The following is a 56413-nucleotide window of genomic DNA, read 5'->3' on the forward strand; positions in this document are numbered from 1 at the left end:
GCTCTGCTTCGTGAGCGGGGCGCCGGTCTTGAGGTCGATGATGCGCACGCCCCCGTCTGCGTCGACTTCGAGGCGGTCGACGACACCGCTGACGCGCGCCCGATCGACCGTCACCTCGAATCGCTGCTCGGCGGCGACGAGCCCGCGCGCTTCGGCTTCGGCATCGCGCAAGTAGCCGGCGACCCCGAGCGCGTAGCGCCGCGCGAGGCGGCGCTGCTGCTCGGCAAGCCAGGGAGACTCGAAGACGAGCTCGTTCCAGCGGCTCTCGATGGCCGCCCAGACGGCGTCGACCTCGGGCTCGACCGCGGTCTCCATCGCCCAGTGCACGATCGTGCCGATGCCCATCGCCGGGCTCGACTCACCGGGTGCGATGCGGTCGAGAAACCAGTCGAGCGGTGAGGCCTCGATCGCGTCGAGCTTCGACGGAGACAACGACACCAGCTCGTCACCCTCGAACAGCGCCTCACCGGTCGACGGCGGCAGCATGCCCCACCACGAGTCGGGGGTGGCCCCCGGCACCCGCTCGGCGGCGAGCCGCGCGAGTGCGAGCGCCGCCTCGGCCCGGTCTCGATCGCGAGCAACCCGGTCGTCGTCGACGAGTTCGCGTCGCAGGCGCCCGACGAGTCTGCGCAGCGAACGAGCGCGCACCGGTCGTGCGCCCGAGGCGGCGATGGCGGTGTCGAGGGCGACGACGGCCTCGGGGCTCGACTCGGTGGCGTCGAGGCCGAGGCTCTCGGCGCGCTCACGCCGAGCGTGCTCGCGCACGAGCGCGAAGAGCGCGCTCGGCTGATCGTCGTCGCCGGCTGTCGCGGTGACGACGAGCTGCCGACGCGCGCGGCTCGCGGCGAGCGCGAACATGCGCAGCTCGTCGTCGAGCACGATGCGCCGCTCGTCGATGTCGTCGACGGGCAGCCCCCGTGCGAGGCGACTGATGAGCGGGGCGCCGAGCAGCGTGCCGCGCACGCGGGTGTTGGGCCACACGCCTTCGGTGAGCCCGGCGATGACGACGACGTCGGCCTCGAGGCCCGTCACGGCCGAGGGCGTCGCGACGAGCACGGCATCGTCTGAGCGCAGTGGTGCGAGCAGGTCGTCGCCGACATCGCTGTCGAGCACGCGGGCGAGAAACGATTCGACCGTGGCGTCGGGCACGGTGTCGACGATCGTCGCCGCGGCGGTGAACAGGGCGACGACGGCGTCGAGCGCTCGGTTGGCCTCGGCCGCGGCAACACCGAAGCCCGACGCCTCGCGCTGCCAGGTCTCGGCGACGTGCGCGTCGCTCCACGCGAGCCAGAGCAGCTCGTCGACCGTCGCCGAGTCGGCATGCCGCTCGCCGATCGCGGCGAGCGTGCGGGCCAGCCGCGCAGCGCTGCGAGCGATGCGGTGGTCGAGGGTGGCGAGGCGGTCGGGCGCGCTGAGAGCATCCACGAGCAGTTCATCGGCGGTGCGATCGCCGCCGCCGCCCAGTTCTTCGGCGCGCAGGGCGCGACGCAGTCTGCGCAAGCCCACCCGATCGAGCCCGCCGAGCGGGCCGAGCAGCAGTTCGCTCGCGGCCTCGGCATCGAGCGGGGCGCGGCCCACCCCGATCTCGACGTGGCGAATGAGGGCACGGGCTGCCGGATGCTCGCGCAGCGGTCGCCCGGCAGCCGTGCTCTGCACGGGCACCTCAGCCTGGCCGAGCGCCCGCACGAGCGCGGGAACCATCGCCCCGCTGCGCACGATCACGGCCATGCGGCCGTATGGCACGCCGTCGAGCAGGTGCCGCTCGCGCAGCAGGTCGGCGACGAGGGCGCGCTCGCGCGTGGGGTTCGACGCTTCGAGGGCGACGAGCGGGCCGCCCCACTCGGCGGCGATCGACCGCGCATCGTCGTCGCCCTCGAGTCGGGCCGTGGCGCGGCGCTGCGTGCCCGCCGCGGCCGTGCCGATGCGCGCGGTCACGTCGGCGACGAGCCCGCGCACGGCCGCACCGTGGCGATGCACGCTCGGCAGCACGATGGGCGTCGAGTCGCGCCACCCGAGCGCAGCAGGCAGGTGCGCGAGCGCATCGGGCTCGGCCCCGCGAAAGGTGTTCGCGGCGAGGTCGGGGTCACCGAGGGCGATGACGGTCGCACCGCGCTCGGCGAGTGCCGCGAGCAGGTCGAATCCGCTCGGCGTCGCGTCGTGGGCGTCGTCGAGCACGACCAGCCGCGGGGTCGGGGGCATGCCGGGCACGGGGTCGCGCACGAGCCCCACTGCGGCCCGCACGAGCTCGGCCGGGTCGAGCTGCCCGGGCCTCGACGCGCCCAGAATGTCGCGGTATTCGTCGACGAAGTCGGCGATCGCGAGCCACTCGGGTGTCGAGCGCTCGCGGGCAGCCGAGCGCAGCCGATCGGTGCTCCAGTCGTGCTCGCTCAGCCGCGCGATGGCGTCGCGCAGCTCGGTGCGAAACGCGGCGAGCCGCCGCACCTCCGGCCCGAGATGCTCAGGCCAGGCCGGACCGCTCGCGGCGGCAGAGCCCAGCACCGTCTCGAGCACGTCGCGGTCGAGCAGCTCGGCGAGGTCGGCGTCGTGGTCGGCACCGCTCAAGAGTCTCGGCTCGGCGAGACCGCCCAGCCGGTGCGCGGCGGTCACCACCGAGAAGGCGTATGCGGCGACCGATCGCGCGAGCGGCCCCGGCAGTGCCCCGAGCGTCGGTGAGTCGACGGCGAGGCGCACCGCCAACCGGTCGCGCACGAGCGTTGCGGTGCGGCGCGACGGAGTCAGCACGAGCACGCTCGCCGGGTCGAGGCCGTCATCGAGCACGGCGGCCGCGACGAGCTCGACCACCGCCGACGACTTGCCCGACCCTGGTGCACCGAGCACGATCGCGCCGCGCGTGAGGCGAGCATCCACCACCCGCTGCTGACCCTCATCGAGCGTCACGGGCGCCACCTCGACACGCGTCGATGCGGCGGCGAAGGTGGTCACGGTGCCACGCTACCGGCGAGCGCCGACGCGGCGCCCGCGCGTCGACCATGCACCGGTCTGGCAACCGTGCTCAGACCGGTGCGCCCTCAGTGAACAGGGCCGACGCCCGCCCGCGTGCCGGGTACGCTGGCGACCGTGGACATTCGCATAGGAATCGTGAACAGCCCCCGAGAACTCGCCTTCGAGTCGTCAGAGTCGGCCTCGGAGATCGCCGCAGCGATCACCGCCGCCATCGAGAAGGGCGCGCCCCTCGTGAGCCTGACCGACAGCAAGGGCAAGCAATACCTGGTTCCGACAGCGGTCATCGGCTACGTCGAGATCGGCAGCGACTCGGCCCGCCGCGTCGGCTTCGTCGGCTAGTAGTCTCGCTGGCATGGAACTGCTCTTCGTCAGCGTCATCGGCTCGGCCTTCGCGCTCGGCGTGCGCTACCTGGTGCCCGGCCGCCAGACGCACGGGCTGCTCGTCGTGCCGCTCGTCGGGGCGGCCGCGACGGCAGCCGTCTGGGCGATCTGCGTGTGGCTCGGCCTCACGTTCGACGGAGGGTGGATCTGGGTGATCTCGCTCGTGCTCGGCCCCCTCGTGGCGCTCGCCTTCGCGCTCGTGCTGCCGAAGCGCCGAGACGCGGCAGACGCCGAGCTGCTCGAGCGCCTCATGAAGCCGAGCACCGCTGCGAAGGCGCCCGCGAAGGCGTGACCTAGGCCGTCAGGCCCAGGCGATCCATGCGCCGAGTGTGCTCGGCGATGAGCTCGGTGAACACCGGCTCGATCTGCGCTTCGTCGCGCGAGCTGTCGGCGTGCAGGGTGAGCGCCGAGCGAGCCTGCAGCATGGTGTCGCCGACGAGCCGCCTGCTCCAGAGGGCAAGTCGAGACGACAGGCGCGGGTTCGCCGCGATCGCGCGCTCGAGAATGCGGTGCAGCGGCGACTGCACGTCGCCCTCGGCGAGCGCCTCGGCGACGCGCTGACCGAGCTCGCCCGGCACACCGCCAGACAGCCGAATCCAGAAGTCGGTGAGAAAACCGATCGTGACGTGAGCACTCGCCACCTGCTCATACCACTCGCCGCCCTCGGTGCGCCGCTTGAACTCTTCGACCCCGGCCATGTGGGGCTGCATGACATCGGTCTTGTCGAGGTGCAGTCGCTCGAGCTCGACCGCGAGCACGCGATAGCGATCGAGCACGGTGCCGACGGCGCGCGCCAGAGCATCTTTGTCGGCCACGCGCGTCGCGTTCGCCATCGCCGCCGTCAACTGCTCGATGAACGTCAAATGCAGTGCGGCGCAGTGGCCCAGAAACACGTCGGGGGCTGGCGCGAGCTCGCCCAGGTCGACGCGAAGTGCCGCCGCAGCCGTGTCGCGCGGCGTGAGAGTGGGAGCCTCGGCACGAGGGCGAGACCGCCGAAACCACGAAGCCACGCGCTCAGCCTAGGCGATCAGCCGGTCTGACCGCGCGCGACGGCTAAACTGACTGCTTACCGACCTAACGACAGGCGACACACCACAGTGACTTTCACCGATCTGGGCATCGAGCCCGACATTGTCGACGCGCTCGCGTCGAAGGGCATTCTCTCGCCCTTCCCCATTCAAGAGCAGACCATTCCTCTGGCACTCAGCGGCCAAGACATCATCGGCCAGGCGAAGACCGGCACCGGCAAGACCTTCGGTTTCGGCCTGCCGCTCATTCAGCACCTGGGCCTGCACCCCGAGCCGGGGGTCAAGGCGCTCGTCGTCGTGCCCACGCGCGAACTCTGCGTGCAGGTGACGCAAGACCTCGAAATCGCCTCGGCGAACCGCGACGTCAAGATCGTCTCCATCTACGGCGGCAAGGCATACGAGGGCCAGATCGAGCAGCTCAAGGCGGGTGCGCAGATCGTCATCGGCACGCCCGGCCGCCTGCTCGACCTCGCCAGCCAGCGCCTGCTGAGCCTCGCCAACGTCGAGGTGATGGTGCTCGACGAGGCCGACAAGATGCTCGACCTCGGCTTCTTGAGCGACATCGAGAAGCTCTTCGCCCAGACCAAGCCGACGCGCCACACCATGCTGTTCTCGGCGACCATGCCGGGCCCGATCGTGGCCCTGGCCCGCCGCTTCATGACTCGGCCCATCCACATTCGCGCCACCGACCCCGACGAGGGGCTCACGCAGGCGAACATCAAGCACGTCGTCTACCGGGCGCACGCGCTCGACAAAGACGAGGTCGTCGGCCGCATTCTGCAGGCCGAGGGCCGAGGCAAGACCATCATCTTCACCCGCACCAAGCGCGCCGCGGCGAAGCTCGTCGAAGAGCTCAACGATCGCGGATACAACGCCGCAGCCGTGCACGGCGACCTCAACCAAGAGCAGCGCGAGCGCGCGATGGCCGCCTTCAAGGCGGGCAAGAAAGACATCTTGATCGCCACCGATGTCGCCGCTCGAGGCATCGACGTCAACGACGTCACGCACGTCATCAATCACACGGTTCCGGATGACCACGACACGTATCTGCACCGCGCAGGCCGCACCGGCCGCGCCGGCAAGACCGGCATCGCCGTCACCTTCGTCGACTGGGCAGACATGCACAAGTGGGCGCTCATCAACCGCGCGCTCGAGATGGGGCAGCCCGAACCGGTCGAGACCTACAGCTCGTCGCCGCACCTCTACACCGACCTCGACATTCCCGAGGGCTCGAAGGGCCGGCTGAAGGCCACGCCCATTCCCCGCGTCGAGAAAGAGGCCTCGCGGCCCCCGCGCTCGCGCGGCGGGTCGGGCGGCGGCCAGCGCAGCTCCGACCGGCCGGCGGCGGCAGCGCAGTCGTCGGGCGACGGCTCGGCTCGCGCCGAAGGCTCTGGCACGCCTCGACGTCGGCGCCGGCGTCGCACAGGAGGCGGAGCATCCACCGCAGACGGGTCGGCGGCAGCGAACTGACCGCTCGCGCGATTCTCGCTGTTCGGGAATCTCGGTGGTATCCGGTAGGTTCACTCCGTTATGCCTGCACCCTCTGCCAGCACCGATGAGTCGCTGAACCCCTCCACCATTCCTGCGTCGACGAAGCTCGTCATCGGGCTGCTGCTCGGCTCGACGTTCGTCGTCATCCTGAACGAGACGCTCATGGGCGTCGCGATTCCGACCCTCATCGACTCGCTCGGCATCACGGCCTCGCTCGCGCAGTGGCTGACGACGGCGTTCATGCTGACCCTCGCGGTCGTGATTCCGATCACGGGCTACCTGCTGCAGCGCTTTCAGACCCGGCCCATGTTTTTGCTCGCGATGAGCCTGTTCACGCTCGGCACGGTCATCGGCGCGATCGCCCCCGGATTCGAGGTGCTGCTGCTCGCGCGCGTCGTGCAGGCCGCCGGCACCGGCATCATCTTTCCGCTGCTGTTCACGACCGTCTTCGGCCTCGTGCCCGCCGATCGCCGAGGCCGCGTGGTGGGGCTCATCTCGACCGTCATCGCCGTCGCGCCCGCACTCGGACCGAGCGTGTCTGGCCTCATTCTGAGTTTCGCCGACTGGCGCTGGCTGTTCATCACCATGATTCCGCTCTCGGTCGCCTCGCTCGTCATCGGGGCGATTCGCGTCGTCAACGTGGGCGAGCCTCGCCCCGGCCGACTGGATGTTCTCTCTGTGCTGCTCTCCATCCCCGGTTTCGGCGGCCTCGTGTTCGGGCTCGCGCAACTCGGCGAGGCGGGCCGCGAAGCTGAAGGCGATGTGGCGGAGGCGACCACGGCGGCCCTCACCGCGCTCGCCATCGGGCTCGTGGCGCTCGGGCTCTTCGTCTGGCGTCAGCTCGTGCTGCAGCGCACCGACGCAGCCCTGCTCGACCTGCGCACCTTCGCCCAGCGGCAGTTCGCCATGTCGATCGCCATCGTCATGGTCGCGGCCATGGCGCTGTTCGGCGCCATCATTCTCATTCCGCTGTTCGTGCAAGACGTCATGGGTGCCACGGCGCTCATCTCGGGGCTCATCATCTTGCCCGGCGCGCTGCTGCAGGGGCTGCTCGCCCCGTGGATCGGCCGTCGCTACGACGCCGTCGGCCCGCGCTCGCTCGTGCTGCCCGGCGCGGTGCTGCTCACCGTGTCGATGTGGGGCATGGCGATGCTGACCGCCACGACCCCGCTGTGGCTCATCGCCGCCGCCAACATCGGGCTGAGCCTGGGCCTCGCGCTGCTCTTCACCCCGCTGCTCACGAACGGGCTCTCGGCGCTGCCCCCGCAGCTCAACTCGCACGGCAGCGCCATCGTCGGCACCGTGCAGCAGGTGGCCGGTGCTGCGGGCATCGCCCTCTTCATCTCGGTCGCCGCGGCGTTCGGCGGCGCCGACCCCACCGAGGCCTCCGTCACCGAAGAGGGGGTGCGCGCCGCCTTCACCGTCGGCGCCATCATCGCCACCTTCACGATTCCGGCCGTGCTGTTCGTGCGTCGCACGCCGACGACGACCCCCGAGCCGCACGGGGACGACTCACCCGCGGCGGCGGCGCACTAGTCGCGATCAGAGTCGAGCAGCGCGGCGACGATCTGGGGAAACTGCACAGCGATGGCCTGCCAGAGAATCTCTTCGTCAGTGCCGTCGTAGTCATGGGCGATGAAGTTGCGCACGGCGCGAATGCCCTGCCAGTCAATCTCGGGGTGCGCATCACGAAACGTCTCTGGCAGGCGGTCAGCAGCAGACGACAGGTCGATGACGAGTGACCGAGCGATGCGGCGCTGGTCATCATCGTCAGGGTCGGTGAAGCGCTCATGGCCCCGAGCGACGACACGGCGAGCCGTCACCGCGAAACGAGCGATGTCAGCGAGAACTGCGGCGATGCGGTCGTTCGAGTTCACAGCGCGACTGCCTCGGCACGGATGCGCTGCATGGCGGGGCCTGTTCCGCGGTCTGAGACCACGTCGACCGTGACTCCCAACAGGTCTTCGACCTCGGCCATGAATCCGGCGAGATCGAAGAGCGACGCGTCGGCAGCGGGGTGAACCAGCAGATCGACGTCAGAGCCCACCTCAGCATCGCCGCGCGCCACCGAACCGAACACGCGAACATCGCTCAAGCGCCGTCGTTCGGCAGCACGCAGTATGTCGTCGCGTGCAGAGCGAAGCCGAGCAAGATCGGGAACCATCAGAGCTGCCAGCAGCCGCGCAGACGTCTCGGGCGCCGGCCGTCGGCGGCCGCTCTCGTAGGCGGCGATGTTCGGTTGCGGCACTCCCGACCGAACGGCCAGCGCACGCTGCGACATTCCCGCGTCTCGTCGAAGCTCTCGCAGCGTCTCGCCCACCACCACGACACTCATAGGCTCATGATAGCGAGTCGATATCGCGGTGTCACTGGGGCGCGGAGGGATCTGTGTCGCCGTTGACGACGATGACTGCGCAGAGCAATCCGCCCTGGTCTGAGGCCGAGCGCAACCTGGAGCCACTGTGACGTTGTGATTGACTCTGCATCCGTGGTCCACGGCGTCGCCCAGACCGTGCCCACCCGGTCTATCGCGTCGATGACGACGTACTTCTTTCGGGTTTCGGCGGCGGCGAGAAACGTCACTGTCGGGGCCTTGCTGTGCAGCGAACTCAGAGACGGAGTCTTCGCCCGGAACACCGTGTCACGCTCTCACGGCACTGGAGCGGCAGTCGCTCGGCCGAGCTTAGGGTCGGTCAGCGAGACACGGTGTCCAGTCATCTCGCTCACCGAAGCCAGGATCACCGCAGACGAGCTCGAGATCGATGTCGAAGATGTCGTCGCACCCGTAGATCTTGGGAGCGGTCCAGTTCTGACGAAGAGTTGAGATGCGTGCAGTCGAACTCAAGACAACGAGTTCGACTCCACCGCCGATGGCCGACGACCACGAAGCGGGCCCCGTATAAGTCGAGGTGTAGCGCGGGTCGACACAATTGCCGATCCATGCCGACAAAGGGCCTTCTGACATCGGAGCGATCGGGAATCGCTCCACCCACGCCGAACCGTCCAGCTCGAGTCGAACGAGAACCGGGGTTTGCTCCCATCGCCACTCTTCGCTGTGAGCGGTCGCGCGCCATTCAATCGGCGCGGAGAACACGGGCTCCTCATTGGCCCACGTCGCGACGAAGGCGCCGAGTGCCAATAGTCCAGCAAGGAGGACACCGATTGCTGCGAAGAAAAGCCAGAGAACCCCGGCCACGACTCCAATGCCCACTTCATTGGCCATGCTCGGGCTACGGCGCGTCGTAGAGTGCTCGCTCACCATCTCCTCCTCGACGCTACGACCTCACCGGCTCGACCCCGCTCGTCGCGGCGATGATGCGATCGAGAGCTTCGGGCGTCGTCGTGTTCTCGGCCAGGCGGTTGGGCTTGCCCTCGCCGTGATAGTCGCTCGACCCGGTCGTGACCAGGTCGAACTCGGCGGCGAGTTCGAGCAACCGCTCACGCCCCTCAGGTGTGTTCTCGCGGTGGCCGACCTCGAGGCCGACGAGTCCGGCCTCGACCAGGCGGGCGAGCGACCGCTCATCGACGACGGCCTCGCGGCCGCGGGTGGCGGGATGAGCGAGTACGGCGGCGCCGCCTGCTGCGGTGATCATCCGCACACCGTCAAGAACGGTGGGGGCCTCGTGAGGCAAGTAGTAGCCGCCACTGAAGTGCAGAATCGATTCGAAAGCCGCACTGCGATTGGCGACCACGCCGCGCGCGACGAGGGCGTCGGCGATGTGGGGGCGGCCGATCGTGACTCCCCCGCTCTGGGCGAGCACGTCATCCCAGGTGATGTCGAAGTCTTCAGCCAGTCGCGCCACCATGCGCTCGGCGCGACCCAGACGGTCGTCTCGAGTGCGACCCGTCTCGGCGACGAGCTCGGCGTCGTTCGGGTCGAAGAGGTAGCCCAGCAGGTGCACGCTGCGCCACTCGTGGCGCGTGCTCAACTCGATGCCGCGGATCACCTGCAGACCCGTGCCCTCGGCGGCCGTGATCGCTTCGTTCCACCCCGCAGTCGAATCGTGGTCGGTGATCGCGACGGTGTCGAGCCCCGCGGCGAGCGCCGCCCTGATCAACTGGGTGGGGGTCTCGGTGCCGTCGCTGACACTGCTGTGGGTGTGCAGGTCGATCGGGCCACGGGGCATGCTCCCATGCTAGGCCGCTCGCGGTGCGGTGCTGGCCGGTAGGCTCGGCGCATCATGATCCGCCGCTTTCTCGCCGCCGTGATCGTCGTCGGCGTCGCAGCGGCGCTGCTCGTCATCGCGTGGCCCAACCTGTTCGGAGTCTCGAGCGCGCCCATCGTCGCGCAGCTCGTCTCGGTGCGTGCGCTCAGCGCCGTGCTCGCGCTCATCGGCGCCTTCACGCTCGCCCTCATCGCCATGCTGTGGCCGGCCGCGCGGCGCTTTCTGGCCGCGCTCGCACTCGTCTCGGTCATCTTCGCGGGCATCAACGTCGCCGTGCTGTCGGTGCGGGGCTTCGGCGACGAATCGTTTCCGACCCGAGCGCCCGCCGAGCTCGCCGTGCTGTCGTGGAACACCCTTGGTGATGCCCCCGGCGCAGAGCGCATCGCCGAACTGATCATCGCCGAAGAGGCCGACATCGTCGTGCTGCCCGAGACCAGTCGAGACGCCGCCGTGGCGATCGCCGAGCTCACGCGGCGCGAGGGCCGCGCCATGTGGGTCTACTCGATCGCGTTCGATGATGTATCGAAGGCGCGGTCGACGAGCGTGCTCGTCTCGGCGGCCCTCGGGCAGCATCAGATCGACCACGAGGGCGGCAACACCTCGGTGCTGCCGAGCGTCGTGCTGCGGCCGCTCGACCCGTCGGGCATCACGATCGTCGGAGTGCATCCCGTCGCCCCCCTGCCCCACCAGCTCGAGAATTGGCGGGCCGATCTTCGCTGGCTCGACAGCATCTGCCGGGGCGAGCGCGTGATCATGGCGGGCGACTTCAACGCGACACCCGACCACTTTCGCCCCGTCGACCCCGCGGCGGGCACTGCTGGCCTCGGCTTCGGTGAGTGCCTGAGCGCCGGCCTGCTCACCGGCAACGGCGCCGTCGGCACCTGGCCCACCCGGTTGCCGCCCCTGCTCGGCGCGCCCATCGACCACATCATGGTGACGCCCGACATCGCGGTGACCGGCATGCGCGTCATCACGACGCACGACGGCGACGGCAGCGACCACCGGCCGATCGTCGCGCGCGTCATTCTGAACTGACGTCGCTCGTCGGGCGCGCGCCCTTCGCGCCGACTGTGCCCGTTGCGCGCACGTGTGCACGTTGCGGGCGGGCACCGTCGCGCGCAACAGGCACACTCGGTCAGGGTTGGCGAGGCCTGCGGTGCCAGAATGGGCGCATGGCTGACCGCACTGCGACTACACCTGCTGCATCGACGGATGCTCCGCGCGCGACCGAGAACCGTTCGACGACTCCGGCGAGCGACACGTTCAAGACCTACATCTCGGGCCAGTGGGCCGAGCGCCCCGATGCGGGGGTGTCAGAACGGCCTGCGGCGCGATTCGCTGCGGCGCGGCGGTCGCGACTGTCGCAGCTGTACCCGGGAGTGCGACTCATCCTGCCCGCGGGGCCGGCGAAGCAGCGCTCGAACGACACCGACTACGCCTACCGCGCGCACTCGGCGTTCGCGCATCTCACGGGCTGGGGTTCGCACGCCGTCGCCGGCAGTGTGCTCGTGCTCGAACCGGTCGGCGACACGCATGAGGCGACACTGTACTTTCGCGAAGCTGCGGGCCGCGACGCGGACGAGTTCTACGCCAACCCTGAGATCGGCGAGTTCTGGACGGGTCGGCGACCCTCGCTCGGCAACGTCGCCATCGACCTCGGCGTGGCGACGGCGGGCCTCGACGAGCTCGACTCGCTGCTGAGCCGCCTCGACTCTGGGCTGCCGGGCGAGACCCTCATCGTGCGCGAAGCAGACCGCGCGCTCACCGACCGTCTCGACGCGGCGCGACTGCTGACGGATGCTCTCGACGATGTCGACACCGCGCGCGACACCGAACTGGCTCGAGACCTCAGCGAGCTGCGGCTCGTGAAAGACGAGCACGAGATCGCCGAACTGCGTCAGGCCGTCGACGCGACGCGGCTCGGGTTCGACGACATCATCGCCGACCTGCCCGCCATCACCGCGCACCCCCGTGGCGAGCGTCTCGTCGAAGGAACCTTCAACCGGCGCGCGCGAGCAGAGGGCAACACGGTCGGCTACGACACGATCGCCGCGAGCGGCCCCCACGCGTGCATCCTGCACTGGACCCGCAACGACGGCCCGGTCGTGCCCGGCGACCTCATTCTCATCGACGCGGGCGTCGAGCTCGACAGCTACTACACGGCCGACATCACCCGCACCCTGCCCGTCTCGGGTCGGTTCAGCGAGGTGCAGCGGCAGGTGTACGAGGCCGTGCGCGAGGCGGCAGACGCGGCGTTCGCGGTGGTTCGGCCGGGCATCCGGTTCAGAGAGATTCACGCGGCGGCGATGCAGGTGATCGCGCACAAGACGGCCGAATGGGGCTTCTTGCCGGTCACGGCGGCCGAGAGCCTCGCGCCAGACGCGGGCTATCACCGCCGCTACATGGTGCACGGAACCTCGCACCACCTCGGCCTCGACGTGCACGACTGCGGGCAGGCGCGACGCGAGTTCTACATGGACGGCATCGTCGAAGCCGGCATGGTGTTCACGATCGAGCCCGGGCTCTATTTTCAGCCAGACGACCTCACCGTGCCGGCCGAGTTCCGGGGCATCGGCGTGCGCATCGAAGACAACATTCTGGTCACCGAGTCGGGGGCCGAGAACCTGTCGGCCGGCATTCCGCGCACGGCTGACGAGGTAGAGGGGTGGATGCTCGCGCGCGGTTGAGCGTGAGCCGAGGCGGGGCGGCGCTCGCAGCGCGGCCCCTCCTCCACAAGACCGATCTCCAACCACTTATCCCAAGATTTTCTCATGAATCTTGATCGAACATACGTTCGATGACACCATCGAGTCATGCCCTCACCCAGCCCCCTCGAGCACCTCGCCGCAGTCGTGGCCGAGCTCGAACGCGCGCCGCTCGATGGCGCCGCGCTGCGGGCGTTGGGTGATGGCGATCTGCTGGCCCTGACTGATCTCGGCGCCGCCGCCCGTCGGCTGCTCGACGCGCGCACCTCCCTCGTTGCTGGCGAGTTGGCGCGCCGTTCACGACCAGAACTCGCGCACGACGGGCTGGCGCAGCGACTCGGGCATCGCACGGTCGAAGAGCTCGTGCGCGTGACCACAGGTGAGTCGCGGCGCGATGTCGCGACGGCTGTCAACGCGGGTCGCCTGTTGCTCAGCGGTGAGGCCTCTGCTGATTCGACAGGCGATGATGTCGCTGGCTCGCGACTCGACGCTCCCTCCTTTCTGGCGCCCGCGATCGCCGCCGTGCGCACGGGCGACGTGAGTGTCGCCGCACTCGAGGCGATGCGTTCCGGGCTCGGTGAGCCAAACGAGCGAGTGCCGGCAACCGCGCTGACGGCAGCCTGCGAGCAACTGGTCGAGGTGGCGCAGCAGCTCGACGTCGATCGGCTGCACCGTTTCGCGCGCAGCCTGCGCGAGTCGCTTGACGCTGAAGCGATCGCCGATCGCGAGCGTGCCCAGCGCGAAGCGCGATCGTTCCGCCTCACCACGCTGCCCGACGGCATGACCAGGGCGAGCTGGTTGCTCGACCCCGAGTCAGCGGCGCATGTGCGTGACCTCGTCGACCGCGCCACCTCGCCCAAGCGGCGAGCCGTCGAGTTTTCTGACCCCTCCGAGGCCGACAAGGCCGCACGTATCGCCGACGATGAGCGCACCCCCGAGCAGTACGCCTCTGACGCCCTCCTGCACCTGCTCATCGCCGGAGCCGACGCCGACTCGAGCATGATGCTCGGCACCGGTGCGCCGAGTGTTCGAGTGCTCGTGACGGCGCGCGATCTGCTCACGGGCGAAGGCTCTGGCTCGTTCGAAGCCGCGGTCGGAGCGCCCGACGGCACGGCAGTCGCTCTCCCGACCGTCCAGCGTCTGCTCTGCGGCGGCACCCAGACGCCGATACTGCTCTCGTCCACCGGCCAGCCGCTCGATGTCGGTCGGTCGCAGCGACTGTTCACCGCTCGCCAGCGAGTCGCCCTCGCCGCTCGCGACGGCGGGTGCCGTTGGCCGGGGTGCGAACGCCCACCCTCATGGTGTGAGGCACATCACATTGACGAATGGTTGCGTGACGAAGGGCGAACCGATGTCGATGTCGGAGTGCTGCTCTGTCGACATCACCACCTGCTGCTGCACGATCAAGGGTGGCGCGTCGTCAAGGCCACGCCGCAGTCAGGTGTTGTGCAGTCAGGCGTCGTGCAGCCAGGATTCGACCTCGTGCCGCCGACGATCGTCGACCCAGAACAACGACCTCGCAGCTTGCCCAGCCGAAGTCGAGAGTGGCAGCGCGCGCTCGCAAGCTAGCAGTGCTCGCGCCGAGGCGTGCCACGGTGCTCAGAGGCCGAGCACTGCTCCTGCGATGAGGAAGTAGATGACGAGCCCCGTTGCATCGACGAGCGTGGTCACGAGTGGTGCCGAGATCACCGCAGGGTCGATCTTCAGGGCTCGCGCCAGAATCGGCATCAACCCTCCGACCGTGGCAGCCCAGATGCAGACGGCGATCACCGAGAGTCCCACCGTGATCGCCACGGGGGGCCCGACGACGAGTGAGCCGACCCCGAGGGCGATGATGCCGAGGGTGATACCGAGCAGCAGACCCACCCGAGCCTCGCGCCACGCGACACGCATGAGGTCTCCGGTGCGCACCTCTCCGAGCGCGATCGCCCGCACCGCCGCCGTCGCCGCCTGGGCTCCGACGTTGCCGCCCGTGCCCACCAGCAGCGGAATGAACAGCGCGAGAGCAGTCACCTGCTCGAGCGAGCTCTCGAAGAACTGCAGCACCGACACGGTGAGCGCTGCCGCGAAGATCAGCACCAGCAGCCACACCACACGAAGTCGAGCGAGCCGCCACACGCTCGACGAGAAGTAGTGACCGCCCGAAGGCAGCACGGCGGCCTGACGAGCGATGTCTTCAGAGTCGGCCTGCTCGATCACTTCGAGTGCGTCGTCGATCGTGAGCACGCCGACGACGCGCTCTTCGCTGTCGACGACGACGAGCGCGAGCAGGTTCGTCTCCTGAATGAGTCGCGCTGCCGCCTCGGCCTCGTCAGTAACACGAATCGTCGGGTAGTCGTCACGCGCGAGAGAGACGATGGGGTCGCCCTCGGCCGCGAGAACGATGTGCTTCAGATCGACTGTTCCGCGATACTGCCGAGACCCGTCGACGAGGGCGACGATGTCGATCGTCTCAGAATCGGCCGCGCGCTCCCGGATGCGCGCCAAGGCCTGGCCCACTGTTGCGTCGACAGAAACGACCACCACTTCAGGGCTCATGTACCGCCCGACCGAGTCGGCCGGGTAGCCCAGAAGCTGCGCCGTCATGGCGCGCTCCCCCGTGCTCAAGCCGGCGAGCACCCTGCGCACAAAGCCTGCTGGCGCCTCACCGAGCAGGCGTGCGCGGTCGTCAGGGTCCATCTCTTCGAGCAGTTCGGCAAAGGCGTGGTCGCGCAAACCCTCCAGAATCGCCTGCTGCTGCGTGCTGTCGAGCTCTTCGAACACGTCGAGGGCGCGGCCCTTCGGCAGCAGCCTCCACGCGAGGGCCGCGGGCACGGGCTTGAGTCGCGTGATCTCGTCAGCGATCTCGTGAGGGGCGCGATCGGCGAGCCACTGCTCCGCGTGACGAACGTCGCTGTCAGCGAGCATGCGCGCAAGGTCCACGTGAATCGGGCCCGTCGTCGGCGACCCAGAGTCAAACGCCGTCATGATCGCCCCGAAGCGTTCTGCGCCTCACCCGCCTCGTCGCCGCGCACCGGGGTGGTGGCCGAAGACTCGTCGCCTGACGAGGAGGGGTCGTGCGAAGAGGCAACACTGTCGGAAGGCGTGGCACCGTCGGAAGGCGTGGCACCGCCGGAAGACGTGGCACCGTCGGAAGACGTGGCACCGTCGGAAGACGCGGCACCGTCGGAAGACGCGGCACCGTCGGAAGACGCGGCACTGCCGGACGGCGTCGCCGCATCTGCGTGCGGCCAGACCGCCCCACCAGCGAGCGCCTGACGCGCCTTCGCCGTCTGGCTCGGGTCGATGATGATGCGATAGCTGCCCGCGAGCACCTGATGCGTCGACGAGAAGTCACGACGACGACGGTTGATCGCATACGACGCAATGCCGAACGTCATGCCGAAACCGGCGCCGATGAGGGTCGCCGCGAGAATCAGCGAGAACTCGGGCACCGGCGAGAAGAGAAAGAGCAGCAGCCCGAAGAACAGCCCCAACCAGGCACCACTGCCCGCACCGGTGAGCGCCGCGCGCGCATAGCTGAGCCGCCCGGTCACCCGTTCGACGGTGGTCAAGTCGCTGCCGACGATCACCAGGCCCTTCACGGCGAAGTCTGCCTTCGCGAGCCGATCGACGACCTGCTGCGCCTCGGGATAGGTGGCGTATTCACCCAGCACGTCGCCGCGCGGAACCGTCAGCGGCGCGTTGCCACGCCGTGCGAAGAGACCCTGATTGCTCACCCGGCCATTCTGTCAGCCCGCAGATATGGTTGAGCCGTGACAACCCCACGAGTCTTCGTCGCGCGCCTTGCCGGGTGCGCCGTTTTCGACCCTGCGGGCGACCGCGTGGGACGAGTTCGCGACGTGCTCGTGGTGTACCGAGCCACCGAGTCGCCGCGAGTCGTCGGCCTCATCGTCGAAGTGCCGGGGCGCCGCCGCGTGTTCCTGTCGATCGGTCGAGTCACCAGTATGGCGAGCGGGCAAGTCATCACCACGGGGCTCATCAACCTGCGTCGCTTCGAGCAACGCGGCGGCGAGGTGCGAGTGCTCGCCGAACTCGTGGGGCGTCGGGTGCACTTGCGCGGAGCATCCGGAGCCCCCGCCGTCATCGAAGACGTCGCGATCACCGAATCGGGCCCCGGCGAGTGGACGGTCGATCAGCTGTTCGTGCGCAAGCCGCGCGCGGTGCCCGCCCCGTTCACGAAAGGGCAAACTGTGTTCGCGCGGTGGGCCGATGTGGTCGAAGACTCGAGCGGTTCGCAGCCGCAGAGCGCCGAGCAGCTCGTCGCCGCGTACAACGACCTGCTGCCCGCAGACCTTGCGGCCTCGCTGCTCGAGCTACCCGAAACGCGCCGCATGGAGGTGGCCGAAGAGCTGTCTGACGACAGGCTCGCCGACGCCCTCGAAGAGATGCCGGAGAGCGACCAGGTGCTGTTGCTCTCACAGCTCGACGACGAGCGGGCTGCCGACGTGCTCGACCAGATGGAGCCCGACGATGCAGCCGACCTGATCTCGCAGCTTCCGGTGAATCGCGGTGAGGCCCTGCTCGACCTCATGGAGCCCGAAGAGGCCGAAGACGTTCGTTTTCTGCTGTCGTACGACTCAGACACCGCCGGTGGTCTCATGACCACTGAACCCATCATCGTGTCGGCAGATTCGACCGTGGCCGAAGGGCTCGCCCTGATTCGGCGGCACGAGCTCGCCCCTGCCATCGGTGCCGCCATTTGCGTGACGCTGCCGCCCTACGAGTCGCCGACGGGGCGCTACTTGGGCATGGTGCACTTCCAGCGCATGCTGCGCTACCCGCCGCACGAGCGCCTCGGCACGATTCTCGACAACGCGCTCGAGCCGGTGACCCCCGAGACGTCGGCCGCCGAAGTGTCGCGTCGGCTCGCCAGCTACGACCTCGTGTCGCTGCCCGTCGTCGACGAGCTGCATCGGCTCATCGGCCTCGTCACGATCGACGATGTGCTCGACTATCTGCTGCCAGACGACTGGCGCAGTGCCGACGCCGACGCCCACGTGCTGCCCCCGCTTCGCCGCCGTGCTTCGGTCGCCGTGCAGAAGGCCGACCATGGCGTGGCGTGACGCGGCTCTGCCGGGCGTGCGTCGCGCGACCGTGCGCCTCGATTCGCCGAAGGGGCTGCGAACACCGCTCGTGCCGCGCATTCCGGGCGATCGCGACCGCATGGGGCGCTTCTCTGAGTCGTTCGCCCGCGCGATGGGAACCCCGTGGTTTCTCGTCGGCATGACGCTGTTCGTGACCATCTGGCTCACCTACAACTCGATCGCGCCGCCCGAAGCGCAGTTCGACCCGCGGGCGCTCAACTTCACGCTGCTGACGCTCATCCTGTCGCTGCAGGCGTCGTATGCCGCACCGATGATTTTGCTCGCGCAGAACCGTCAAGATGACCGCGACCGCGTGCAGATGGAGCAAGACCGGCAGCGCGCCGAACGCAACCTTGCCGATACCGAGTACCTGGCGCGAGAGATCGTCGCCCTGCGGCTCGCGATGAAAGACGTCGCCACGAAAGAGTTCTTGCGCAGCGAGTTGCGCGCGATGCTCGACGAGCTCGACCGGCGCGACGATGCGGCAGATGGCTGACGACGAGGCACTCGAAGCGGCCGTGCGCCGTGCCCTCGGCAGTGTCATCGACCCCGAGATTCGCAAGCCGATCACCGAGCTCGACATGGTTCCGGGCGTCAGCGTGCAGGGCGGCCAGGTGACGGTCGACCTGCGGCTGACGGTGGCGGGGTGCCCTGCCGCGGTCTCGATCGAGCGTGACGTGCGCACCGCGGCGTCGTCGGTCGACGGCGTCAGCGAGGTGTCGGTCTCGGTCGGGGTGATGGATGCCGCCACGCGCGACGCCCTCACGGCCCGCTTGCGGGGCGATCGCCCGTCTGGGCACCCGTTCACGGCCGACAGCCTCACGCGAGTGATCGCCGTGACGAGCGGCAAGGGCGGGGTCGGCAAGTCGACGATCACCGCCAACCTCGCCGTTGCGCTCGCGGCGCGCGGGCTGAGTGTCGGTCTCGTCGATGCTGATGTCTTCGGGTTCTCGATTCCTGGGCTGCTCGGCATCGCCGACGCGAAGCCGACCCCGGTGGGCGAACTGATCATGCCGCCCCGTGCGCACGGCGTGGCCGTGATCTCGATCGGCATGTTTGTGGATGCTCGCACTGCGGTCTCGTGGCGCGGGCCCATGCTGCACCGCACCGTGCAGCAGTTTCTCACCGACGTGCACTTCGGAGATCTCGACGTGCTGCTGCTCGACCTGCCTCCCGGCACGGGAGACGTGGCGATCTCGATCGGGCAACTTTTGCCGCACGCAGACGTGATCGTGGTGACGACTCCGCAGACGGCGGCGGCAGATGTGGCCGAACGCTCGGCGCTCGTGGCGCGGCAGACCGGTCAGAACGTGATCGGCGTCGTCGAGAACATGTCGGGGCTCGTGCAGTCAGATGGCAGCGTGCTCGAGCTGTTCGGCTCGGGTGGCGGTGCTGACACGGCCGAGCGCCTCGGAGTGCCGCTGTTGGCGAAGATTCCACTGAGTGTTGCGCTGCGTGAGGGCGGCGACGCCGGCGAGCCGATCGTGCTGCGGCCGGGCGACGCGGCCGGCGACGCGATTGCTCGGCTGGCAGACGAGCTCGCGCGGCGAGGCAGGGGCCTCGCGGGGCGCAAGCTCGGGCTCAGCCCGCGATAGGTCGGCACGGCCCGGCGCACCGCGCGGGTCGGCGCGGCGGGTCGCACGGCGCGGGTCGGCGCGGCGAGGCACACGGCACAGGTCGGCGCGGCGGGGCGCATGGCACGTGTCTGCGCCGCGTGCTCAGCGCTGGGTGGCCGGGGTGCGACGGTAGCCGTCGCGCGTGGCGACGACGATGGTCGAGACGATCGCGATGGCGGCGATGAGGGCGAGAGTGACGAGTACTACGAGCATGGGGGTCTCCTTGACTGAAACGGCTGAGTCCATTTCACCGCGCCTCACGCTGTAGCACAATCGATACTTTCTGCACCATCCTTGAAGCTGTGCTTTACAATTGAGGCATGGATGTGCGCCGCCTCGAGCTCTTGCGCGAGCTCGCCGATCGCGGCAGCATCACGGCCGTCGCGCGGGCGACGCATCGCACTCCGTCGGCGGTCTCGCAGCAGCTCAAGGTGCTCGAAGCCGAGGCGGGTGTGCCGCTCACCGAGCGCAACGGCCGGGGCCTCGTGCTCACCGGCGCCGGGCTCGCGCTGGCTGAGACCGCACGACAGATCTCGTTGGCGATCGAGTCGGCCGAAGCGCTCTGGCACGAGTTCAAGCAGAGCCCCCGCGGCTCGGTGTCGGTCAGCGCCTTTCCGACTGCAGGGCAGATGCTGCTGCCGGGCGTCATTCAGGCTCTCGACGACGAGCCGGGCCTCGAGGTCGTGCTCACCGACCACGACCTGCCGTTGCCCGACTTCGCCGAGCTCACGGCCGACTACGACGTCGTCATCGCCGACTCGCAAGGCATTCCGGCGCACTGGAACGAACGCGGACTGCGCTGCGTGCCCCTCATGACCGAGCCGTTCGACGTCGCCCTGCCGGTCGGGCACCCCCTCGTCGAGAAGACTGTCGTGCGCGGTGTCGACCTCGTCGACGAGAACTGGATCGGCGCTCCCGTCGGCTACCCGTATGACCGCGTGCTCGAACGGCTCGGCGCCGCCGTGGGCCGCGAAGCGCGCATCGTGCAGCGCATCATGGACAACCTGACGGTCGAGCGCCTCGTGGCGGCGGGCGTCGGCATCGCGATTCTGCCGCGCTTCACCACCCGCAGTCACGGCAACGGCATCGTCACCCGCCCCATCAGCGGTCTGCCCGCCGAACGCCAGATCTCTGCGCTCATGCGTGCCGACCGGGCGGTGCGCCCGAGCGTGCGAAGGGTGATCGAGTTGCTGCAGGCCGAAGCCGAGCGCGTCGTGAAGGGGTATCGCACCGTCGGCGAGCGCTGACGCGCGAGGTAGTGAGTCCGAGCGCAGACCAGCACGCGCTGAACACTCACGGCGAGCGCTGAGCCCCCCCTACGTAGCCTCGGCGTCGAACGGCGCCGGCCTGCCCTCGCGTAGCAGGCGCTGCCGCTGGGCGTACGCCGACTCGCGAGGCGGCTTGGGCTCTGCCGCGGCGGGCGGCGGCTCGTCGATGAGCGCTTCGCGAATGATGCGACGCGGGTCGTACTGGCGGGGGTCGAGCTTCTTCCAGTCGACGTCGTCGTAGTCGGGGCCCATCTCTTCGCGCATGCGCTCTTTGGCACCGTTGGCCATGTCGCGCAACGACCTGATGAGTCGACCGAATTGGGCGGCATACCCCGGCAACCGGTCGGGGCCGATGAGAATCACAGCGATCAGCCCGATGAGCAGCAGCTTCTCGAACGTCAGACCCCAGGACACCCCTTGAGAATAGCCCGGTCTGCCGGGGTGTTCGCCCTAGGCTGTCGCATGCAGTGAGGAGCACCGTGGCCAGCAAAGACCTGTCGTGGAAGTACGTCGAGCAGTCGACCCTCGAACCTGAGGTGATCGCAGCCGCGCGCACGCAGTCGCTCGAGCTCGGCATCGACCCGGTCAGCCCCGCGACGGGGGCTCAACTCGCTGTGCTCGCCGCCGCCCTCGACGCATCGACGATGATCGAGATCGGCACCGGCATCGGCGTCTCAGGGCTGTGGCTGCTGACCGGGGCGCCGGATGCTCACCTCACGTCGATCGACCTCGAGGCCGACCATCACGACGTCGCCCGGCAGTTCTTCACCGACGCCGGGCATGCGGCCGCGCGCGTGCGGCTCATCACCGGTCGTGCCGCTGATGTGCTGCCGCGCATGAACGAGGCCAGTTACGATCTCGTGCTCATCGACGCAGACGCCGATGCGGTGCTCGAGTATGTCGAGCACGCGCTGCGCCTCGTGCGTCCGGGGGGTGTCGTCGTGTTGGCGCACGCGCTGTGGCGCGACTCTGTGGCCGACCCGGCTCGTCGCGAGACGGTGACGACGCAGTTGCGCGACCTCATTGCCGAGCTGGCCTCATCGCCAGCCGTGCACGTGTCGCTGTCGCCCGTCGGCGACGGTCTGCTGCAGCTCGTGACGCGGCGCGGATAGCGCTCTAGGCGATCGCGGCAGCGAGAGCGTCGTGCAGTTCTTTGGCCTCGGCGTCATTGACTGACACGACGAGGCGTCCGCCGCCTTCGAGGGGCACGCGGACGATGATCAGGCGACCCTCCTTGACGGCCTCCATGGGTCCGTCGCCGGTCCTGGGCTTCATGGCCGCCATGTGATCTCCCCTTTCGATGAAAGCTCTCGTCCATTATCCCGCATAGAAGTCGTACAGCTAAATCGAGCGACGACTGTTCACCCACGATCACGGCGGAGTCCAGTCGTAGGCGTCGACCCACCAGGCGATGTGCACCCATCCGACCTGCCCGGCGATGCCGAGCCCGATGGCGAGCGCGGCGAGCGCGACTCGACCGAGCGGCCCTCGCCCGACGGAGACGATGCCCGCAGCGACGGCGCCGAGCACGGGAACGATCGGCACGAGCAGCCGAAACGTGCTCGACTGCGGAAAGAACACCGCCAGCAGATACAGCCCGTAGGCGATGATCCACAGCCGCAGCTCGATCGGCATGGCTCGCATCGCGGGCAACGCGAAAGCGGCGGCCACGAGCAAGAGCACGATGATCAGGATGATCGGGCCGCGCACTTCGCCGAGCCACCACTGGGCGCCCTGCCACCAGGGGGTGAACGGCACGAGGTGCACGTCGCCGATGTACGGCCTGCGCCACGCGAGCTCGGTGTCGGTGTACCCCAGCAGGTCGCCCGTGCTGAGGGCGACGATGCCGGGCCACGCGAGGCCCGCGAAGCCGGCGATGACGGTGGAGAGGCCCAGGTGCAGCCGCTCTCGAATGCTGAAGGGTTCGCGGTCTCGGCGCATCCACCGCCACAGAAAGACGAGGGCGAGCAGCAGGGCGAAGGCGAGGCCGCTCGGGCGAGAGAGCGCCATGACGGTGACGACGACCGCGAGGGTGCGCCAGTGCCGGTCGAGCACCAGGATGAGCGCGCCGAGCAGCAGCGCGAGGTGCAGCGCTTCGGCGTAGGCCACTTGCAGAATGGGCGAGAGCGGCATCGTGCAGAACAGGGTCGTGGCGAGCAGTGCAGTGCCGTGGCTCAGCCAGCGCCGCATGAGCACGAAGAACAGCAGCGCCGCGGCAGCGCTCGCGATGATCGAGATGGTCACGGCGACGAGGGCGAAGCCCTGGGCCGAGAAGTCGCCCGTCAGTGCCATGCCGATGCGCACGAGCCCCGGGTAGACGGGCATGAACGCCCACGCGTTCTCGCCCGCGCGGCCGTCGTCGTCTCGGGGAATCTCGCCCGGATACCCGACTGCGGCGATGATGTAGTACCAATGGCCGTCCCACAGACGCGAGAAGTCGAGGTAGCCGGGGCTCGCCTGCGTCCAGGCACTGGCCTGCTGCCGAGCGGCGAACGAGAGCATGATGCCCGTCGTCACCGCGCGCGACGCCGCCCAGATGCCGAGCACGGCGAGCCACCACGGGGTGCGGCGCAGCAGGTCGAGAACCTCGGCTCGCAGTCTGACCGGCGCCGGGCTCACGACCCGCTCAGCCACGCCCGCAGCCCGCGCTCACAGGCGAGAATCTGCTCGACCGGCACGCGCTCGTCATCGGTGTGGGCGAGCGAGGGGTCGCCTGGGCCGTAGTTGACGGCCGGGATGCCGAGCTCGGCGAAGCGGGCAACATCTGTCCAGCCGTACTTCGGGGCCGGGGTGGCGCCGACGGCTGCCACGAAGTGCTGCGCGAGCGCAGCATCCAGACCGGGGCGCGCCCCGCCGGAGGCGTCGGTGACCGTCACCGTCAGCTCGGGCGCGACGCCGCCGAACAGTTCGCGCAGCCGCTGCTCGGCCTCGGCGACGGTCTTGTCTGGAGCGAAGCGATAGTTGACGGTGAGCACGGCCTCGTCGGGGATGACATTGCCCGCGACTCCCCCGCGCACTCCGACGGCGTTGAGGCCCTCTCGGTAGGCGAGCCCGTCGACCTCGATCGTCGCGGGCTCGAAGCCCGCGAGCAGCTCGAGCGCGGGGGCGAGGCCGTGGATGGCGTTGACGCCCATCCAGGCGCGGGCCGAATGCGCTCGACGGCCGGCGGCGCGCAGCTCGACCCTGATCGTGCCATTGCACCCGCCCTCGATGCCCGCGTTCGACGGTTCACCCAAGATGGCGAAGTCGGCCTCAAGCAGCTCGGGGCGCGTGCGAGCGAGCCGGCCCAGGCCGTTGAGGCTCGCCTCGACCTCTTCGTGGTCGTACCAGACCCACGTGACGTCGTGCAGCGGCGCGGTGAGCTCGACGGCGAGCGCGAGCATGATCGCGCAGCCGCCCTTCATGTCGACGGTGCCGCGGCCGTGCAGGGTGCCCGTGAGCGCGTCGCCCTCGAGCCGGCTCGGCAGGTTGTCGTTGATGGGCACGGTGTCGATGTGCCCGGCGATGATGACCCGTTGGGCGCGGCCGAGATGCGTGCGGGCCACGATCGCGTCGCCGTCGCGCAGCACCTCGAGGTGCGGGGCGTGCGCCGTGAGGGTGCGCTCGATCGTGTCGGCGAGCATCCGTTCATCGCCACTGACGCTCGCGATGTCGACCATCGCTGCCGTGAGCGCCACCACACCATCGGTCAGGGGAAGGTCGGGTGCGCTCACGCCTCAAGGGTAGTGCGGCGCCGGTAGCCTAGACGCATGCCGACCCCCGACACCGACGCCGCCGCCACGCACGCCTGGGGCTACGGCCTCGTCACCGTGCGCGACTCAGACGGCGAGGTGCTCGACACCTGGTTTCCGTCGCCCGAGCTCGGCACGCTGCCGAAGGGACGCGACCCCTACATCGTTCCCGCCGAGATCGAGCACCTGCAGGGCGACGACGCGCGACGCGGCGTGCGACGCGAGGCCCGCACCGTCTCGATCGAGCTGGATGCTGCGCCGCAGTCGACCCCCGACGCCTACCTGCGCCTGCATCTGCTCTCGCACCGACTCGTGCGCCCCAACACGATCAACCTCGACGGCATCTTCGGCCACCTGCCCATCGTCACGTGGACGACGGCGGGGCCCGTGCACCCCGACGACTTCGACGCGCGCCGGCCCGCGCTGCAGCAGGCGGGCATCTCGGCGCTCGGGGTCGACAAGTTTCCGCGACTGCTCGACTACGTCACGCCGCCGCGCGTGCGCATCGCCGACGCCTCGCGGGTGCGCCTCGGCGCCTACGTCTCGCCCGGCACCACCGTCATGCACGAAGGCTTCATCAACTTCAACGCCGGAACCCTCGGCGCCTCGATGGTCGAAGGCCGCATCAGCCAGGGCGTCGTCGTCGGCGACGGCAGCGACATCGGCGGCGGAGCCTCGATCATGGGCACGCTCTCGGGCGGCGGCACGCAGCGGGTGGCGATCGGCGAGCGCGCGCTGCTCGGCGCCAACAGCGGCATCGGCATCTCGATCGGCGACGACTCTGTGGTCGAGGCGGGGCTCTACGTGACCGCCGGGCAGAAGGTCGTGCTGCGCGACGGCACCGTCGGCGCCGACGGGCAGCCGCGCATCGTCAAGGCCGTCGAGCTGTCGGGAGTGCCAGGGCTGCTGTTTCGCCGCAGCTCGCTCACGGGAGCCGTCGAGGTGCTGCCCCGCACGGGCGCGGGCGTGCAGCTCAACCAGGCGCTGCACGCGTAGGTTGCGGCGGCTCGGGATGCTCGCCACGAGCATCCCGCGATGTCTCTGTGTCGCAACCACCCGGAGAACCTGCCGACACGCCGACGAACCCGTGCGACACGCCGCTCGTCCCGGAGGTCACCGGGTTGAGCGGACAAAGTCCGAGTTAGTTCAGCGCTCAGGCCACTCGCGCGCGGGCGAGCCGGTGTAGAGCTGCTGCGGCCGACCGATCTTCGTCTGCGGATCAGTGTTCATCTCACGCCAGTGGGCGATCCAGCCGGGCAGCCGCCCGATGGCGAACAGCACGGTGAACATGCGGGTCGGAAAACCCATGGCCTTGTAGATGACGCCCGTGTAGAAGTCGACGTTCGGGTAGAGCTTGCGCTCGACGAAGTAGTCGTCGGCGAGAGCGATGGCCTCGAGCTCGCGCGCGATCTGCAGCAGCGGGTCGGTGGCTCCGAGGTCGGTGAGCACAGCATCCACGCTCTCTTTGACGAGCTTGGCACGCGGGTCGTAGCTCTTGTAGACGCGGTGACCGAATCCCATGAGCTTGATGCCGTCTTCTTTGTTCTTGACGCGCTCGACGAAGCGCTCGACGCTCTCACCCGAATCGCGAATGCGGGCGAGCATCGCCAGCACCGCCTCATTGGCTCCGCCGTGCAGGGGGCCAGACAGCGCGTTGATGCCGGCCGAGATCGAGGCGAACATGTTCGCGCCGGTCGAGCCGACGAGCCGCACCGTCGAGGTCGAGGCGTTCTGCTCGTGGTCTTCGTGCAGAATCAGCAGCCGGTCGAGCGCGCGCGTGAGCACGGGGTTGACCTCGTATGGCTCGGCCTGAATGCCGAAGTTGAGGCGCAAGAAGTTCTCGACGAAGCCGAGCGAGTTGTCTGGGTAGAGAAAGGCCTGCCCGATCGACTTCTTGTGCGCGTAGGCGGCGATGACGGGCAGCTTCGCGAGCAGTCGGATGGTCGAGATCTCGACCTGCTCGGGGTCGTGCGGGTCGAGCGAGTCGCCGTAGTAGGTCGAGAGCGCGCTGACGCCGCTCGACAGCACCGACATCGGGTGAGCCTGGTGCGAGAGCGAGTCGAAGAAGCGCTTGAGATCTTCGTGCAGCAGGGTGTGTCGGCGCACGCGCGAGTCGAAGGCTTCGAGCTCGCTCGCGCTCGGCAACTCACCGTAGATCAGCAGCCACGCCACTTCGAGAAAGGTCGAGTGCGCCGCGATCTGCTCGATCGGGTAGCCGCGGTATCGCAGCACGCCGTTGTCGCCATCGATGTAGGTGATCGCACTCTTCGTCGAGGCTGTGTTGACGTAGCCATAGTCGAGAGCCGTGAGCCCGGTCTGACGCGTGAGGCTCGAAACGTCGATGCTCGACGCGCCCTCGACGCTGTTCAGAATCGGAAACTCGGCGGTGCCGCCGGGGTAGTGCAGAGTGGCCTTGTGCTCGCCGTCGCTCACTGCGCCTCCTCGCGTGGTTGGTCGTTGTGGGGGCGGGGTTTCGAAGACAAGCCTGAGGTGGTGGCGACTCGAAAGTGTCCCAGTTACAGCCTATGCCGAAAGCGACACCAGTGCCGACGCCGCCAAGAGAACGCCTCAGTGCTTGGAGAAATGCGCTAAGCGCTGGGCGGCGGCGGCGATGCGCTCATCGGTCGCGGTGAGCGCAAAACGCACGTGGCGAGAATGCTCACCCTCGTAGAACGTGCCGGGTGCCGCGAGAATGCCGAGGTCGGCGAGGCTCGAGATCGTGTCGAGTGACGGCTCGTCTCGACTCGCCCAGAGATACAGGCCCGCCTCAGAGTGGTCGATGCGAACACCCGCCGACTCGAGCGCTGCGGCGAGCACCGTGCGACGCGCACGATAGACCTCGCGCTGCTCGGCCACGTGGCGTTCGTCGCCGAGCGCCGCGATCATGGCCGCTTGTACGGGCGCGGGCGGCATGAGGCCGGCGTGCTTGCGCACGTCGAGCACGCGACGCACGATGGCCTCGTCTCCGGCGAGAAACGCCGCCCGATAACCGGCGAGATTCGATTGCTTGCTGAGCGAGTAGACGCTGATCACGCCCGTCGCGTCGCCGCCGATGACGCGGGGGTCGAGGATGCTCGGCACGGGCTCGACGTCGTACGGAGCACGCCAGCCGAGCTCGACATAGCACTCGTCGTTGACGATGACCGCGCCGAGCTCGCGGGCTCGGGCCACCGCGGCCCTCAGCGCGTCGACGGCGAGCACCGCACCCGTCGGGTTGCCCGGGCTGTTGAGCCACACGAGGCGAGTCGAGGCTGGCCACTCGTCGGGGTGATCCGAGGCGATAGCGGTCGCCCGGGCGATCGCCGCCCCGACGGCGTAGGTCGGGTAGGCGGTGCGGGGGTGCACGACGGTGTCGCCCGGCCCGAGGCCGAGCAACAGGGGCATGAGGGCGACGAGCTCTTTTGATCCGATGGTGGGCAGCACAGCATCCGGTGACAGCCCTGTCACGCCGCGTCGCCGCGCGTACCAGTCGACGATCGCCTCGCGCAGGGCGAGGGTGCCCGACGTGGTCGGGTAGGCGTGCGCGTCGGTGGCCGCGACGAGCGCCTGCCGCACCACCTCAGGGGTCGCGTCGACGGGTGAGCCCACCGAGAGGTCAACGATGCCGTCAGCGTGCTCGCGCGCTCGCTGAGCGTGGCCCGCGAGCGAGTCCCACGGAAAGTCTGGCAATGCGAGACTCATGCCGGGCGCGATTACGGCTGAGCTTGCGGCGGTAGCGCGGCGACGACCGGGTGATCGCCGGCGATGACGCCGACCTTCGCGGCGCCGCCCGGCGACCCGATCTCGCTGAAGAATTCGACATTCGCGGTGTAGTAATCAGACCACTTCTCGGGCAGATCGTCTTCGTAGAAGATCGCCTCGACGGGGCAGACCGGCTCGCACGCACCGCAGTCGACGCACTCGTCGGGGTGAATGTAGAGCATGCGGTCGCCCTCGTAGATGCAGTCGACGGGGCATTCATCGATGCAGGCGCGATCTTTGAGGTCGACGCAGGGAAGAGCGATCACGTAGGTCACGGCAGCGGTCGATCCTTACCTTGTCAGCGTGACGTCGAATCGGCGGGCGAAGCGGCGTCGGGGGTTGACTCCATCGTATCGCCAGCGTGCTCGTGAGACCGCTGCACGTGCGGCCAGGCGAGGGCGATGAAGACAATCGCCGTGATGCCGATGAGCCACGCGTAGCCGACGGTGTTGGCCGGAATCAGCACCGACCCTCCCGTCACCGAAGCGAGAGGGCCGATGACGACGGCAGCGCCCACTGAACCCGCGGCGGCCGGCGTGCGCACGCCGCCCCACGCTCGCAGCCCGATGATGTACACGCCGACGGTCGCGAGTGCGATCGCGACCCCGACCGGGGGCAGCGACTGGTGGGCGAAGGTGCCGACGAAGGCCAGTGTCGCGCCGCCGCCGAGTGCGAGCGCCATCACGCCGAGCCGCTGCGGCGCCGACATGAGGGCGAAGTCGGGCTCGAGCACGGTGCTCAGTCGTCCAAGCGCAGCATCCAGCCGTGCGGGTCGTCGCGGCGGCCGTACTGAATATCGGTGAGCTCTTCACGCAGAGACATCGTCAGCTCGCCCGCGACGGCGTCGGCGCTGCCGATCTCGAAGTCGGCGGCTTTGAGCAGCGCGATGGGCGTGACAACCGCGGCGGTGCCGCACGCGAAAGCTTCGACGATGTCGCCCGAGGCGACGCCCTCGCGCCACTCGTCGATGCTGACGCGCCGCCGCTCGACGGTGTGACCGCGGTCTTCGGCGAGCTGCAAGATCGAGTCGCGCGTGATGCCTTCGAGAATCGAGTCGCTCTGCGGCGTGACGAGGGTGCCGTTCTTGTAGACGAGCACCACGTTCATGCCGCCGAGCTCTTCGAGGTACTTGCCTTCGACTGCATCGAGAAACAGCACCTGCTGGCAGCCGTGCTCGGCGGCCTCAGCTTGCGCGATGAGTGACGAGGCATAGTTGCCACCCGTCTTGGCCGCCCCTGTGCCGCCTTTGCCCGCGCGAGCGTAGGTGGTCGACAGCCAGATCGACACCGGGGTGACGCCGCCGTGAAAGTATGCGCCGGCGGGTGAGGCGATGAGGTAGTAGGCCACCTTGTGCGCCGGGCGAACCCCCAAGAACGCTTCTTTCGCGAACATGAACGGCCGCAGGTAGAGGCTCGTCTCGGGTGCGCTCGGCACCCAGTCGGCGTCGACGGCGATCAGTTGCCGCAACGACTCGATGAAGTATTGCTCGGGCAGTTCGGGCAGAGCGAGCCGCTTCGCCGAGCGCTGCATGCGCCGAGCGTTGGCGTCGGGCCGAAACGACCAAATCGTGCCGTCGGCGTGCCGGTAGGCCTTCAGACCTTCGAAGATCTCTTGACCGTAGTGCAGCACCGATGCTGCTGGGTCGAGCGAGATGGGGCCGTAGGGCTGCACGCGCGGCCGGTGCCACCCGCCCCGTTCGCTCCAGCAGATGTCGACCATGTGGTCGGTGAAGTGCTTGCCGAACCCGGGGTCGGCGAGAATCGCCTCGCGCTCGTCGACTGCGCGTGCGGCGTCGTTGCGGGTCACGGCCCAGTCGAGATCGCGGGTGGCCATCGGCAGCAGAGTGGTCATGGTGATTCCTCGTGTGGTCGCCGGTCGCCTGTTGGCGCCGGGGGAACGTTGCTCCAGCGTACTCCGCGTGATCGGGCGCGGCTCAGGCCAATCGGGCAAGGATGGCGTCGGCGACCTCAGAGGTGCGGCGGGGCGACGTGCCCCGCTCGGCGAGGTCGGCGAGCACCGCGGTGCGCACGCGCGCCGCGGCATCCATCAGCCCCTGCTGTTCGAGCAGAATCGCCACCGACAGAATCGCCGCCGTCGGGTCTGCTTTCTGCTGACCGGCGATGTCGGGCGCCGAACCGTGCACCGGCTCGACCATGCTCGGAAACGCTCCGTCGGGGTTCAGGTTGCCCGACGCGGCGAGCCCGATGCCGCCGCCGATCGCCGCCGCGAGGTCGGTGAGAATGTCGCCGAACAGGTTGTCGGTGACGATGACGTCGAACCGCGCGGGGTCGGTGACGAGAAAGATGGTCGCCGCGTCGACGTGCAGGTAGTCGACGGTGACGGATGCGAACTCGGGCGCGATGCGGTCGACGGTGCTCTGCCACAAGGCCCCGGCGTGCACGAGCACATTGGTCTTGTGCACGAGGGTGAGCTTCTGCCGACGCGCGGCGGCCTGCGCGAAGGCGAAGCGCACGAGTCGCTCGACGCCGTACGCGGTGTTGATCGACACCTCGGTCGCGACCTCGTGCGGTGTGCCCTGTCGAAAGCGACCACCGTTGCCCACGTATGGCCCTTCGGTGCCTTCGCGCACGACGACGAAGTCGACGGCTCCTGGGTCGCTGAGCGGCGAGGCGATGCCGGGCGCGAGCAGCGTCGGGCGCAGGTTGACGTAGTGGTCGAAGGCGAAACGCAGTCTCAGCAGCAGCCCGCGCTCGATGATGCCGCCGGCCAAGCGCGGGTCTCGCGGGTCTCCGCCGACGGCGCCGAACAGGATCGCGTCGTGCTTCGAGAGGGCTTCGAGCGTCGAGTCGTCGAGAATCTCGCCCGTCGCCAGGTAGTGCTCGGCCCCGAGGTCGTAGGCGGTCTCGCGCACCTCTGCGTCGCCGGCGACGGCCGCGTGCAGCACGCGCAGCGCTTCGACGGTCACCTCAGGGCCGATGCCGTCTCCGCCGATGACGGCCAGGTCAAGAGTGCGAGCCATGAGTCCTCCGGGTGCGATCGAGCTGAGCAGCGGGCGTTCTCCGAACAGCGGGCAGTCGGCCCGCACTCGGGTGACAGCCAGTTGATTCACAGAAACGGCGAAGAGGCCCGAGAATCCGGGCTTCCCGCCCCCTCAGAGTAGCGGGGTACGCCCTGCCCGCTTGTCAAGGGGGTGCATCGACTCAGCGCTCGCCATAGAGTCACTCAGCGAATCGAAAGGAGCTCCCACAATGAGCATTGGATTCGGAATTTTCCTTTTCGCCGTCGGCGCCATCCTCGCCTTCGCGGTGCAGGTCAGCGTCGAGTGGATCGCCCTGACGACCGTGGGGTACATCCTCATGGTGGCCGGAGCGGTCATGGTCGTCATCGGCGGCGTGCTGATGGCCCGCAAGCGCTCGTCGGTCACGACGCAGCGCACGCAGCTCGACCCCGCCAACGGCGAGCAGGTCACGCGCCGCGAGTCGATCGCGTCAGACCCGGTCGACGACCGCATCTGATCTGATCGCAGGCGACACCAGCCTCATCACAGCGACGCCCCCGCCGATCGTCCACGATCGGCGGGGGCGTCGTCGCGAGAGGGGCCCTACTGCTCGATGATCGTGATCTCGCGCAGCACACTCGCGTCGATCGCCTCGCGCAGTCGCTCGAGCAGCTCGTCGGGCACGCGCGAATCGACGGTCAGCACGCTCAGCGCCTGGCCACCGGCCGTGTGGCGGGCGATCTGCATGCCCGCGATGTTGATGTTCGCCTCGCCGAACTCTTTGCCGTAGATCGCCACGATGCCGGGGCGGTCGGTGTAGAGCATGACGATGAAGTGCTCGGCCATCGGAACCTCGACGTCATAGCCGTTGATCTCGACGATCTTCTGCACTTGCTTCGCGCCGACGAGGGTGCCGCTCACCGACAGTTGCGTGCCGTCGCTCAGCGCACCCCGAATGGTCAACAGGTTGCGATATTCGGGGCTCTCGGCATCGGTGAGCAGGCGCACGGCCACACCGCGCTGCTCGGCCAAGAGCGGAGCGTTCACGTAGCTCACCTGCTCGCTCGAGATGCGACTGAAGATTCCCTTGAGGGCCGCGAGCTTGAGCACGTTGACGTCGTGCTCGACGATCTCGCCGCGCACCTCGACATCGACGCTCGCGAACGACGCATCGGCGAGCGCCGCGAACACCTGGCCCAGCTTCTCCATGAGGGGAATACCCGGCCGCACGCTCGGGTCGATCACACCTCCCGCCACGTTGACCGCGTCGGGCACGAGCTCGCCGTCGAGCGCGAGGCGCACCGACCGCGCCACCGACACGCCAGCCTTCTCTTGCGCCTCGTCAGTCGACGCGCCCAGGTGGGGGGTGAGCTGGATGGTCGGAAGGTCGAGCAGGGGCGAACCCGTCGGCGGCTCGTTGACGAACACGTCGAGACCGGCGCCGGCGATGGTGCCGTTCGCGAGGGCGTCACGGAGGGCATCCTCATCGATGATGCCGCCGCGGCTCGCGTTGACGATGCGCAGCGTCGGCTTCGCGAGCGCGAACTGGGCCTCGCCGATGAGGTTCGTCGTCTCTGGCGTCTTCGGAATGTGGATGGTGATGAAGTCGCTGCGCCGCATGAGCTCATCGAGCGACACGAGTTCGACACCGAGCTGCTGCGCGCGGGCCGGGGGCACGTAGGGGTCGAAGGCGATGAGCTCGACACCGAACGCGGCGAGCCGCTGCGCGACGAGCACGCCGATGCGGCCCAGCCCGACGACGCCGACCGTCTTCTCGTAGAGCTCGACGCCGGTGTACTTCGAGCGCTTCCACTCCCCCGCCTTCATCGACGAGTTCGCGTCTGGAATGAATCGCGCGAGCGACAGCAGGTGCGCGATCGCCAGCTCGGCTGCGCTGATGATGTTGCTCGTCGGAGCGTTGACGACCATGACGCCCGCACTGGTCGCGGCGGGCACGTCGACGTTGTCGAGACCCACGCCCGCGCGCGCGATCACCTTGAGAGTCTTCGATGCGGCGATGGCCTCAGCATCCATCTGCGTCGCCGAACGGATCAGCACCGCGTGAGCGTCGGCGAGCGCCGCGAGCAGGGCGGGGCGATCGGTGCCGTCGACGTGCCGAATCTCGAAGTCGGGCCCGAGGGCGTCGACGGTGGCAGGAGACAGCACTTCGGCGATGAGTACAACCGGTTTGGTCACGGTGACAGGTGTCCTAACAGACGGGGAACCAGCAGGGGCGCGGTGGTAGACGGAGGCCAACGCCAGTGGGGGCGACCGGTGCTCACAGGCTATCGCAGGCGGTGCGGGCAGAATGGCCGCCATGACTCCGGATGCTGCGCTCGAGCTCGCCCGCATCATCACCGCCGCCGTCTTCATCGCCATCGGAGTCGCCCACTTCGTGCCGCCCGTCGTGCGCACGATGACCGCGATGGTGCCCCGCGTCTTTCACGGCCGACCGTTCTCGCCGCGCGCCTGGGTGTGGGTGACCGGTGTCGCTGAGATCGCCGGCGGCCTCGGCCTGCTGTGGGAGCCCACGCGCGCCGCGGCGGGCGTCGCCCTCGCGGTGTTTCTCGTGTGCGTGTTTCCGGCGAACGCCTATGCCGCGCGGCACCGCGACCGGTTCGGCGCTGTCGCCGTGCCGTTCTGGCCCAGACTCGTCATGCAGCTCGCCCTCATCGCGCTCGTGCTGTGGGTGGGGCTGTTCTGAGGGGTGACTCTCACCCGAAGATCGTGATCGTGCCGGTCGCGACGGCGATGATGCTCAGGCGCAGCGCGGCGATCGCGCCGAGCGACGCGAGCAGCACGAGGGCCGCCCGTGCGAGCGGCTGGCGGGTGGCGACGACGAGCGCCGCGGCGTAGATGACGACGGGCTGCGCGACCCCGAGCCACAGCACGACCCAGGGCACCTCGTCGGCGATGCCGAGCTGCGCATACAGCTGGGGCAGGCTCACGAGGCTGCCGACCCCGTCCCAGACGAACCAGCCGGCGACGATCGACAGCAGTGCGATGACGCCCCAGCGTTGCGCGCGAGTGCCTCGGTCGGTGTTCGTCGCGACGGGCTGCTCTAACTGCGCCGCCTCGGGCTTAGGTGCGGCGCTGCTCGCGGCGGTCATCCGATGGCTCCGAACACGAAGGGCCACGGCAGCAGCACAAGCGTGCCGAGCGCGAACCACGCGGCGCGCACACCGGGGCGACCTCGGGTCAGCGCGACCGTGGCACCGAACCACAGCGCGCTCGCGATGATCGCCAAGAACTCGGCGAACTGATACAGCACCTCGATGAGCAGCGTCGGCCCGCTGAGCGGCAGACTGCCCACTCCGATCACCCACGCGACCGAGTAGGCGGCGAACACGAGGGCGCCGAGAGCGGTGACGGCGACAGTCGCCGACTTCGCTGCGGGATGCTCACTGCGAGCCGCGCTCACACCCGAGTCGCCCTGCTCAGCACCGGCGCCGCCCTGCCGCGAGCCCTTGGGTACTCCTTCGGGGTCAACGTGCTCCAGCGCATCGTGCTCGGCGTCGGCACTGCCGAGACTGGCATCGCTCGGGTGGGCACGGCCAGGGTCGACATAGCTCGGGTCGTCGAGGTCGTCCCACCGCAGTGCGGCGTCGTCGTCTGGCTGGTCGCGGCGACGCGCAGAGTCAGGTGGGCGGGCCATGTTGCGAGCCTACCGACCGCAGCCTCGGCGTTCGCGGGACCTCGCAACCTCGCGACCTCGCGCCCTCGCAACCTCGCCGCACGCTGCCCCACCACCCCCGCGCTGGTGGCCGTTTCTGGCATGAGTCGCGAAACGTTTCAGCACTCATGCCACAAACGGGGCAACTCGCGACGTAGCGGCGCGGGCGGCGAGACCAGTCGGAGCATGCAGACAGCACGAGGCCGCGGCCCCTGGTTGCGGGGGCTGCGGCCTCGTGGGTTCCTCAGCGTGTGGCGGAGGAGGTTATGGCGTCAGCGCACAGCGCTACCGTCGGGGTGTGCACGCGCTCGCGCGTGCACACCGACAAGCACTGCGTCAGTGACTGCGGCGACGTCAGCGCGCAGCGCTGCCGTCGACGTAGTCGGCGTCTTGCTGCTTCCACGAGAAGAGTGCGCGCAGCTTGCGGCCGGTCTCTTCGATGGGGTGCTGCTCGCCCTTCGCGCGAAGCTCCTTGAACTCGGGGGCTCCGGCGTCTTGGTCGTCGATGAAGCGCTTCGCGAAGGCTCCCGACTGGATGTCGGCGAGCACGGCCTTCATGTTCTCTTTCACACTCGCGTCGAGCACGCGGGGGCCCGAGACGTAGTCGCCGTACTCGGCGGTGTCGCTGACGCTCCAGCGCTGCTTGGCGATGCCGCCCTCCCACATGAGGTCGACGATGAGCTTGAGCTCGTGCAGCACCTCGAAGTAGGCGATCTCGGGCTGGTAGCCGGCCTCGGTGAGCACCTCGAAGCCATACTGCACGAGCTGCGAGGTTCCCCCGCAGAGCACCGCCTGCTCGCCGAACAGGTCGGTCTCGGTCTCTTCGGTGAACGTGGTCTTGATGACGCCGGCGCGCGTGCCGCCGATGGCCTTGGCGTATGACAGGGCGAGATCCCATGCCGTGCCGGTGGCGTCGTTCTCGACGGCGATGATGTCGGGAATTCCGCGGCCCGCGACGAACTCGCGGCGCACCGTGTGGCCGGGAGCCTTGGGCGCGACGAGGATGACGTCGACGCCCTCGGGTGCCTCGATGTAGCCGAAGCGAATGTTGAAGCCGTGCGCGAAGGCGAGCGTCTTGCCCGCGGTGAGCTTGTCTTTGATGCTCTCGGCGAAGATCGAGCGCTGGTGCTGGTCGGGCGCGAGAATCATGATGACGTCTGCCCAGTCGGCGGCGTCGGCCACCGTCATGACGCTGAAGCCGTCGTCGCTCGCCTTCTGAATCGACTTCGAGCCGGCCTTGAGGGCGATGCTCACCTCGACGCCGCTGTCGCGCAGGTTCTGGGCGTGCGCGTGGCCCTGCGAGCCGTAGCCCACGATGGCGACCTTCTTGCTCTGGATGAGCGCCAGGTCGGCGTCGTTGTCGTAGTAGATCTCGGTCACGAGTGGTTCTCCTTGATGGGTGGGATGGATGCTGGTGGTGTCTAGTTCTTGAGCACGCGCTCGCTGATGCTCTTCGAGCCTCGACCGATGGCGAGCAGGCCAGATTGCGCGATCTCTTTGATGCCGTAGGGCTCGAGCACGCGCAGCAGCGCTTCGACCTTCGAGGTGTCGCCCGTGACCTCGATGACGAGCGAGTCGGTGGCGACGTCGACGACGCGCGCACGGAAGAGGTTGGTCGCTTCGAGAATCTGCGACCTCGTCGAGTTGTCGACGCGCACCTTGATGAGCAGGTGCTCGCGCTGCACCGACGACGAGGGGTCGAGCTCGACGATCTTGAGCACGTTGATGAGCTTGTTGAGCTGCTTGGTGATCTGCTCGAGCGGCAGGCCTTCGACCTCGACGACGACGGTGATGCGCGAGAGGCCTTCGATCTCGGTCGTGCCGACGGCCAGCGAGCGGATGTTGAATCCGCGTCGGGCGAAGAGTCCGGCCACCCGGGTCAGCAGACCCGGTTTGTCCTCAACGAGCAGTGAGAGCACGTGGTAGGTCATGACGGTTACTCTTCCTCCCACTCGGGCGCGTGGTCTCGCGCGTACTGCACCGACGAGTTGCCGACGCCCTGGGGCACCATCGGCCACACCATCGCGTCGCGGCTGACGATGAAGTCGATGACGACGGGGCGGTCGTTGGTCTCGATCGCGAGCTTGATCGCGGGCTCGATCTCTTCGGGCTGCGTCACGCGGATGCCGAGCGCACCGTAGGCCTCGGCGAGCTTGACGAAGTCGGGCACCATGCGCGTCTCGACGCCCTTGCTCGTCGACCCCGTCTCGAGGTCGGTGAACGAGTGCCGACCGTCGTAGAACAGCGTCTGCCACTGGCGCACCATGCCGAGCGACGAGTTGTTGATGATGGCGACCTTGATCGGAATGTTGTTGATCGTGCAGGTCGCGAGCTCTTGATTGGTCATCTGGAAGCAGCCGTCGCCGTCGATCGCCCAGACCAGGCGGTCGGGCTGCGACACCTTGGCACCCATCGCGGCGGGCACCGCGTAGCCCATCGTTCCGGCACCACCCGAGTTGAGCCATGCGCCGGGGCGCTCGTACTTGATGAACTGCGCGGCCCACATCTGGTGCTGGCCGACGCCCGCGGCGTAGACCGCTTCGGGGCCAGACATCTCACCGATCTTCTCGATGACCGCTTGCGGAGCGAGCAGGCCGTCGTCGGGGTCGTCGACGTAGCCGAGCGGGTACTGCGACCGCAGGGCGTCGAGGCGCTTCCACCAGTCGGCGAAGTCGGGCGCCGACGTCTTGGCGGCGGCATCGAAGGCCGGGATGAGGTCGAGCAGCACCTCTCGGGCATCCCCCACGATGGGAACATCTGCCTGCCTGATCTTGCCGATCTCGGCGGGGTCGATGTCGATGTGGATGACCTTCGCACCGGGCGCGAATTCACTCACCTTGCCCGTCACGCGGTCATCGAAGCGCGAGCCGAGGGCGATGAGCAGGTCGCTCTCTTGCAGGGCGAGCACAGCCGGAACGGTGCCGTGCATGCCGGGCATGCCGAGGTTCTGGCGGTGCGAGTCTGGAAAGGCGCCGCGCGCCATGAGCGTCGTCACGACTGGCGCGCCGGTCTTCTCGGCGAAGGTCAGCAGCTCTCGGTGGGCTCCCGAGCGCACGACTCCGCCGCCGACGTAGAGCACGGGCTTGCGCGACTCGACGAGCAGCTGCGCCGCGGCCTGGATCTGCTTGCCGTGCGCCTTCGTGACCGGGCGGTAGCCGGGCAGGTCGATCTTGGGCGGCCAGATGAACGGCGCCGACTTCTGCTGGGCGTCTTTCGTGACGTCGACGAGCACGGGGCCGGGGCGCCCGGTCGTGGCGATGTGCACGGCCGCCGCGATGACGCCCGGCACATCGGCCGGGTCGGTGACGAGAAACGAGTGCTTGGTGATGGGCATCGAGATGCCCGTGATGTCGACCTCTTGGAAGGCGTCGGTGCCCATCGAGGTCGAGAACACCTGGCCGGTGATGGCGAGCAGCGGCACCGAGTCCATGTGGGCGTCGGCGATGGCCGTGACGAGGTTGGTGGCTCCTGGGCCGGAGGTGGCGATGCACACGCCGAGTCGACCGCTCGCGGCGGCGTACCCTTCGGCGGCGTGCCCCGCCCCCTGCTCGTGGCGCACGAGAATGTGGCGAATGGTCTTCGACGCCATGAGCTCGTCGTAGAACGGCATGATGGCGCCGCCCGGCAGGCCGAACACGTCGGTGATGCCGAGTTTCTCGAGCGAGGCGAGAATGGCGCCCGACCCGGTGAGCATGGGCGGTTCGCCCTTCTTGGCCGGTGAGCTTGCGGCAGCGCTCGGCACGGCAGGTGATTCCGTCGACATCGTGTGGGCCTTCTTGAGAGTCGGTGATCGGGAGGTCAGTGCCGCGCTGCTACCCGGTGACGGCTCCTTGCGCGGCTGAGCGCACGAGCTTCGAGTATTTGGCGAGGACGCCACGGGTGTAACGCGGAGGCAGGGGCGCCCAGTCGGTGCGGCGCGCCGTGAGCTCGTCAGCGTCGACCAGTAGGTCGAGGGAGCGAGCAGCGATATCAACCCGGATCAGATCACCATCGCGCACGAAGGCGATAGGACCAGCGTCTACCGCTTCGGGAGCTATATGGCCGATGCACAGTCCGGTTGTGCCGCCTGAGAATCGACCGTCGGTCAAGAGTAGTACATCTTTGCCGAGCCCAGCCCCCTTGATGGCGGCGGTGATGGCGAGCATCTCGCGCATGCCCGGGCCGCCCTTGGGCCCCTCGTAGCGGATGACGACGACGTCGCCGGCCGAGATCTCGCCGTTGGTGAGGGCGTCCATCGCCGCGCGCTCGCGCTCGAAGACGCGCGCGGGGCCTTCGAAGACGGCGGCGTCGAAGCCGGCGGTCTTCACGACAGCGCCCTCGGGTGCGAGCGAGCCCTTGAGAATGGTGAGGCCGCCGGTGGCGTGAATGGGGTTGTCGAGGGTGCGCAAGACCTCACCGTCGAGCGGGTCGGGGTTGAGGTCGGCGAGGTTCTCGGCCATCGTCTTGCCGGTCACCGTCATGACGTCACCGTGCAGCAGCCCGGCGTCGAGCAGCGCCTTGAGCAGCACGGGCAGCCCGCCCTGACGATCGACGTCGTTCATGACGTAGTTGCCGAAGGGCTTGAGGTCGCCGATGTGCGGCACGTTCTGGCCGATGCGGTTGAAGTCGTCGAGCGTGAGCTCGACCTCGGCCTCGTGCGCGATGGCGAGCAGGTGCAGCACGACGTTCGTCGACCCGCCGAGGGCCATCGCCACCGTGATGGCGTTCTCGAAGGCCTGCTTCGTGAGAATCTGACGCGCCGTGATGCCGTGCTTGAGCAGGTTCACGACGGCTTCGCCGCTGCGGTGGGCGTACATGTCGCGACGGCGATCGTAGGATGCTGGGCTCGCCGACCCCGGAAGGCTCAGCCCGAGCGCCTCGGCCACCGACGCCATCGTGTTCGCGGTGTACATGCCGCCGCAGGCCCCCTCACCCGGAGCGAAGGCGCACTCGATGCGGTGGGCGTCTTCGGCCGACATCTTGCCTGCTTTGACCGCGCCGACCGCTTCGAAGCTGTCGATGATGGTGATGGCCTTCTCGGTGCCGTCGCTGAGCTTCACCCAGCCGGGCGCGATCGACCCTGCGTAGAGAAAGACGCTCGCGAGGTCGAGTCGCGCGGCCGCCATGAGCATGCCCGGAATCGACTTGTCGCACCCGGCGAGCAGCACCGAGCCGTCGAGGCGCTCGGCCTGCATGACGGTCTCGACAGAGTCGGCGATGACCTCGCGACTCACGAGCGAGAAGTGCATGCCCTCGTGACCCATCGAAATGCCGTCGCTCACGCTCACGGTGCCGAACTGCAGCGGGTAGCCGCCACCGGCGTGCACACCCTCTTTCGCTGATTGCGCGAGGCGCGCGAGCGAGAGGTTGCACGGGGTGATCTCGTTCCACGAGCTCGCGATGCCGATCTGCGCTTTGCTCCAGTCGTCATCGCCCATGCCGACGGCGCGCAGCATGCCGCGCGAGGTGGTGGCTTCGATTCCGTCTGTGACGACGCGGGAACGGGGCTTGTGGTCGGCCTTCGACATTCCTTGATTCTATGGCCCGGCGCGCGTGCCCTTGGCCGTGCCCGGTTCGTCGTCGAAGCTGCCGCCGGGCAGATCGATGCGCCCCGCCTCGTCGACATCGGGCTCGAGCTCGTCGGCGATGAGGGTGTCGGGGTCGAACTCACCCGTGCGGTAGCCGGCCCGACCCACCATGTGCGCGGCGATCGGTGCCGTGAGCAGTTGGAACACCACCACAGGAATCAGCAGCAGCAGCACGGCCCAGCTGCGCACACTGAGCGCGAGCGCGACGACGAGCAGAATCAGGCCGAGAATCTGCGGCTTGGTGGCGGCGTGCAACCGTGCGAGGGCATCCGGAAACCGCAAGAGGCCGACGGCCGCGGCGAACGTCAGCAAAGCTGACACGATGAGCAATACCGCGGCGACGAGATCGAGCGCCGACGAGACGGGTTCCGAATCGACGAACGAGGTCGACTGCAGAAAGAGCGTCAACATCATCGCGCACCCTGCTCTCGCACATCGGTCGCATCGGTCGCGCGCGTGACGAAACGCGCCACCGAGATGCTGCCGAAGACGCCGACGGCGGCGAGCACGACCATGAGCGGAATGGTGCGCGTATGGCCGTTCATGACCATCTCGGCGCCGACGACCACGATGAGCGTCGTGAGCAGCACGTCAGATGCGATGACTCGATCGAGCAACGAAGGGCCGACGATGACGCGGTAGAGCAGCATGAGCGCCGCGATCGCGAGCACGCTGCCGGTAATGATGTGCAGAACGACCAGCATCAGCGCACCGCCTTCCACTCGTCGGCCGAGCCCCACGCGCGCAGCAGGTCGCGCTCGAGACTCAGCACGTGCGCGCGGGCCTTGTCGATGTCGTCGTCGGTGCGCGCCCCGAGGGTGTGCACGTAGAGCCGCGCGTTGACTCGATCGATTTCGAGCACGACCGAGCCGGGCACGACCGAGACCGCGATCGTTGTTCCCGTCATGATGAAGTCTGAGCGCGTGTGCAAGTCGATGCGGATCACGGCGCTGTACGGCATGGGCTCTCGTGCGAAGGCCTGCAGGGCGACCTGGAACGATGCCACGACGATCTCGCCCAGCACGCGCATGACGAAGACGACGAACCAGAAGACGTTGAAGCGGCCCGAGAGCTCGACCGGGGGCAAGTAGAAGACGCGAGTAACGGCGAGCGCGACGACGACTCCCGTGACGATCGTGAGCGGCGTCACCGATCCCCACAGCATGATCCACAGTGCCACGAGCGCGAGCAGCAGCGGCACTTGCTCGAGCAGCGTGACGCGGCGGCGCGGCGGCGCATCGGGCGAGACGTTCGCCTCGATCATTCGGCAACCCCCTCTTCGAAGTCGGGGAACAGCAACCGGATGTACGGCTCGGGCCCGTCGAGGTTCTCAGCCGCTCGGTCGGACACGGCGTAGAGCGGCCCCGCGAAGACCGTGAGGGCGAGGCCGACCGCGACCATCCCGGCGGTGCTGATGGTCATGAGCCTCGGCGTGGTCTTGCTCACGGCGATCGTCGACGTGCTGAGCGGAGCCTCTTCGACCTCGCGCAGCAGCCGCGACTCGTCGCCCTCGACGTCGTCGGCGGGGCGCCAGAAAGCGAGGTTCCAGACGCGCACGAGCGCGTAGAGCGTGAGCAGCGAGACGAAGGCACCTGCGCCGATGAGCGTGTAGGCGAGCGCATCGCCCTGCACCGCGGTGGCCTGGAACAGCCCGAGCTTGCCGATGAAGCCCGAGAAAGGGGGGATGCCGCCGAGGTTGAGTGCGGGAATGAAGAACAGCAGCGCCACGAGCGGTGCGCTCGCGAGCAGACCGCCGATGCGCGTGATCGACGTGCTGCCCGCTTCTCGCTCGACGAGACCGGCCGCCAAGAAGAGCGTCGTCTGCACGACGATGTGGTGAACGATGTAGAAGATGGCGGCCGCGGTGCCCGCCACCGTTCCGAGGGCAACGCCGAGAATCATGAACCCGATGTGGCTCACGAGCGTGAACGACAGGATTCGCTTGATGTCGGCTTGCGCCACCGCACCCAGAGCCCCCACGACCATCGTGAGTAGCGCCAGCACCATGAGCGCGGGATTCAGCTCGGGGCTCGGAAAGATGACGGTTTCGACTCGGATGATCGCGTAGACGCCAATCTTGGTGAGCAGGCCCGCGAACGCGGCGGTGACGGGAGCCGGTGCAGACGGGTAGCTGTCTGGCAACCAGAACGAGAGCGGAAAGACGGCCGCCTTGATGCCGAAGGCGACGAGCAGCATCACGTGCAGCAGAATTTGCACATCGACGGGCAGGTCTTGCACCCGCTGGGCGACTTGCGCGAGGTTGACCGTGCCGAGCGCGCCGTACACCATGCCGATTGCCGCGAGAAAGAGCAACGACGAGAGCAGGCTCACGATGACGTAGGTGACGCCAGCGCGAATGCGCGACTCGGTGCCGCCGAGCGTGATGAGCACATAGCTCGCGACGAGCAGAATCTCGAAGCCGACGTAGAGGTTGAAGAGGTCGCCCGCGACGAACGCCACCATGACGCCCGTCGTCAGAATGAGGTAGGTCGGGTAGTAGATCGACACGGGGGTTTCGTCATCGCCATCGGCGAGACCCTGCCCGATCGAGAACACCAGCACGGCGAGCAGCACGACCGCCGAGACGACGACCATGAGCGCTGAGAGCCGGTCGGCGATGAGCACGATGCCGAACGGTGCTTGCCAATTGCCCACCTCGACGACGAGGGGTCCCGAGTCGTCGACGATGAGCAGCAGCGCGATGCCGATGCCGAGCACGGCGACGAGCGAGAGCGCCGCGACGATGCGCTGCGGGCGAGCACGACGGCCGAGCACGAGCGTGAGGGCCGCGCCGAGCATGGGCACGAGCACGACGAGCGAGACGAGGGCGTTCATCGCGGCTCCTCTCGCGAATCGTCGACTTCGAATCCGGTGAGCGCGCCTTCATCGGCGGGAAAGTCGGTGTCGCCCTCGTCGGGAGTGGTCTCTTCGAGCGGCAGCGTGATGGCGCCTTCACGCAACGCCACATCGTCGACGTCGTCAGACACGTCGTCGGCGTTCGCGAGCCGCCATGACCGGTAGATGAGCGCGAGCAAGAAGGCCGACACGGCGAAGGTGATGACGATCGCGGTGAGGATGAGCGCCTGCGGCAGAGGGTCGGTGTAGTCGTCGGCAGCGACGCCGTCGACGACGATCGGCGCGATGCCGGGGCGGCCCGTCATGATGAGAATGAGCAGGTTGACGCCGTTGCCGATGAGCAAGAAGCCGAGCACGACCCTGGTGAGGCTGCGCTCGAGCAGCAGGAAGACGCCGCACGCGACGAGCGCGGCCATGACGACGACGAGCACGAGAGAGATCGTCATCGCCCTGCCCTCCGAGGGCTGCGCGCGGCAGCCGAGAGCGCGACCGGCGCTTGCTCGTCGCCGCCCTGCCGATCGACCTCGGCACCGAGGCTGCGCAGCACGTCGAGCACGAGACCGATGACGATGAGGTACACGCCGATGTCGAAGATGGTCGACGTGACGAACTCGATCTCACCGAGCAGCCACACGTCGACCTCCCAGTAGGTCGACGTGAGCGGTGGCGCCCCGAAGAACAGCGGCACGACTGCTGCGCCCGCTGCCACGAACAACCCGGCACCCAGCACAGTGCCTGCACCCAGCGGCAGCGCAGCGCCGAGCTCGTATCGCCCGCCCGCGAGATATCGGCCGACGAGCGCGAGCCCTGCGACGAGCCCGCCCGCGAAGCCGCCGCCCGGCAGGTTGTGGCCCGCGAAGAGCAAGTACAGCGAGACGACGATGACGGCGTGGAAGGTCAAGCGCACGACGACCTCGAGCAGAATCGAGCGGTGTCGGGGGTCGAGCGTCGGTCCCGCGAGAATCCAGGCGTTGCGGCGCTCACCGAGCGCACCCTTCTCGCGCACCCGTTCGAGCCGCGATGTGATGCGGCGCTTCACAGCGGCTCGACCCATGCGGCTCGGTGCCTCGCCACGGTCTCGCAAGAACAGCAGGCTCGCGACGCCCGTCGCGGCGGCGATGACGACGGCGAGCTCGCCCATGGTGTCCCAGCCGCGCAAGTCGACGAGTGCCACGTTCACGATGTTGCGACCGTGGCCTTGGCCGAGCGCCAGTTCGGCCCAGTCGAGCGAGATCGGGTTGGCGATGCGCGAACCGGCCGCGATGAGGGCAACGAGGGCGAATACGAGCCCGACCCCGATGGCGATGACGGCTCGCAGCGGGCGATGCGTGCTGCCGTGCCGGTCGCCGAGACGCGCGGGCAGGCGGCGCAGCACGAGCACGAACGCGATGAGGGTCACGACCTCGACGAGAATCTGCGTGATCGCGAGGTCGGGTGCGCCGTGCAGGGCGAAGAGCGCCGACATGCCGAAGCCCGTGACGCCGACGACGAGCAGGGCTGCGAAGCGCTTCTGCGCCTTCGTGGCGGCGATCGCCGATCCGATCATGACGATGCCGATCGCGAGCTGCGCTGGCTGATCCCACAGTCGCAGCTCCGCCGGCCACGTGGTGCCCGACACGAGTCCAGCGGTCATGACGCTGACGAACACGACGAGGATGACGCCGAGGTAGAACGGCAGTGAACCGCGCTGGGTGAGGCTCGTTGTGCGGGCGGCCAATCGGTCGACGGCGCTGATGGTCTCCCAATAGGCGTCTGACGCACTGAGACCGGTCGCGAGCCGCTCTTGCACGCTCGTGAGCTTCTCGCGCAGTGCGAACATGACGGCGCCAAGCACGATCGTGATGAGCGAGAGGTACAGCACGGGCCCGATGCCGTGCCACAGTGCGAGTGCGTACGGCTCTGACTCGCTCGCATCGAAGAGCGCGGGGTACCCCATGAGGCCCGTGCCCGCCATGGGAGCGAGCGGCCCGAGGGCGAGGCCCGTGACGGCGAGCACGGTGGGTGCGAGCACGAATCGCTTGCTCATCGTCTCGAGCGACGTGACGTCGTCGACGTGCGTCTTTCGCGCGAACGCACCCCAGAAGAACCGGATGCTGTACGCGACGGTGATCGACGAGCCCACGACGACGCCCACGAGGGCGATCGTGCCCCACAGCTGCTGCTCGCCGCCGCCCATGGCCTCGGCGAGCAGGCCGTGCAGCACCGTCTCTTTCGCGACGAAGCCGAACAGGGGCGGCAGCCCCGCCATCGATGCGAGCGCCACGGCGGTTACGATGGCGAGCACGGGCGAACGTCGGCCGAGCCCACTGAGCCGACGAAGGTCGCGCGTGCCCGCCTTGTGGTCGATGATGCCGACGACGAGAAACAGTGATCCCTTGTAGAGCGCGTGGGCGAGCAGTAGCGCGAGCGCGGCGAGCGCCGTGTCGCGCGTGCCGAAGCCCGCGACGACGGTGAGAAACCCGAGCTGACTCACGGTGCCGTAGGCGAGCAGCAGCTTGAGGTCGGTCTGCTTGAGGGCCGCCCAGCCCCCGAGCAGCATGGTCGCGAGCCCGAGCGTCACGAGCACCTCTCGCCACCCGGGCACCTCGATGAACGCCGGTGCCATGCGGGCGAGCAGGTAGATGCCGGCCTTGACCATGGCTGCAGCGTGCAGGTATGCGCTCACGGGGGTCGGCGCGGCCATGGCTCCCGGCAACCAGAAGTGCAGCGGCACGATCGCCGACTTCGAGAGCGCACCGACGAGCACGAGATACACCGACACGGTCGTGAGCGTCGAGGCAGGTGTGCTCTCGAGGATGACGCTCAGGTTCGACGAACCGGCCTGCCCTGCGAGCAGCACGAGGCCGACGAGCATGACGAGCCCGCCGAGGGTCGTCGTGATGAGAGCCTGCAGCGCGGCTCCACGACTCGCTCTGCGGTGCATGTAGTGACCGACGAGCAAGTACGAGAAGACGCTCGTGGCCTCCCAGAACACGAACAGCAAATAGACGTCGTCGGCGACGACGAGGCCGTACATGGCGCCCGCGAAGGCGAGCAGCACGGCAGCGAATCGGCCGAGGCCCGGTTCGTCGCTGCGAAAGTAGGAGGCGCAGTAGAACATGACGAGGCTGCCGATGCCCGTGACGATGAGGGCGAGCACCCACGACAGCGTGTCCATGCGCATGTCAAGCGTGAACTGCAACTGAGCAATCCAGGTCACGCGCTCGACGGGCAAGCGCTCGATCTCACCGGCGAGCACGGCAGGCGCCTGCAGCAGGGTGTGCGCGAAGGCTCCCAGCGAGACGAGCGACGCGACCCAGAACACGCGAGAACCCATGGAGCGCGCGAGCAATGGCAGCAGCATTGCGGCAACACCGATCACCGCAAGGACAGCGATCATGCGTCCTCCCTCGGTGTCGGCAGTTCGGCAAGGGGGTAGGGCGTCACGTGCGACAGACGGTGCGTCGCCGGATGGCTCAATTCTATCTGTCTCGGCTGCGCGCCGATGACACGCCGGTCAGCGCTGCGAGCGGGCCTCGACGAGCACCGCGAGCGCGTCGGCGAGCTGCGCGGGATCCGTCACGCGAAACGGCGCGACCGAGTCGGCAGTGCCCACCTTGATGCCGACATCGCCCTCGGTGAGCACCGCGAGCGCGTCTTCATCGGTGACGTCGTCTCCAGCGAAGAGCACGGCGTCTGGCTGCAGTCGATCGCGCAGCACGCGCACGCCATCGCCCTTGGTCGCGTCGCGAACGGCGAACTCGACGACGTTCTTGCCGTCGCGCACCAAGACGTCGGCATCTGCCTCGAGCGACGCCGCGCGAACCCGACGCTGAAGCTCGGCGGCCGCACTCGATTCGACGACGCGAGTGTGCACCGCGAAGCCCGCGGGCTTGACCTCGACCCAGGCCCCCTCGACTGCGTCGACGAGCGGGTGCAGCGCCTCACGCAGCGCTTCGACCCGCGCGCGATCGCGCTCGTCGACCGGCGCGACCTCATCGCCCGGCGCGATACGCACTTCGAGCCCGTGCGAGCCGATCATGGCTGCCGTGATCTCGCGTGGCACCACGACCTCGAGGCTCGAGAGAGCGCGGCCTGAGACGAAGGCGATCGTCGTGCCGGGCATCCCCTGCAATGCGGCAAGGTGCTCGGTGGCGGCTGGAATCGCGCGCGCGGCATCGGGCACGTCGACCTCGGGGGCGAGGGTTCCGTCGAAGTCGAGCGCGATGAGCAGTCGGTCGACCGCCGCGATGCGCCGCAACGCCTCGCCGAGCGCTGTCTCGAGCTGACCCGTCATCGGGCATCGGAGTGGTGGTTGGCGTGGCGCAGCGTGTCGAGAAAGCTCTGCGACCAGCGGGCGACATCGTTCTCGCGCACCCGTCGGCGCAATGCTCGCATGCGGGTCGTGCGTTCGCGATGAGGCATGCGAACGGCGTGCAGCAGTGCCTCTTTGAGACCGTCGATGTCGTGCGGGTTGACGAGCAGCGCATTCTTGAGCTCGTCGGCGGCGCCCGCGAACTCGCTCAGCACGAGCACGCCGTCTTCATCGTGCCGGCACGCCACGTACTCTTTCGCGACGAGGTTCATGCCGTCGCGCAGCGCGGTCACGAGCATGACGTCTGCCGCGAGGTAGAGCGCCACCATCTCTTCACGCGGATACCCGTGGTGCAGGTACGACACGACGGGGTGGCTGATGGTGGCGTAGGTGCCGTTGAGCCGGCCGACCGTCAGCTCGATCTCATCGCGCAACTGCATGTAGGCCGCCACCCGCTCGCGACTCGGGCTCGCCACTTGCACGAGCACGGTCTGGCCGGCCTGCGTCTCACCGTCGCGCAGCAGCTCGCCGAAGGCCTTCAATCGGTGGCGGATGCCCTTCGTGTAGTCGAGGCGGTCGACGCCGAGCATGATCGTGGCAGGGTTGCCGAGGTCGTCGCGAATCTGCTGAGCCCGCGCCTGAATCTCGGGGCGCCGCGCGATCTCTTCGAAGCTCTCGACATCGATCGAGATCGGAAACGCCTTGGCGATGACACTGCGGTGCCCGCCCTTGTCATCGGGCACGCGAATCTCGGGAGTGCGCGTCGCATAGCCGAAGAGGCGGCGCACGGCCCGCGAGAAGTTGCCGGCATCTGCCACGCGCTGAAAGCCGATGACATCGGCCCCGAGCAGCCCTTCGACGACCTGGCGGCGCCACGGCAGCTGCGCGTAGATGCCGTATGGCGGAAACGGAATGTGGTTGAAGAAGCCGATGGTGAGGTCGGGCCGCTGCTCGCGCAGCATCTTCGGCACGAGCTGCAATTGGTAGTCCTGCACCCACACGGTCGCGCCCGGTGCCGCGATGCGCGCGCTCGCGTCGGCGAAACGCTGGTTGACCTCGACATAGGCGTCCCACCACTCTCGGTGGAAGCTCGGCGGGGCGATGACGTCGTGATAGAGCGGCCAGAGGGTGTCGTTGCTGAAGCCTTCGTAGTAGTGCTCGATCTCGAGCGGGCTCAGCGGCACCGGCACGAGATAGGTGCCGTCTTCGACGAACGGGTCGAGATCGAGGTCTGGCTTGCCCGCCCAGCCGACCCAGGCGCCGTCTGAGGCCTTCATGACGGGCTCGAGCGCCGTGACGAGACCCCCGGGCGACCGCTGCCAGCGTTCGACGCCGTCGAGGCCGACCACTCGATCGACGGGCAGACGGTTCGACACGACGATGAAGTCGTAGCTGCTTCTGCTGGTTCGCGCCGGGCTCGTCATATGGCCCAACGGTATCAAGAGAGTCTCAGAGTCTTCTCAGACGACCGATCTCGGCTTCTCGCGGTTCGACGAATCGTCACGAGGCGTTCATGCTGGGCTCCTCGAGGCGGCGTTCGGCGAGTCGTACTGTGGCACCGTGATCAGCATCGGCATGGGCACAACCAGCGTTCTCCACCGTCGCCTGGCCGACGCCTTCCACCTGGCCGCCGAGGCTGGGTTCGACGGCGTCGAGATCATGGTGACGAGCGACCCCGATACGCGCGACCCTCGCGTGATCAAGGCCCTCAGTGCGCGGTACGGGATGCCCGTGCTGAGCATCCACGCCCCTGTTCTGGTCTTGACGACCTTCGTCTACGGGCTTGACGCGCGCGTCAAGCTGCAGCGCAGCGTCGAGCTCGCCCGTCACGTCGGCGCCAGCACTGTGGTCGTGCACCCGCCGTTTCGCTGGCAGGTGATCGCCGCGCGCGGCTTCGAGTCGGCAGTGCGCGAGCTCACCGAGGCGACGGGAGTCACGATCGCCGTCGAGAACATGTTCCCGGTCACGGTACGCGGGCGCGACCGTGAGGCCTATGCCCCGAGCTGGAACCCCGGCGACCTCGCCGTCGACGCCCTCACGCTTGACTTCTCGCACGCCGCACTCGCCGGAGTGAGCTCGCTCGACCTCGCCGAGCAGTGGGGCGATCGGCTGCGCCATGTGCACTTATGCGACGGCTCGTCGGTCGAGCCCAACGACCGAGTCTTCGATGAGCACCTGCTGCCCGGCCGCGGCGCCCAGCCCGTCGCCGAGGTGCTGCAGCTGCTCGCCCGTCGCGGCTTCGACGGTGCCCTCATCGCCGAGATCAACACTCGCTCGTGCGGGTCAGACGACTCCCGACGGCTCGCCCTGCTGCGCGAGACCGTGCAGTTCGCGCGCGAGCACACCGCCACGCGATCGCGCGAGGTCGCGGCGCAGCGCCGCTCGCTCGTCTCAGATCGCTAGCCGAGAAAGGCGCGCAGCAGCGATTGCGAGCCTCGAAGGTGCTCGTCCATCGCTCTCGCCGCGCCCTCGGCATCACCCACGAGCACGGCCCAGACGATCTGGGCATGCTGCTCGTCAGAGTGCGCGATGTTGGGCGCCAGCAGCGGAATGCGGTCGAGCAGCAGGTTGACGTGCATGCGGTTCTCGGCGATGAGCGAGACCAGTCGCGAGCTGCCCGAGAGCTCGGCGATCGTCAGGTGCAGCCGTGAGTCGAGGCGTCGGTAGTCTGCCGGGTCGGCCTCGGCGAGTTCGCTGAGGCGCGAGTGCAGCGACTCGCGCTCTGCCGCTGAGAGCGCTCGTGCCGCCGCAGCGCGTGCTGCACCCACTTCGAGCACCGTGCGCAGCGTGAGAATGTCGTCGAGCTCGTCGAGCGTCACCTCGGGGGCTGGCGCGCCCTGCGCGTCGGGCAGCGGGTCGCGCACGAAGGTTCCGCCGTAGCGACCGCGCCTCGACTCGAGGTAGCCGGCATCGGCCAGCGACCGGATGGCATCGCGAACGGTGTCGCGGCTCACCTCGAACCGCGCGGCGAGCTCGCGCTCGGGCGCGAGAGCGTCACCGGGAGCCACGATGCCGAGCCTGATGAGCTGCAGCAGGCGGGCGAGGGTCTCTTCGAACGCATTGCCGGTGCGCACGGGCCGAGAGAGCGCCTCGTGCGCGAGCGACTCGCCCGAGTCGAGGGCGTCGCCGGGCTCGACGAGGTCGGCGTCTGCACGCTCGTTCTGCCCGGCCATGACCGCGACCCTACAGCGGGGTGACGTATGCGCCGCTGATGCCGCCGTCAACGAGGAACGTCGAGGCGGTGATGAACGAGGCGTCGTCGCTCGCGAGGAAGGCGACCGCGGCGGCGAGCTCTTCGGGCTCGGCGAACCGCCCCTTCGGAATGTGCACGAGTCGGCGCTGCGCTCGCTCGGGGTCGGTCGCGAAGAGCTCTTGCAGCAGCGGAGTGTTCACGGGGCCCGGGCACAGGGCGTTGACCCTGATGCCCTGCCGGGCGAACTGCACCCCGAGCTCACGCGTCATGGCGAGCACACCGCCCTTGCTCGCAGTGTACGAGATCTGGCTCGTCGCACTGCCCATGACGGCCACGAACGAGGCCGTGTTGATGATCGAGCCCGACTGCTGGGCGACCATGTGCCGAAGGGCCGCGCGCGAGCATAGGTAGACGCTCTTGAGGTTGACGTCTTGCACCTTCTCCCACGCCGGCAGCTCGGTGGTCTCGATCGAGTCGTCGTCTGGGGGCGAGATGCCCGCGTTGTTGAACGCGATGTCGAGCGAGCCGAAGGTCGACTGGGCCGTGTCGAAGAGGTGGTTGACCTCGGCCTCATCGGTCACGCCGACCTTCACGAAGAGGCCGCCGACCTCGGCCGCGGCCGCCTCGCCCGTCGCGGGGTTCATGTCGCCGATGACGACGGTGGCGCCCTCGGCGGCGAAGCGGCGCGCGGTCGCGAGACCGATGCCGCTCGCGCCGCCCGTGATGACGGCGACCTTGCCCTTCAGGCGCTGGGTGAGGTCGATGGGGGTAATGGTCATGCCGGGCTCCTTAGCTGTGCGAGAAGAAGACGTTCTTGGTCTCGGTGAAGGCGAGCGGGGCATCAGGGCCGAGCTCGCGCCCGAGCCCGCTCTGCTTGAACCCGCCGAAGGGGGTCGCGTACCGCACTGACGAGTGCGAGTTGACGCTCAGCGCGCCGCTCTCGACCCCGCGGGCGACGCGGATGCCGCGGCCGAGGTCGCGCGTGAAGATCGAGCCAGACAGCCCGAAGATTGAGTCGTTGGCCAACGCGATCGCGTCGGCCTCGTCGTCGAACGGCAGCACCGAGACGACGGGGCCGAAGATCTCATCCCGCGCCACGCGGTCTGAGCGGTTGGGCAGCAGCACGGTCGGCGGCATCCAGTAGCCGGGGCCCTCGGGCGCCGTGCCCGTGAACGCGACGGGAACGCTGCCGTCGAGAAAGGCCGCGACGTTGTCGAAGTGCCCCCTCGACACGAGCGGCCCCATCTCGGTCGCCTCGTCGTGGGGGTCGCCGACGCGAAAGCCCTGCACGGCGGGCTCGAGCAGTTCGAGAAAGCGGTCGAGCACACTGCGCTGCACGAGCAGTCGCGACCGCGCGCAGCAGTCTTGCCCGGCATTGTCGAAGACCGAGCCGGGGGCGCCGGATGCCGCTGCCTCGAGGTCGGCGTCGGCGAACACGATGTTCGCGCTCTTGCCGCCGAGCTCGAGCGTGACGGGCTTCACCTGCGCCGCGCATCCGGCCATCACCTGCTTGCCCACCTCGGTCGAGCCGGTGAAGACCACTTTGCGCACGCGCTCGTGCGTCACGAACCGGTCGCCGACGACCGAGCCGCGGCCCGGCAGCACCTGCAGCAGGTGCTCGGGCAGCCCCGATTCGAGGGCGAGCTCGCCGAGCCGGATCGCCGTGAGCGGCGTCCAGTCGGCGGGTTTCAGCAGCACGGCGTTGCCGGCTGCGAGCGCTGGCGCGAATCCCCATGCCGCGATCGGCATGGGAAAGTTCCACGGCACGATCACCCCGACGACGCCGAGCGGCTCGTGAAAGGTGACGTCGAGACCCCCGGCGACGGGAATCTGCTGGCCGATGAGCCGCTCGGGTGCTCCGCTGTAGTAGTCGAGCACGTCGCGCACGTTGCCCGCCTCCCAGCGAGCGGCGCCGATCGGGTGGCCCGAGTTGCGCACCTCGAGCTCGGCGAGCTCGTCGACGTGCGCGTCGACCGTCGCGGCGAAGCGGCGCAGCGCACGAGCCCGGTCGACGGGCGCGAGCGCTGCCCACGACCGCTGCACCACGACGGCCCGTTCGACGGCCGCATCGACCTCGTCGAGCGTCGTGTGCCGCACCGTGCCGATGATCGACTCGTCAGCGGGATTGATGAGAGTGGTCTCGCTCATGCGCGGGCCTTCCGGTTCTCTCGGTAGTGCACCGCGGCGTCGACGAGGCCCGCGAACAATCGAGCGTCGTCGGTCGCCGACTCTTCGGGGTGCCACTGCACGGCCACGCCGAACGTCATCGCGTCGACGTCGACCGCCTGCACGATGCCGTCGTCGCCTCGGGCGCTCACGGTGAGGCCGGGCGCCACCTCGTCGATCGCCTGATGGTGGTAGCTCTGCACGGTCACCCGATCGCCCAGCAGCGCTGCCGTGCGCGTGCCCGGCTCGATGATCGCGGGGTTGGGGGTGAAGACGCCGCCACCGGCGTTGTAGCGCGACGACCCGATCGCATCGGGCAGGTGCTGGATGAGGCTGCCGCCGAGCGCCGTGTTGAGCACTTGCAGCCCCCGGCAGATGCCGAGGAAGGGAATGTCGCGGGCGATGGCCCGCGTGAGCAGCACGTCTTCGAGAGCGTCGCGATCGAGGCGCGGCGCATCGTTCGCCGGGTGCGGCTGTTGACCGTATCGGCGCGCATCGACGTCTTTGCCGCCCGTCAAGATCAGGCCGTCGAGGCCGTCGAGCACGGCGTCGGCCGCCGCCTCGTCGAGTGGCTGCGGAGGCAGCAGCACCGCCGTGCCGCCCGCGCGCGTCACCGCGTCAATGTAGACGGCGGGCAAGAACGCTGCGAGAACATCCCACACGCCGCACTGCGCCTGCTCGAGGTAGGTGGTCAGACCGATCACGGGGCGTCGCCCTGTGGCGGTGGTCGGCTCACAACCGTTCGAAGCCACGGATGCGCTCCCAGTCGGTGATCGCCGCGTCGAAGGCCGACTGCTCGACCTTCGCCATGTTGAGGTAGTGCGCCATGACCTCGTCGCCGAACGCGGCGCGCGCGAGCTCGGAGCCCGCGAACAGCTCGGCCGCATCGCGCAGGGTCGACGGCACGCGCGGCACGTCGGCGTCGTAGGCGTTTCCTTCGAAGATCTCGGGCAGCGTCAGCTGGTTCCCGATGCCGTGCAGGCCCGCGGCGATGATGGCCGCGGTGGCGAGGTAGGGGTTGACGTCGCCCCCTGGCACGCGGTTCTCGACGCGCAGACTGTGGCCAGAGCCCACGACCCGCAGCGCGCATGTGCGGTTGTCGACGCCCCAGGCGATGCCCGTCGGCGCGAAGCTGCCGGGCACGTAGCGCTTGTACGAGTTGATGGTGGGGGCGAAGAACAGGCTCAGCTCGCGCATGGCGGCGAGCTGCCCGGCGAGCCAGTGTTCCATGAGGGGCGAGAAGCCGTGCGGCCCGTCGCCGGCCATGACGGCCGAGCCGTCGGTGCCGCGCACGCTGAGGTGAATGTGGCAGCTGTTGCCCTCGCGCTCGTCGTACTTGGCCATGAAGGTGAGCGCCTTGCCGTGCTGGTCGGCGATCTCTTTCGCACCGTTCTTGTAGATGACGTGGTTGTCGCACGTTGCGAGGGCGTGCGCGTAGCGGAAGGCGATCTCTTGCTGGCCGAAGTTGCACTCGCCCTTGACGCCCTCGCAGTACATGCCGGCGCCGTCCATGCCGTTGCGGATGTCGCGCAAGAGCGGCTCCATGCGCGTCGACGCGAGCAGCGCGTAGTCGATGTTGTAGTCGCTCGCGGGGGTCAGGTGGTCATAGCCCTTCGCCCACGCCTCGCGATAGCTGTCGTCGAAGACGATGAACTCGAGCTCGGTGCCGACGAAGGGCACGAGCCCGTGCTGGGCGAGTCGATCGACCTGCTGCTGCAAGATCTGCCGCGGGCTCGGGGCGACGGGGCCGCCATCCATGCGGCGCAGGTCGGCGATGACGAGCGCCGTGGCCGGCAGCCACGGAATGCGGCGCAGGGTGCCGAGGTCGGGCTGCATGACCATGTCGCCGTAGCCGGTCTGCCACGACGACATCGCGTAGCCGCCGACGGTGTTCATCTCGACGTCGACGGCGAGCAGGTAGTTGCAGCACTCGGCGCCGTGCGCGGCGACTTCTTCACGGAACAGTCGCGCCGAGACCCGCTTGCCCACCAGGCGCCCCTGCATGTCGGCGAAGGCCACGATCACGGTGTCGATCTCGCGAGCGTCGATGAGGCCTTCGAGTTCGGCGAGCGTCAGATTTCCCGACCGGACGGGCGACTGTTCTGCAGTCATGGAGCGCCTCCCTTGGCACGGCTTTCGACCATTGGTACCACAGTTTGCCGTCGACAGGGCCAGCATCGAGAGGCCCGTCGTTCATGAATGGTCGCTTCAGGCGACCATTAGAGTCATCGATGGGAGGTGAAGAGCACGCCCGACTACGCAGGCGCGAGTGCGGGCGCGAAGGCGTCGAGCGCGTCGCGCCGACGAGACCGCCCGGCCGCCAACCGCGCCACCGCGAGCGAGAGCAGCCCGAGCAGCACCATGACGGCGACCGCCGCCCAGATGCGGGCCGGGTCGCCCCCGGCGAAGAGCGCCTGCATGCCGTCGACCGCGTACGAGAGCGGCAGAATCGTGCTGAGTGCCGGGAAGGGGTCGGCGAGGGCCGCGATCGGCACGATGCCGCCCGTCGCCACGAGCTGCACGACGAGCAGCAGCAGCGAGACGACGAGCCCCGCCCGACCGAGCGTCAGGGTGAGGGCCGCGTGCACGGCCGTGAACGCGAGCGCGATGATGCTCGTGAGAGCCAGGGTCGCCGGCAGCAGCATCCAGTCGACACCGCTCACCGCGTGCACCAGCAGCGTGACGAGCGCGGCCTGCGCGAGCGCGATGATCGACGCACGGCCGATCGAGCGGCGCACTATCGTGCCACCGGCGGCCGAGGTGCCGATGACGCCGCGCGCCGCAGGGCGCAGAGCAATGAAGGTGGCGAGTGCGCCGATCCACAGGCCGACCGGCACGAGCGTCTCGGCGATGACCGAGCCGACCCCCGAAACCTCGTTCGAACGACTCGCATCGACCACCACGGGTTCGGTGGCGATCGCACTGTCACCGGCTTCGGGAATGCCCGCGGCGCCCGTCGCAAGGCCCGTGGCCAGCTCGTCGACGCCATCAGCGAGCGTTGCGGCTCCGGCAGACACCTCGTTCGTGCCCGAGGCGAGGGTCCCGAGACCGGCCGCGAGCGACGACGATCCCGCACGCAGGTCGGCGCCACCCGCCGCGAGCGCGGCGGCGCCCGCAGCGCTCTGAGCGATGCCAGACTGCAGCCCGTCGAGAGCGCCGTTCGTCTGCGGCACGACGGCCACCGCCGTGCCGGCGAGCACCTGAGCGTCGACGAGGGCTGCCTGGAACGCCGCCTTGTCGGCATCGCTGAGGTTCGACGCCGCGATCGCGGGCGCGAGAGCGGTGATGTCGGCCGCGAGTGCTCCCGACTGCGGCACCAGCCCGCCGAGGGCCTGCTGCAGCGGCTCGAGCTGGCGAGCACCAGCATCGAGCTGTGCGAGCCCCGTCGAGAGCGACGAGACGCCCGAGGTGTACTGCGCGATGCCGCTCGAGAGCTGGCGAGCGCCGCTCGCCGACGCCGAGGTTCCGGCGCTGAGCCCCGAGAGCCCGTCGCTCAGCTGCGTGGCGCCGTCACCCAGTTGCGAGGC

The 56413-nt window shown here is 68.7% G+C and carries 55 protein-coding genes (2 of these 55 only partly in view); 16 read left to right on the forward strand and 39 right to left on the reverse strand.

Features of this window, described 5'->3' with window-relative positions; all coding sequences use genetic code 11:
• On the reverse strand, positions 1-2943 hold the 5' portion of the coding sequence (locus KIT89_RS06710; RefSeq protein WP_297603847.1) for a UrvD/REP family ATP-dependent DNA helicase. 339 nt of this gene lie to the left of the window's left edge; 2943 of the gene's 3282 nt are visible here — the first part of the coding sequence; the start codon lies at positions 2941-2943; its stop codon lies beyond the left edge, outside the window.
• A gap of 135 nt (positions 2944-3078) precedes the next feature.
• On the opposite strand from KIT89_RS06710, the gene KIT89_RS06715 reads away from it, so the two are divergent.
• Both KIT89_RS06715 and KIT89_RS06720 read left to right on the forward strand, forming a co-directional pair.
• The gene (locus KIT89_RS06715; protein ID WP_297603848.1) at positions 3079-3303 is read left to right on the forward strand and encodes a DUF3107 domain-containing protein; all 225 of its coding nucleotides are present in this window, start codon (positions 3079-3081) and stop codon (positions 3301-3303) included.
• A 13-nt stretch (positions 3304-3316) separates the two neighbouring features.
• A complete protein-coding gene (locus KIT89_RS06720; RefSeq protein ID WP_297603849.1) occupies positions 3317-3637 on the forward strand; it encodes a hypothetical protein in 321 nt (106 codons plus the stop codon).
• 1 nt (position 3638) lies between these two features.
• Here KIT89_RS06720 and KIT89_RS06725 read toward each other — a convergent pair whose 3' ends face one another.
• Positions 3639-4355 (reverse strand): ferritin-like fold-containing protein, encoded by a 717-nt coding sequence (locus KIT89_RS06725; protein ID WP_297603850.1) that lies wholly within the window; start codon positions 4353-4355, stop codon positions 3639-3641.
• A gap of 87 nt (positions 4356-4442) precedes the next feature.
• On the opposite strand from KIT89_RS06725, the gene KIT89_RS06730 reads away from it, so the two are divergent.
• A complete protein-coding gene (locus tag KIT89_RS06730; protein ID WP_297603851.1) occupies positions 4443-5843 on the forward strand; it encodes a DEAD/DEAH box helicase in 1401 nt (466 codons plus the stop codon).
• 60 nt (positions 5844-5903) lie between these two features.
• Entirely contained in the window at positions 5904-7400 is a 1497-nt protein-coding gene (locus KIT89_RS06735) for a DHA2 family efflux MFS transporter permease subunit (RefSeq protein ID WP_297603852.1), read from the forward strand.
• On the opposite strand, the gene KIT89_RS06740 is transcribed toward KIT89_RS06735, so the two are convergent.
• The 4 genes from KIT89_RS06740 to KIT89_RS06755 form a co-directional block, all read right to left on the reverse strand.
• Positions 7397-7741, reverse strand: coding sequence for a HepT-like ribonuclease domain-containing protein (locus tag KIT89_RS06740; RefSeq protein WP_297603853.1), 345 nt, complete (start codon positions 7739-7741; stop codon positions 7397-7399). The two genes, KIT89_RS06735 and KIT89_RS06740, sit on opposite strands and share 4 nt — an antisense overlap.
• On the reverse strand, positions 7738-8199 hold the full coding sequence (locus KIT89_RS06745; RefSeq protein WP_297603854.1) for a helix-turn-helix domain-containing protein: 462 nt from the start codon (positions 8197-8199) through the stop codon (positions 7738-7740). The genes KIT89_RS06740 and KIT89_RS06745 overlap by 4 nt, the downstream gene beginning before the upstream one ends.
• A gap of 348 nt (positions 8200-8547) precedes the next feature.
• A complete protein-coding gene (locus tag KIT89_RS06750) occupies positions 8548-9087 on the reverse strand; it encodes a hypothetical protein (protein WP_297603855.1) in 540 nt (179 codons plus the stop codon).
• A gap of 52 nt (positions 9088-9139) precedes the next feature.
• A complete protein-coding gene (locus tag KIT89_RS06755; protein ID WP_297603856.1) occupies positions 9140-9991 on the reverse strand; it encodes a PHP domain-containing protein in 852 nt (283 codons plus the stop codon).
• Between the two features lie 54 nt (positions 9992-10045).
• On the opposite strand from KIT89_RS06755, the gene KIT89_RS06760 reads away from it, so the two are divergent.
• From KIT89_RS06760 to KIT89_RS06770, 3 genes are all read left to right on the forward strand, one after another.
• The gene (locus tag KIT89_RS06760; RefSeq protein WP_297603857.1) at positions 10046-11065 is read left to right on the forward strand and encodes an endonuclease/exonuclease/phosphatase family protein; all 1020 of its coding nucleotides are present in this window, start codon (positions 10046-10048) and stop codon (positions 11063-11065) included.
• 137 nt (positions 11066-11202) lie between these two features.
• Positions 11203-12717 (forward strand): aminopeptidase P family protein, encoded by a 1515-nt coding sequence (locus tag KIT89_RS06765; protein ID WP_297603858.1) that lies wholly within the window; start codon positions 11203-11205, stop codon positions 12715-12717.
• A 126-nt stretch (positions 12718-12843) separates the two neighbouring features.
• Positions 12844-14304 carry an HNH endonuclease signature motif containing protein gene (locus tag KIT89_RS06770; protein ID WP_297603859.1) on the forward strand — a complete coding sequence of 487 codons (1461 nt, stop codon included), beginning with the start codon at positions 12844-12846 and terminating at the stop codon, positions 14302-14304.
• Between the two features lie 30 nt (positions 14305-14334).
• On the opposite strand, the gene mgtE is transcribed toward KIT89_RS06770, so the two are convergent.
• A complete protein-coding gene (gene mgtE / locus KIT89_RS06775; RefSeq protein WP_297603860.1) occupies positions 14335-15642 on the reverse strand; it encodes a magnesium transporter in 1308 nt (435 codons plus the stop codon).
• 56 nt (positions 15643-15698) lie between these two features.
• Positions 15699-16454, reverse strand: a complete 756-nt coding sequence (locus KIT89_RS06780) for a general stress protein (protein WP_297603861.1) — start codon at positions 16452-16454, stop codon at positions 15699-15701.
• A gap of 36 nt (positions 16455-16490) precedes the next feature.
• Here KIT89_RS06780 and KIT89_RS06785 point away from each other — a divergent pair, with 36 nt between their 5' ends.
• The 4 genes from KIT89_RS06785 to KIT89_RS06800 all read left to right on the forward strand — a co-directional run bounded on the left by KIT89_RS06785 (position 16491) and on the right by KIT89_RS06800 (position 20685).
• Positions 16491-17801 (forward strand): CBS domain-containing protein, encoded by a 1311-nt coding sequence (locus tag KIT89_RS06785; protein ID WP_297599551.1) that lies wholly within the window; start codon positions 16491-16493, stop codon positions 17799-17801.
• Positions 17788-18318: a DUF1003 domain-containing protein gene (locus tag KIT89_RS06790; RefSeq protein WP_297599553.1), complete on the forward strand. Its 531-nt coding sequence runs from the start codon at positions 17788-17790 to the stop codon at positions 18316-18318. The genes KIT89_RS06785 and KIT89_RS06790 overlap by 14 nt, the downstream gene beginning before the upstream one ends.
• Complete coding sequence (locus KIT89_RS06795) at positions 18311-19417, forward strand: Mrp/NBP35 family ATP-binding protein (protein WP_297599555.1); 1107 nt, start codon at positions 18311-18313, stop codon at positions 19415-19417. Before KIT89_RS06790 ends, KIT89_RS06795 begins: the two co-directional genes overlap by 8 nt.
• A gap of 341 nt (positions 19418-19758) precedes the next feature.
• Positions 19759-20685, forward strand: a complete 927-nt coding sequence (locus KIT89_RS06800) for a LysR family transcriptional regulator (RefSeq protein ID WP_297599557.1) — start codon at positions 19759-19761, stop codon at positions 20683-20685.
• Positions 20686-20754: 69 nt separating this feature from the next.
• Here the strand turns inward: KIT89_RS06800 and KIT89_RS06805 are convergent, their stop codons facing one another.
• The gene (locus KIT89_RS06805) at positions 20755-21120 is read right to left on the reverse strand and encodes a twin-arginine translocase TatA/TatE family subunit (protein ID WP_297599559.1); all 366 of its coding nucleotides are present in this window, start codon (positions 21118-21120) and stop codon (positions 20755-20757) included.
• Positions 21121-21185: 65 nt separating this feature from the next.
• On the opposite strand from KIT89_RS06805, the gene KIT89_RS06810 reads away from it, so the two are divergent.
• On the forward strand, positions 21186-21818 hold the full coding sequence (locus KIT89_RS06810; RefSeq protein WP_297599561.1) for an O-methyltransferase: 633 nt from the start codon (positions 21186-21188) through the stop codon (positions 21816-21818).
• A gap of 4 nt (positions 21819-21822) precedes the next feature.
• Here the strand turns inward: KIT89_RS06810 and KIT89_RS06815 are convergent, their stop codons facing one another.
• The 3 genes from KIT89_RS06815 to dapE form a co-directional block, all read right to left on the reverse strand.
• A complete protein-coding gene (locus tag KIT89_RS06815; protein WP_297599563.1) occupies positions 21823-21990 on the reverse strand; it encodes a DUF3117 domain-containing protein in 168 nt (55 codons plus the stop codon).
• A gap of 87 nt (positions 21991-22077) precedes the next feature.
• Entirely contained in the window at positions 22078-23340 is a 1263-nt protein-coding gene (locus KIT89_RS06820; protein ID WP_297599565.1) for a hypothetical protein, read from the reverse strand.
• Positions 23322-24365, reverse strand: a complete 1044-nt coding sequence (gene dapE, locus KIT89_RS06825; protein WP_297603928.1) for a succinyl-diaminopimelate desuccinylase — start codon at positions 24363-24365, stop codon at positions 23322-23324. The genes KIT89_RS06820 and dapE overlap by 19 nt, the downstream gene beginning before the upstream one ends.
• Before the next feature lie 90 nt (positions 24366-24455).
• On the opposite strand from dapE, the gene dapD reads away from it, so the two are divergent.
• On the forward strand, positions 24456-25433 hold the full coding sequence (gene dapD, locus KIT89_RS06830; protein ID WP_297599567.1) for a 2,3,4,5-tetrahydropyridine-2,6-dicarboxylate N-succinyltransferase: 978 nt from the start codon (positions 24456-24458) through the stop codon (positions 25431-25433).
• 150 nt (positions 25434-25583) lie between these two features.
• Here the strand turns inward: dapD and KIT89_RS06835 are convergent, their stop codons facing one another.
• The 6 genes from KIT89_RS06835 to KIT89_RS06860 form a co-directional block, all read right to left on the reverse strand.
• Positions 25584-26870 (reverse strand): citrate synthase, encoded by a 1287-nt coding sequence (locus tag KIT89_RS06835; protein ID WP_297599568.1) that lies wholly within the window; start codon positions 26868-26870, stop codon positions 25584-25586.
• Between the two features lie 135 nt (positions 26871-27005).
• Positions 27006-28118, reverse strand: coding sequence for a succinyldiaminopimelate transaminase (dapC, locus tag KIT89_RS06840; RefSeq protein WP_297599569.1), 1113 nt, complete (start codon positions 28116-28118; stop codon positions 27006-27008).
• An 11-nt stretch (positions 28119-28129) separates the two neighbouring features.
• Positions 28130-28453 (reverse strand): ferredoxin, encoded by a 324-nt coding sequence (gene fdxA, locus KIT89_RS06845; RefSeq protein ID WP_297599570.1) that lies wholly within the window; start codon positions 28451-28453, stop codon positions 28130-28132.
• 23 nt (positions 28454-28476) lie between these two features.
• Positions 28477-28911 carry a hypothetical protein gene (locus tag KIT89_RS06850; RefSeq protein WP_297599571.1) on the reverse strand — a complete coding sequence of 145 codons (435 nt, stop codon included), beginning with the start codon at positions 28909-28911 and terminating at the stop codon, positions 28477-28479.
• A 5-nt stretch (positions 28912-28916) separates the two neighbouring features.
• Positions 28917-30029: a branched-chain amino acid aminotransferase gene (locus KIT89_RS06855; RefSeq protein ID WP_297599573.1), complete on the reverse strand. Its 1113-nt coding sequence runs from the start codon at positions 30027-30029 to the stop codon at positions 28917-28919.
• An 82-nt stretch (positions 30030-30111) separates the two neighbouring features.
• Positions 30112-31158, reverse strand: a complete 1047-nt coding sequence (locus KIT89_RS06860; RefSeq protein WP_297599575.1) for a 3-isopropylmalate dehydrogenase — start codon at positions 31156-31158, stop codon at positions 30112-30114.
• 229 nt (positions 31159-31387) lie between these two features.
• Here KIT89_RS06860 and KIT89_RS06865 point away from each other — a divergent pair, with 229 nt between their 5' ends.
• On the forward strand, positions 31388-31654 hold the full coding sequence (locus tag KIT89_RS06865; RefSeq protein ID WP_297599577.1) for a DUF6458 family protein: 267 nt from the start codon (positions 31388-31390) through the stop codon (positions 31652-31654).
• Positions 31655-31740: 86 nt separating this feature from the next.
• Here the strand turns inward: KIT89_RS06865 and serA are convergent, their stop codons facing one another.
• Positions 31741-33333: a phosphoglycerate dehydrogenase gene (gene serA, locus KIT89_RS06870; protein WP_297599579.1), complete on the reverse strand. Its 1593-nt coding sequence runs from the start codon at positions 33331-33333 to the stop codon at positions 31741-31743.
• Positions 33334-33454: 121 nt separating this feature from the next.
• Here serA and KIT89_RS06875 point away from each other — a divergent pair, with 121 nt between their 5' ends.
• Complete coding sequence (locus tag KIT89_RS06875; protein ID WP_297599581.1) at positions 33455-33841, forward strand: hypothetical protein; 387 nt, start codon at positions 33455-33457, stop codon at positions 33839-33841.
• A gap of 10 nt (positions 33842-33851) precedes the next feature.
• Here KIT89_RS06875 and KIT89_RS06880 read toward each other — a convergent pair whose 3' ends face one another.
• The 14 genes from KIT89_RS06880 to otsA all read right to left on the reverse strand — a co-directional run bounded on the left by KIT89_RS06880 (position 33852) and on the right by otsA (position 48951).
• Positions 33852-34247 (reverse strand): hypothetical protein, encoded by a 396-nt coding sequence (locus KIT89_RS06880; RefSeq protein WP_297599583.1) that lies wholly within the window; start codon positions 34245-34247, stop codon positions 33852-33854.
• On the reverse strand, positions 34244-34792 hold the full coding sequence (locus tag KIT89_RS06885) for a hypothetical protein (protein ID WP_297599585.1): 549 nt from the start codon (positions 34790-34792) through the stop codon (positions 34244-34246). Before KIT89_RS06885 ends, KIT89_RS06880 begins: the two co-directional genes overlap by 4 nt.
• 372 nt (positions 34793-35164) lie before the next feature.
• Positions 35165-36190 (reverse strand): ketol-acid reductoisomerase, encoded by a 1026-nt coding sequence (gene ilvC / locus KIT89_RS06890; protein ID WP_297599587.1) that lies wholly within the window; start codon positions 36188-36190, stop codon positions 35165-35167.
• A 41-nt stretch (positions 36191-36231) separates the two neighbouring features.
• Positions 36232-36741 (reverse strand): acetolactate synthase small subunit, encoded by a 510-nt coding sequence (ilvN, locus tag KIT89_RS06895; protein ID WP_297599589.1) that lies wholly within the window; start codon positions 36739-36741, stop codon positions 36232-36234.
• A 5-nt stretch (positions 36742-36746) separates the two neighbouring features.
• Positions 36747-38573, reverse strand: a complete 1827-nt coding sequence (locus KIT89_RS06900) for an acetolactate synthase large subunit (RefSeq protein WP_297599591.1) — start codon at positions 38571-38573, stop codon at positions 36747-36749.
• Between the two features lie 49 nt (positions 38574-38622).
• On the reverse strand, positions 38623-40317 hold the full coding sequence (ilvD, locus tag KIT89_RS06905) for a dihydroxy-acid dehydratase (RefSeq protein WP_297599593.1): 1695 nt from the start codon (positions 40315-40317) through the stop codon (positions 38623-38625).
• A gap of 9 nt (positions 40318-40326) precedes the next feature.
• Positions 40327-40791, reverse strand: coding sequence for a monovalent cation/H(+) antiporter subunit G (mnhG, locus tag KIT89_RS06910; protein WP_367275859.1), 465 nt, complete (start codon positions 40789-40791; stop codon positions 40327-40329).
• On the reverse strand, positions 40788-41081 hold the full coding sequence (locus KIT89_RS06915; protein WP_297599595.1) for a monovalent cation/H+ antiporter complex subunit F: 294 nt from the start codon (positions 41079-41081) through the stop codon (positions 40788-40790). The genes mnhG and KIT89_RS06915 overlap by 4 nt, the downstream gene beginning before the upstream one ends.
• Positions 41081-41641 carry a Na+/H+ antiporter subunit E gene (locus tag KIT89_RS06920; RefSeq protein ID WP_297599597.1) on the reverse strand — a complete coding sequence of 187 codons (561 nt, stop codon included), beginning with the start codon at positions 41639-41641 and terminating at the stop codon, positions 41081-41083. The genes KIT89_RS06915 and KIT89_RS06920 overlap by 1 nt, the downstream gene beginning before the upstream one ends.
• Positions 41638-43212 carry a Na+/H+ antiporter subunit D gene (locus KIT89_RS06925; protein ID WP_297599599.1) on the reverse strand — a complete coding sequence of 525 codons (1575 nt, stop codon included), beginning with the start codon at positions 43210-43212 and terminating at the stop codon, positions 41638-41640. The genes KIT89_RS06920 and KIT89_RS06925 overlap by 4 nt, the downstream gene beginning before the upstream one ends.
• Entirely contained in the window at positions 43209-43679 is a 471-nt protein-coding gene (locus KIT89_RS06930; RefSeq protein WP_297599601.1) for a Na(+)/H(+) antiporter subunit C, read from the reverse strand. Before KIT89_RS06930 ends, KIT89_RS06925 begins: the two co-directional genes overlap by 4 nt.
• Positions 43676-46612 carry a Na+/H+ antiporter subunit A gene (locus KIT89_RS06935; protein WP_297599602.1) on the reverse strand — a complete coding sequence of 979 codons (2937 nt, stop codon included), beginning with the start codon at positions 46610-46612 and terminating at the stop codon, positions 43676-43678. Before KIT89_RS06935 ends, KIT89_RS06930 begins: the two co-directional genes overlap by 4 nt.
• A 117-nt stretch (positions 46613-46729) precedes the next feature.
• Positions 46730-47509, reverse strand: a complete 780-nt coding sequence (gene otsB, locus KIT89_RS06940) for a trehalose-phosphatase (protein WP_297599604.1) — start codon at positions 47507-47509, stop codon at positions 46730-46732.
• A complete protein-coding gene (otsA, locus tag KIT89_RS06945) occupies positions 47506-48951 on the reverse strand; it encodes an alpha,alpha-trehalose-phosphate synthase (UDP-forming) (protein WP_297599606.1) in 1446 nt (481 codons plus the stop codon). Before otsA ends, otsB begins: the two co-directional genes overlap by 4 nt.
• Positions 48952-49087: 136 nt before the next feature.
• Between otsA and KIT89_RS06950 the strand changes: the two genes are divergently transcribed.
• Positions 49088-49930, forward strand: coding sequence for a sugar phosphate isomerase/epimerase (locus tag KIT89_RS06950; RefSeq protein WP_297599608.1), 843 nt, complete (start codon positions 49088-49090; stop codon positions 49928-49930).
• Here KIT89_RS06950 and KIT89_RS06955 read toward each other — a convergent pair.
• The 6 genes from KIT89_RS06955 to KIT89_RS06980 all read right to left on the reverse strand — a co-directional run.
• Entirely contained in the window at positions 49927-50700 is a 774-nt protein-coding gene (locus tag KIT89_RS06955; protein WP_297599610.1) for a FadR/GntR family transcriptional regulator, read from the reverse strand. The two genes, KIT89_RS06950 and KIT89_RS06955, sit on opposite strands and share 4 nt — an antisense overlap.
• 10 nt (positions 50701-50710) lie before the next feature.
• Positions 50711-51499 (reverse strand): 3-oxoacyl-ACP reductase, encoded by a 789-nt coding sequence (locus KIT89_RS06960; protein WP_297599612.1) that lies wholly within the window; start codon positions 51497-51499, stop codon positions 50711-50713.
• Positions 51500-51509: 10 nt separating this feature from the next.
• Entirely contained in the window at positions 51510-52868 is a 1359-nt protein-coding gene (locus KIT89_RS06965; protein ID WP_297599614.1) for an aldehyde dehydrogenase, read from the reverse strand.
• Positions 52865-53590 (reverse strand): gamma-glutamyl-gamma-aminobutyrate hydrolase family protein, encoded by a 726-nt coding sequence (locus KIT89_RS06970; RefSeq protein WP_297599617.1) that lies wholly within the window; start codon positions 53588-53590, stop codon positions 52865-52867. Before KIT89_RS06970 ends, KIT89_RS06965 begins: the two co-directional genes overlap by 4 nt.
• Before the next feature lie 28 nt (positions 53591-53618).
• Entirely contained in the window at positions 53619-54998 is a 1380-nt protein-coding gene (locus KIT89_RS06975) for a glutamine synthetase family protein (RefSeq protein WP_297599619.1), read from the reverse strand.
• A gap of 143 nt (positions 54999-55141) precedes the next feature.
• Positions 55142-56413 carry the 3' portion of a YhgE/Pip family protein gene (locus KIT89_RS06980; protein ID WP_297599620.1) on the reverse strand. It continues 570 nt past the right edge of the window, so only the last 1272 of its 1842 coding nucleotides appear in the window; its start codon lies beyond the right edge, outside the window; it ends in the stop codon at positions 55142-55144.

It is taken from the genome of Microcella sp., assembly GCF_025808395.1.
Taxonomy (GTDB): Bacteria; Actinomycetota; Actinomycetes; order Actinomycetales; family Microbacteriaceae; genus Microcella.

What these genes read in the sequence shown, in the direction of transcription:
- KIT89_RS06720 (WP_297603849.1), top strand. Translation starts at nt 3,317, where the DNA reads ATGGAACTGCTCTTCGTCAGCGTCATCGGCTCGGCCTTCGCGCTCGGC.
- KIT89_RS06735 (WP_297603852.1), top strand. Translation starts at nt 5,904, where the DNA reads ATGCCTGCACCCTCTGCCAGCACCGATGAGTCGCTGAACCCCTCCACC.
- KIT89_RS06745 (WP_297603854.1), bottom strand. Translation starts at nt 8,199, where the DNA reads ATGAGTGTCGTGGTGGTGGGCGAGACGCTGCGAGAGCTTCGACGAGAC.
- KIT89_RS06750 (WP_297603855.1), bottom strand. Translation starts at nt 9,087, where the DNA reads ATGGCCAATGAAGTGGGCATTGGAGTCGTGGCCGGGGTTCTCTGGCTT.
- KIT89_RS06755 (WP_297603856.1), bottom strand. Translation starts at nt 9,991, where the DNA reads ATGCCCCGTGGCCCGATCGACCTGCACACCCACAGCAGTGTCAGCGAC.
- KIT89_RS06760 (WP_297603857.1), top strand. Translation starts at nt 10,046, where the DNA reads ATGATCCGCCGCTTTCTCGCCGCCGTGATCGTCGTCGGCGTCGCAGCG.
- KIT89_RS06765 (WP_297603858.1), top strand. Translation starts at nt 11,203, where the DNA reads ATGGCTGACCGCACTGCGACTACACCTGCTGCATCGACGGATGCTCCG.
- KIT89_RS06770 (WP_297603859.1), top strand. Translation starts at nt 12,844, where the DNA reads ATGCCCTCACCCAGCCCCCTCGAGCACCTCGCCGCAGTCGTGGCCGAG.
- mgtE (WP_297603860.1), bottom strand. Translation starts at nt 15,642, where the DNA reads ATGCTCGCTGACAGCGACGTTCGTCACGCGGAGCAGTGGCTCGCCGAT.
- KIT89_RS06790 (WP_297599553.1), top strand. Translation starts at nt 17,788, where the DNA reads ATGGCGTGGCGTGACGCGGCTCTGCCGGGCGTGCGTCGCGCGACCGTG.
- KIT89_RS06795 (WP_297599555.1), top strand. Translation starts at nt 18,311, where the DNA reads ATGGCTGACGACGAGGCACTCGAAGCGGCCGTGCGCCGTGCCCTCGGC.
- KIT89_RS06800 (WP_297599557.1), top strand. Translation starts at nt 19,759, where the DNA reads ATGGATGTGCGCCGCCTCGAGCTCTTGCGCGAGCTCGCCGATCGCGGC.
- KIT89_RS06815 (WP_297599563.1), bottom strand. Translation starts at nt 21,990, where the DNA reads ATGGCGGCCATGAAGCCCAGGACCGGCGACGGACCCATGGAGGCCGTC.
- dapE (WP_297603928.1), bottom strand. Translation starts at nt 24,365, where the DNA reads ATGGTCGACATCGCGAGCGTCAGTGGCGATGAACGGATGCTCGCCGAC.
- dapD (WP_297599567.1), top strand. Translation starts at nt 24,456, where the DNA reads ATGCCGACCCCCGACACCGACGCCGCCGCCACGCACGCCTGGGGCTAC.
- dapC (WP_297599569.1), bottom strand. Translation starts at nt 28,118, where the DNA reads ATGAGTCTCGCATTGCCAGACTTTCCGTGGGACTCGCTCGCGGGCCAC.
- KIT89_RS06855 (WP_297599573.1), bottom strand. Translation starts at nt 30,029, where the DNA reads ATGACCACTCTGCTGCCGATGGCCACCCGCGATCTCGACTGGGCCGTG.
- KIT89_RS06860 (WP_297599575.1), bottom strand. Translation starts at nt 31,158, where the DNA reads ATGGCTCGCACTCTTGACCTGGCCGTCATCGGCGGAGACGGCATCGGC.
- KIT89_RS06865 (WP_297599577.1), top strand. Translation starts at nt 31,388, where the DNA reads ATGAGCATTGGATTCGGAATTTTCCTTTTCGCCGTCGGCGCCATCCTC.
- KIT89_RS06875 (WP_297599581.1), top strand. Translation starts at nt 33,455, where the DNA reads ATGACTCCGGATGCTGCGCTCGAGCTCGCCCGCATCATCACCGCCGCC.
- KIT89_RS06880 (WP_297599583.1), bottom strand. Translation starts at nt 34,247, where the DNA reads ATGACCGCCGCGAGCAGCGCCGCACCTAAGCCCGAGGCGGCGCAGTTA.
- KIT89_RS06885 (WP_297599585.1), bottom strand. Translation starts at nt 34,792, where the DNA reads ATGGCCCGCCCACCTGACTCTGCGCGTCGCCGCGACCAGCCAGACGAC.
- ilvN (WP_297599589.1), bottom strand. Translation starts at nt 36,741, where the DNA reads ATGACCTACCACGTGCTCTCACTGCTCGTTGAGGACAAACCGGGTCTG.
- KIT89_RS06900 (WP_297599591.1), bottom strand. Translation starts at nt 38,573, where the DNA reads ATGTCGACGGAATCACCTGCCGTGCCGAGCGCTGCCGCAAGCTCACCG.
- ilvD (WP_297599593.1), bottom strand. Translation starts at nt 40,317, where the DNA reads ATGTCGAAGGCCGACCACAAGCCCCGTTCCCGCGTCGTCACAGACGGA.
- mnhG (WP_367275859.1), bottom strand. Translation starts at nt 40,791, where the DNA reads ATGATGTTGACGCTCTTTCTGCAGTCGACCTCGTTCGTCGATTCGGAA.
- KIT89_RS06915 (WP_297599595.1), bottom strand. Translation starts at nt 41,081, where the DNA reads ATGCTGGTCGTTCTGCACATCATTACCGGCAGCGTGCTCGCGATCGCG.
- KIT89_RS06920 (WP_297599597.1), bottom strand. Translation starts at nt 41,641, where the DNA reads ATGATCGAGGCGAACGTCTCGCCCGATGCGCCGCCGCGCCGCCGCGTC.
- KIT89_RS06925 (WP_297599599.1), bottom strand. Translation starts at nt 43,212, where the DNA reads ATGAACGCCCTCGTCTCGCTCGTCGTGCTCGTGCCCATGCTCGGCGCG.
- KIT89_RS06930 (WP_297599601.1), bottom strand. Translation starts at nt 43,679, where the DNA reads ATGACGATCTCTCTCGTGCTCGTCGTCGTCATGGCCGCGCTCGTCGCG.
- KIT89_RS06935 (WP_297599602.1), bottom strand. Translation starts at nt 46,612, where the DNA reads ATGATCGCTGTCCTTGCGGTGATCGGTGTTGCCGCAATGCTGCTGCCA.
- otsB (WP_297599604.1), bottom strand. Translation starts at nt 47,509, where the DNA reads ATGACGGGTCAGCTCGAGACAGCGCTCGGCGAGGCGTTGCGGCGCATC.
- otsA (WP_297599606.1), bottom strand. Translation starts at nt 48,951, where the DNA reads ATGACGAGCCCGGCGCGAACCAGCAGAAGCAGCTACGACTTCATCGTC.
- KIT89_RS06955 (WP_297599610.1), bottom strand. Translation starts at nt 50,700, where the DNA reads ATGGCCGGGCAGAACGAGCGTGCAGACGCCGACCTCGTCGAGCCCGGC.
- KIT89_RS06960 (WP_297599612.1), bottom strand. Translation starts at nt 51,499, where the DNA reads ATGACCATTACCCCCATCGACCTCACCCAGCGCCTGAAGGGCAAGGTC.
- KIT89_RS06965 (WP_297599614.1), bottom strand. Translation starts at nt 52,868, where the DNA reads ATGAGCGAGACCACTCTCATCAATCCCGCTGACGAGTCGATCATCGGC.
- KIT89_RS06975 (WP_297599619.1), bottom strand. Translation starts at nt 54,998, where the DNA reads ATGACTGCAGAACAGTCGCCCGTCCGGTCGGGAAATCTGACGCTCGCC.